Raw genomic sequence first — 57,671 nt, 5'->3', positions numbered from 1 at the left:
CTTAAATTCAGCAAACTCAATTAATATCAGCCGTTTACTTGCACAGGTATGTTACTACTTTGAAGCTGTGGCGAAATTACCTAAAACAGAGCGCGCAAAAGCACATATCTCGGTGCCAAGCGGTAACTTTGGTAATGTGTGTGCTGCGATGATTGCCGCAAGTTTAGGTTTACCAGTAGCTAAGCTTTCTGCAACGACAAACCAAAATGATACTGTGCCGCGCTATTTGGCATCAAAAGAATGGACGCCAAATGCAACGCTAGAATCGTTATCAAATGCGATGGACGTTAGTAAGCCAAATAACTGGCCGCGCGTGCAGTTTATGCTAGATAACAACTGGTTTAGTTACGATAATTTTTATTCGCACAGTGTTGATGAAGCAGAAACGAAAGCGGTAATGCATGATGTTTATGCTAAAGGTTACTTAGCTGAGCCGCATACGGCAATTGCTTACCAAGGCTTAAAACAAGATTTAGCTGCCGATGGTGTTGGTATCTTTTTATCAACCGCTCACCCAGCTAAATTTAAAGAGTCAGTTGAAGACATTCTTTCGATTGAATTAGATATGCCAAAACCACTTGCCGATGCATTAGCAAAAGACTGTTTAGCAGAAGACCTAGTTAATGACTATCAAGTGCTTCGTGAAAATATTTTGGCAAAACTTGCTTAATCCTTTTTAATCTGTTGATTGAAATACCCAGCCGCTACAAGCTAGCGGCTTTTTTATGGCATAATTGCGCTCAAAATAGCTATTAACAATCACTATGACTACTTGGACAGATTTACTCGCAGTTGAAAAGCAGCAAGACTACTTTAAAGATACGCTCGAATATATTGCCAAAAGGCGCGCAGAGGGGGTTAATGTATTTCCCCCTGCGGATGAAGTGTTTAGTGCGTTTTCAAGCACCGCGTTTGAAGATGTGAAAGTAGTGATTTTGGGGCAAGATCCATATCATGGCCCAAATCAAGCGCATGGCTTGGCATTTTCGGTAAAGCCGGGTATTAAAGCGCCTCCATCTTTGGCCAACATGTATAAAGAATTAGCAACTGATATTGATGGTTTTGCTATACCCAATCATGGCTATTTGCAGTCGTGGGCAGAGCAGGGAGTGCTATTACTCAATACGGTATTAACCGTTGAGCAAGGCCAAGCGCACTCTCATAAAAAGCTCGGTTGGGAAACGTTCACCGACCGTGTTATCGCTGCATTGAATGAGCATGGCGATGGCATTGTATTTTTACTTTGGGGTTCACATGCGCAAAAGAAAGGACGCCATATCGATACTACTAAGCATGTTGTTTTCAATGGGCCGCATCCGTCACCGCTTTCTGCCTATCGTGGCTTTTTTGGTTGTAAGCATTTCTCTAAAGCAAACGATGCCTTAATTGCGATGGGGAAAACTCCAATAAATTGGCTGTTACCAGAAGCGGTTTAACAAGCAATAAAAAAGGCTCGTAAGAGCCTTTTTTGATTTGACCTTTATATTGTTTAGATGACTAAATCATCTAGGTCAATGTCGTCTAAAGAACCGTATTCTTCGAGTTCTTTTTTCAGTCTATGTCTTTCCTTTAACGCTTCTATTTCGCGCCATTTGCGCTTTTTCCCTTTTGAAGAGGTTTTTGTTGTTGGTTCAGGACGTTCTAATATTGCAAAAATATCTTCGATGCTATCCATGGTATCCTCCTGTGGATTTTTTAACCTCGGCATAAGAAATATCATAACTCGTCTAAAAATAAAACTAATATGTTTCGCTTTTGTTAAAAAATAATGAAGGTTTTTCGACTAGATCAAAGAATGGTAAAACAGCTACCCAAGGGGTAGCTGTTAGGATATTAATTTGTAAGTGTTTTTAGCAAATTCGCTGTAGATGGATCTAGCTGTTGGTAATTTTGGGACGCCATCGCATCAAGCACTTGGTTGCCAAGTTGTTTACCAAGTTCAACGCCCCACTGGTCATAACTGTTAATGCCAAAAAGTACACCTTGCACAAACACTTTATGTTCATAAAACGCCAGCAACGCACCAAGTGAACGAGGCGATAAATCATCAATTAATAACGTATTTGAACCTTTATTGCCCGGCATTACTTTATGTGGTGCAAGTTCGTTTATTGCCTCTTGAGTCAAGCCTTGTGCTGTTAGCTCTGCCTTTGCTTGTGCCAAGCTTTTACCTTGCAATAGTGCTTGGCTTTGCCCTAGGCAATTGGCAATCATTGCTTTATGGTGTTGCTGATAATTGGCTTCTCCAACGCGTGGCAAAATAAAGTCAATCATGGCACTTTGCTTACCTTGGTGCAGTAACTGCATAAAAGAGTGCTGGCAATTAGTGCCTTCAGCTCCCCATAAAATCGGACCTGATAATTCAATGTGCTGACCGCTAAGATCGACACTTTTACCGTTACTTTCCATATCAAGTTGCTGCAAATAAGCAGGTAAGGTTTTTAAGGCGTGACCATACGGTAGTACCAATAAGTTATTTTCACCTAAGTACTTTTGCTGCCAATAGCCAATTAACGCCGCAATAATAGGTAAGTTTTGATCTTCTGGTGCTGTTAAAAAATGATTGTCAAGGTTTGCAGCGCCTTCAAGTAAGGCTTCAAAATTAGTTTTACCGATTTTTAATGCAAGCGGAAGAGCAATGGTCGACCAAACCGAATAGCGACCGCCAATAAAATCCCACAATGGGAAAATCATTTCTTCACTAAAGCCAGCTTGCTTTGCAAGTTCTGGTTTTGCCGTTAATGCCACCCAGTGCTCAGCGATTGCTGTAGTTGGCATAGTTTGCTTAAACCAATCCATTACGGCATGCATATTAAGCTGGGTTTCAGCTGTGGTCCACGATTTTGATGCCACCACAATTAGGGTCGTTTCGGCATTTAGTTTTGCCAATGTATGCTTAATTTGCTGACCATCGATATTGGCAAGATAGTGTACATTGATGTCATTGATATGGCTATCTACTAATGCAGCTTCCAGCATTTTAGGGCCAAAAAATGAGCCGCCAATACCAATGCTTATAACGTCTGTTATCGTCTTACCCGTATTGCCAACAATGGCATTTTGTTCAAAGCGAGAAACAAAATCGAATAATCTCGCTTTTGTTGAGTTTATTTCTTGAGCCACCTCTGGCAAATGCGTTGCTAAGGTTTGTGTATTGCGCAATGCAGTATGCAGTACAGCGCGTTTTTCTGTGCTGTTGATCAACTGCCCTGTAAATTGCGCTTCACGTTTTTGCGCTAACAGCTTTAACTTAGAAACGTCAATTAAATCGTTAAGAGTGGATTTATCGATTGCTTGCTTAGCAAAGTCGAAGGTTAAACCTGCCGCGCTCAGTGTAAATTCACTTGCACGGTTAGGCTGCGCATCAAAAAGAGCCAAAATTTGGCTCTTTTTAATATTCTCAGCAGCATGTGTAAGTTGCGTGTGCAACTGCGCTAAGGTGGTCATAAACCGTTTATTCCTTATAGGTTTGCAAAACGAGTTTCAAGTTCAACTTGTGCATCGGCAAACGAGCGAATACCTTCCGCTAGTTTTTCTGTCGCCATTGCATCTTGGTTATGCTGCCAACGGAACTCGTTTTCGCTAAGTGGTACCGGTTTTGGCAATACTTCAGTCGGTTTTTCTAGTGGGTAAACTTCAGCGTCGGTTAGCTCAGCAAGCTCAGTTAATAGCTGAGGGCTAATAGTTAAACGGTCACAACCTGTTAACGCTAAAATTTCGCCGGTATTACGGAAGCTTGCGCCCATAACAACGGTTTCGTAGCCGTGTGTTTTATAAAAGTTGTAAATGCTACGCACTGATTGAACACCTGGATCATCAAGTGCAGATGCTGGCTTAGGCATGCCATTTTTTACGTGCCAATCTAAAATTCGGCCAACAAATGGTGAAATTAAAAATACATTGGCATCGGCACAGGCTTTGGCTTGCGCTTCAGAGAAAAGTAGCGTTAAGTTACACTTAATACCTTCTTTTTCTAGCTGTTCAGCCGCTTTGATACCTTCCCAAGTTGACGCAATTTTAATTAAAATTTTGTCTGTATCAACACCCGCTTCGCGGTATAGCGCAAGTAGCGATTTAGCTTTAGCGATGGTCGCTTCAGTATTAAATGATAAGCGCGCGTCTACTTCTGTCGAAATGTAACCTGGTACTACTTCGCTTATTTCTTTACCAAGCAATACTGAAAAATAATCACATGCAAGTGCGACTTGCTTTGCAGTATCTGATTCGTTTGCTTTTGCATATGCAAGGGCTTCTGCTAGTAATGGCTGGTATGCCTCTATTTCACTGGCTTTTAGAAGTAGTGAAGGGTTGGTTGTCGCGTCTTGCGGTTGGTGTGCTTTAATAGCTGCAATATCACCGGTATCGGCAACAATCGTTGATTGGGCTTTTAAAGCCGCTAAAATTTGTGTCATGGTTTACCTCATTCCTAATATCAAGGTAATAAAAATAGCGTGTTAGCTAAGTTTAGCTTAAAGATGAATCATTAAAGCTAGATGACAAGTATTTGGGAAAGGTCAAATGTCCGTAACACAGGGTTTACGCTACTCCTAGCGAAGAAAAATCCATCGAATGCTAACTAACAGGTGATTTTTATTACAAGAAGTGTTGAAATTACCTTAATACAACGACAAGTCAATAGTAATTATGATCACAGTAATATCACCTGCTAAAAATTTAGACTACGAAACACCTGCACCAAGTAAAAACCATACACAACCTGAGCTATTAGCGCACAGCGAAGAGCTTATTGAGGTATGCCGCGAGCTATCAGCACAAGATCTCTCAAGCTTAATGAAAATTAGCGACAAGCTAGCGGGTTTAAACGTGGCGCGTTTTACCGAGTGGCAAACGCCAGTCAATGATAGTAACGCCAAACAAGCTATTTATGCGTTTAATGGTGATGTTTATGTAGGTCTAGATGCTGCAACGCTAAGCGAAAAAGCACTGGATTACGCACAAGGTCATTTGCGCATTTTGTCGGGACTATACGGTATTTTAAAACCGCTCGATTTAATGATGGCGTATCGCCTTGAAATGGGCACAAAATTGGCAAATCCACGCGGCGCTAATTTATATCAATTTTGGGGCAGTATCATTGCTGAAAAGCTAAACGAAGTATTTGCTGAACAAAATACTAATATCCTCGTTAATTTAGCGTCAAACGAATACTTTAAAGCAGTGGATAAAAAAGCACTTAACGGTGAGATTATTACACCTGTATTTAAAGACTGTAAAAATGGTCAATATAAAGTGATTAGCTTCTATGCGAAAAAAGCGCGTGGCTTAATGGCGCGTTACATTATGGAACAGCAAGTAGCGAATATGGAGCAGTTATTAGCGTTTGACTGTGCAGGTTACTACTACAGCGAAGAGCACACGAAAAAAGCCAATGAACCGGTTTTTTTGCGCGCGGAGCAAGTTTAATTTGTACTAGATACAACTTGGTTGCGGCCTTGTTGCTTGGCTTGATAGAGACGTTTATCAGCGACATCGATTAACGTCTCAAGCTTTTTCACGTTTGCTGAGTATTCAGCAATACCAATCGAAACAGTCATATTAAATACTGCGTTTGATAAATGCAGTTCGGTTTTTTCTAATTGCGTACGCAGTGATTCGGCTTTGCTGTGTGCTGAAGACGTTGCAATATGTGGCAGCAATATAATAAATTCTTCACCGCCCCAGCGTGCGAATAAATCGGATTCGCGACAGTTACTTTGTATTAGATTGCAAAACTCAACGAGTGCTAAGTCACCTATATTGTGACCATGTTGGTCGTTAATCTTTTTAAAATGGTCAATATCTAATATTAAAATGCAAAACCGTGGGTTGGCGCTTTGCATTATTTCATTCGCTTTATCAATAAAATAGCGGCGTGTATAAGCGCCTGTTAGCGGGTCGGTGGTGGCAAGTCTTAATAGCGTATTATTTTGTGCTTCTTGTTTTTCAAGCCATAGTTTGATGCCAAACACAATCAGCAATAAACCTATAATTTGAAAGAGATCTTCAATAACGATAGTGATGACTTTTGGAAAGATCACTAATTCATCAAGTGCATCAACACAAAGCGCAACTAATAAAATTGAAAAACCAGTAAAAAGAATGTTGTTTGAACGTTCGCTTTGTCGAAAATTTTTCAAATTGAAAATACAAACAAGCACCGCAATCGCCATTATAAATTCAGAAGCAAAACTAATTACATCTATATTAGCGACAGGTTGGAATACCCAATATGAGACAAAGGGCAATAAAATAAACAGCGCTAGTATAAAAATCGACATATTAGAACTACATTCTTCTGTTAATACCACAATTATTAACCGCCTACGCCGTATTAACAAGTTACGCGCTATAGTGCGGTTGGGTTTAGTTCAAGCTTAATTGCCAGTTGGTGATAAAGTGTAAGGTGGCTTGGCAGTAGTTTAGTAAATTTAACTTTAGCTATGTGTTGTTTTGCAGCCTGCATGTCGCCAAGTGCGGTGTTTATCTCAGCTAAACGCAGTTGAAAAATCGAATAGTTAGGGCTTTCTTCAGTTTTAAAGCTGCTTATTGCATCGTGATAAGTATCGTTTGCTAGCTGTAATTGGCCAATTAATTGGTAGGTGCGCGCTAAGTTGCCGCTTGCCATGGTAATGGTATCGGTAAACCCAAGTTTACGAGCCCAAAAAAGCGTACTCTTTCTGTGCGGGATTGATTCGAGTAGCTGGCCTTGCGAATAAAGGGCGTTTGCTAAGTTACCGTAGATTTCGTGTTGTAGTTTAGCATCTTTACTTTTTCGGTATTGCTGGGCTAAGCGGTTGAGCATTTGTGTTGCAGTATCTTTATCGCCAAATACCATCTCGAGATTGGCAATTTCGACCATACGCAATGGGTTTGGAAAGCTCTCAGACGTGGCACTAACCAATTTAAGCGCTTGCTTTGCATATTCTTTGGCTTTTACTTTTTCATTATAAATATCAAACGCTTTAGCGGCGTAAAAATAGAGCTGAGTTTGAAATGTAACAGGGTGAGTATGGCCTGAATTTAAATATTGCTCTGTCAGGTTTTTCAGCGGTTTTAGATTTGTAGTTTCATACAGCAAATCTAAGTAATGAGCCGTAATAAAATACCAATCGGTACTGTAGCGCGCATACTCACTTTGTTGCTCAAGCAATATTGCGCTGCAATCGGGTGCTGATAAGTTGGGGCACACATCTTCAAAGTTATGTAGGTTATCGGCAGCCTTTGCACTTGCACAAAGCAGCCATACACCTATCAAAGTAAAATATCGAATTTTCATTATTATTATAATCTAGCCATTTTAGTGCCAATAAATTGGCTTTAGCCGTTATTTTAGAAACTAGTTTAACTCAATTCAAATCTTTGTGATGCGCTAAGTGCCATCGCATTGTGATTGTTTTTTGCATTACTTTGTGGATAATGTATACAAAAATAAAATATTGTTTAGAATGAAAACATTACTCGCTGCTTTTCTTGTTGTTTGTTGTAGTTTACAAGCATCACCACTTTCACAAATAAATCGTGAAGGCGCCCCACAAAGCGCAAAATATTACGATAGCTATGGTAATCAACAAGCGAACCCATTATTTGATCTTGGTAGCTGGCATGGGTTTTTATTACCAACACAAGAAAAGGTGGGTGGATTTGCGGGGCCTGCCATTGTGTTTGAAGAATACACCCTTTATTTTGCTGAATATGTTGAGATGCTATCGATTGCTGTTGATGGTGGTGAATATCAACGTCTTTCAGAATTACCAAGTACCATTTCAAGTCGGCTTGGATACTACAAACAAACCTTTACCTCAAACTCATTTAGCATCGATATTTATTTAAGTTTTGTATCAACGCGTAGCAGTGTAATTGATACACATATTACTAATTTAACCGAAAAGCCGCTTAATCTTACATTAAAGTGGCAAGGGCAACTTACAAAGCATTGGAAAAGCGACGATGATGATTATTTTTGGCAAGTAACACCAAAAACTTCAGAGCAAGCAATTGCATGGCAATTTGACCAAACTCGCGATACATGGCACAAACTTAATCAACATAACGCTCGCTTCAAAATTACGCGCTCAATAGCGTCACAATCAGTGTTTAATCCGGTTGAACAAAGCTACAGAAGTACAAGTGCATTAACGGTTTTACCTGCAAATTCAAAGTTACTGACTACAGTGCTTAGCTACACACACAATCAGCAAGAAAGCGACAACGAAGATGTAAAAATAAGCGCTTGGTTGAATAGTAAAAAGCCCGCCTATCTAAATGCGAAAACCAGATGGCAGTCACTTGCAAATAAACTATCAAATCAGCACAGCGAACAAGCAAAAAGGTTAGCAATAAAGTCACTAGAAACTTTAGTTGGCAATTGGCGTAGCCCCGCAGGGGCAATTAAACATAATGGCATAACACCATCGGTGACTGCCCGTTGGTTTAATGGCGTTTGGGCGTGGGACAGCTGGAAGCATGCCTATGCACTTGCAGAGATAATGCCTGAGCTTGCTAAAGATAATGTACGCGCCATGTTTGACTATCAAATAACGGATAAAGATACACTTCGTCAGCAAGATGAGGGTATGGTGATTGATGCAGTGTTTTATAACTACTCAAAAGCGCGCGGTGGCGATGGCGGTAATTGGAATGAGCGAAATACTAAGCCGCCACTGGCATCTTGGGTAGTTTGGCAAATTGTGTCAAAAAGTAATGATGATGCGTTTTTGGCTGAAATGTATCCAAAATTAAAAGCGTATCATGAGTGGTGGTATTTAAACCGCGATCATAATGGCAATGGTTTAATTGAATATGGTGGCACGGTTGATGATACACATACCACAAAAGAAGGAGAGATGCGTTTCTCAGTTCAAGCAACTGCGCAACTTGCTGTTTTGGCATCGTGCAAAAAAGGGAAAGATAATTGGTATTTATGCAGCGGCAATCAGCTGTATTTAAGTTTACTCGATAACCCTCAAATAAGTGCGTTTGATATCCCTGTACAACATGCTGCAGGTTGGGAGTCAGGTATGGATAATGCGGCGCGTTTTGGTTTTATTTCAAATGAGCAGTTTAAAGGATATGCCATTCAAACTTATCAAGGTGATATGGTAAAAGCGAAGGCTGGTTGGCAAGTTAAGATTTTTGAAAACATGCGTGGTGGTCAACTGGTTGGCTACTCAATTAACCAAGAATCGGTTGAACTAAACAGTTATCTAGCAATGGAAAAACGCCTACTTGCGCAAATGGCAAAACAGTTAGGCAACAACCAAGATGCACAAAAATACCAAGCAGACTATCAAACCTTGAAAGCACGTATTGATGCGTGTTTTTACGATAGCAAAACTGGCTTTTATTATGATTTAGCCATTGATAATACTCCGCAGTCATCGAGTGAATGCAAAGGTAAATTGCTGGTGCATCGCGGCAAAGGCCCAGAAGGTTGGGCGCCGTTATTTAGCCAAGTGGCAAGTACAGAAAATGCGAAAAAGGTTATCAATACCATGCTGAGTGAGCACGAGTTTAATACCTATGTGCCATTTCCTACCGCAGCTATCACAAACCCAGCATTTGGTGCAGATGTTTATTGGCGCGGCAGAGTGTGGCTCGATCAAGTGTATTTCGCACTAAGTGCACTAAGGCATTATGGCTATAAAAGTGACGCGCAGCAGCTTTTACAAAAGCTGATTAGTAATAGTAAAGGCCTTAGCCAAAATGACAGTATTCGTGAAAACTATCATCCTTTTACTGGTGAGCAACAAGGCGCAACTAATTTTAGTTGGAGCGCTGCACATTTAATGATGATGTTGGATGAAATTGGTTTGCCTGAAAGTAAGTCACAGTAACACTAAAAATATACTTGTTCAGTTTTCGGTTGAGTGAAATGTTAGCCTTGGTTACGCTTGGCTAAAATCACCAAATGATTGGCTTTATGAAAATTACCCAACCTGAAAAAATTAACGAGTATTACCAAGCATTGGTAGATAAAAACAGTCAATATCTTGGCTGTTTTTATGCCTGTGTTACCAGCACACAGATTTTTTGTATCGCGACTTGCAGTGCACGCAAACCAAAAAAAGAAAATGTCGTGTTTTGCTCAGAGGTAAAAGATGCCCTTGATGCGGGCTTTCGCCCGTGTAAGGTGTGTAAGCCAACACAAAATGCCCACTCAATGCCAGAGCCAGTTGCTACAGCGTTAAAATTGCTAGCGCAAAAAGGCCAAGAAAAGCTTTCAGACTACCATTTAAAAGAGGCTGGAATACAGCCTGAGCTGGTAAGGCGTTGGTTTAAAAAACACTATGGCATGACGTTTCAAGCTTATCAACGCATGGTGCGTATAAATACCGCTTATCAAGAAATCCAAAATGGCAAGCAACTGATAGATTCGGCGCTAGATTCAGGTTTTAACTCATTAAGCGGGTTTGCCTACACCTTTAAAAAAGCCACAGGCCTTAACCCAAGTAAAAGTAAAGAGAAGCAAGCTATCTTAATTGCGCGCCACACCACACCCATTGGCCCAATGTTTATCTGCGCAACGAATAATGGTGTCTGCTTGGTTGAGTTTGTTGATAGGCGTATGCTGGAAACAGAATTTAACGATTTACAAAAGCGCTTGAATGGAGTGATTTTACAAGGTGAAAATGAACATATTAAACAGTGTAAGTCAGAGTTAAATGAATATTTTGCAGGCAAGCGCAAAGAGTTTAGCGTTCCCCTAGATTTACCGGGTACTGAATTTCAACAAGGTGTATGGCAAGGGTTACAAGCTATTCCATTTGGCGAAACACGCAGTTATTCAGAGCAAGCAACTGCGCTTAATAACGTTAAAGCGGTGCGCGCTGTCGCAACTGCAAATGGTATGAACCGGGTTGCTATTATTGTACCGTGTCATCGTGTGATTGGTAAGGATGGCTCGTTGACAGGCTATGGTGGTGGCCTTGAGCGAAAGGCGTGGTTATTGCGCCACGAAGGTGCTGACTTTAAAGAATAAAAAAGCGGTGATAACACCGCTTTTTTATTTCTTTTTCGCTTTTTTCTTGGCTTTCTTTTTCGCCTTTATTTTTTCTGGGTCTTTTTTCTTTTTCGCCGGTAATTTTGCTTCTTTGTGTTTTGGCTCTAACCCTTTAATCGTGCGACGCTTAAGTTTTTGCTCAGTATAGCGCTCAACTTTTGCCAAAATTTCTACATCATGTGCTTCGATAAATGAAATCGCTGTGCCTTTTTTACCAGCGCGGCCTGTACGGCCAATGCGGTGAACGTAAATATCGGCGGTGCGCGGCATATCAAAGTTAATTACGTGGCTAATATCAGCTACATCGATACCACGCGCGGCAACGTCAGTCGCAATCAATACGTTTGTACGGCCTGTATCAAAACTTTTCAGTGCGGCTAAACGTTTATCCTGAGGCATTTCACCACGCAGCCAGGTAGTTTTAATGTCTTTCGCGAATAACTCGCCAACCAGCTGCTCTAACCGTTCACGTGTTTTAACAAATACAATGGCCTTTTCAACTTCTTCCGATTTTAAAATCGCTTCAAGTTGTTCCACTTTATGTTCGCGGTTATCTGATAAATGCACCCATTGGTGGATTTTACCTTTTTCACGGCGTGATGGCGTTGCTTCTAAAAGTGCAGGATCATTTAGAATGCGCTCTGCGAATAGCTCAACGCTGTCACCCTCTAGTGTGGCTGAGAATAAAAAGCACTGTTTACGGTTTTTTGCTTCATCGCAAATGCGTAGCATTTCTTTCCGAAAACCCATATCTAACATGCGGTCGGCTTCATCAAGAATAAGTACTTCAACATCTTCTGCGTGGAAGTTTTCTGAATTTAAGTAATCCATTAAACGACCAGGCGTAGCAATCAGAATGTCGTTATTTTTTTCAAAAATTTCTTTATGGCTACCGTAGTTAATACCACCTGTTACCACACCAATTTTAAGGTGAGTTTGCGCAGCGAGGGCATTTGCTTGTTCATACACTTGATAGGCGAGTTCACGTGTTGGTGTCATTATAAGTACGCGCGCAAAACCAGGATTACGTCTTGGGAAATCAATCAAGTATTGCATTGAACCAAGTAAAAACGCAGCGGTTTTACCAGTACCGGTTGGTGAACTTGCTAAAATATCGCGACCTTTCATCGCTGCAGGAATTGCGAGCGATTGAATGCTAGTCGGTTTATCAAAACCCATTTTTTCAATGGCGTTTAATAATTTGGGATCAAGATCTAGGTCAGCAAAGTGCATAAGGAAATAAACATAAAGGAAAATTAGCTGTATTATACACCGATTCAGGCAATAGGGCAGAGGGCATTTTACCGCAATGTCGGGTTTTACTTTTAAGCAGTTTCATATTAACCACGATAAATGTGCGATGAAAGTTGGCACTGATGGTATTTTGTTGGGCGCTTGGGCACCCCTTGAAGGTGCAAAAACAGCATTAGATATTGGCACAGGTACGGGGCTAATTGCTTTGATGCTTAAGCAGCGTGCGCCCAGTTTAGCGATCACAGCCGTTGAAATTGATTTGGCAGCGTACAATCAAGCCAAAGAAAATATTTCAGCGTCGCCTTGGACGGATTTAAACGTGTGGCAAGGTGATATCAAAAAATTTCAAGCTAATACAACATTTGATTTGATAGTGTCAAACCCGCCATTTTTTAATGACTCACTTAAAAGTGACAATGCACAGCGGATGACGGCGCGCCATACGGATAGTTTATCATTTGATAGCTTATGTGCTAAAGCGGCGAGTTTATTAAGCGAAAAGGGACGATTTTGTGTGGTATTACCAACAACCGAGTTAAGCCGATTTGAAAATGCCGCAGATAACGCTAATTTGAAAATTACAAAAAAGCTGTGGGTATTTACTAGTAAAAAGAAAGCAGCAAAACGCGTATTGTTGTGTTTAGCGCATAATGATGAGTTGCAAACGCTAGTTGAAGAAGAATTGATTATTCATGCTGAGAGTGGGGAGTACAGCACAGCGTATAAACAACTGTGCCGTGATTTCTATTTGAACTTTTGAGGAAAGAAGCTAGAGCGTTTCAGCGTATTCTGTCATCACTTGTTCAACCCAAGTAGCAATGCGCTCATCACTTTTCTCGTATTGGCTGTCTTCATCAAGTGCCAAGCCAACAAATTGTGTGCCATCTTCGGTTAATGCTTTTGATGCTTCAAACTCGTAATCATCTGAATTAGGCCAGTAGCCTAAAAAGGTCACGCCTTGTGGTTTAATTTTGTCGTGCAGCATGCCTAATGCATCTTGAAACCATTGGCCATAGCCTTGCTGATCGCCCATGCCAAAAAGGGCAATGGTTTTACCGCTTAGGTTAACCGACTCAATATCGTCCCAAATTGATTCCCAATCTTCTTGTAACTCGCCAAAGTCCCAAGTAGAAATACCAAATATTAAGAAATCGAATTCTTCAGCGTTTTTCAGTGGCTCGTCTTTAATATTGTGAAGTGAAATGATGTCTTCACCGATAATTTGCTGAATTTTTTCTGCAGCCATTTCGGTGTAACAGGTTGTAGAGCCAAAAAATAAACCAATTTTCATATTAAATTTGTGCGTTGCCGAGAGCTTGATATGATAGGCGCTAGTTTACCTTAACCTATGTGTTATTAATACATTGACAGAAAAACAAACCCCAAGTGTTGAGAATAGCCAACAGATAGAGCAGTTTTTAGATGCCCTTTGGCTTGAGCAAGGTTTAAGTGAAAATACCTTGGCGGCTTATCGTAGTGACTTAAATAAATTTGCGATTTTTATTGCGAAAACACCGCTTTTTGATGTTGATGAAAGCATTATTCTCGATTATTTAGCCTATCGTCGAGATAACGGGTTTTCAGCGCGAAGTACCGCGCGTGCGCAAAGTGCGTTAAAACGCTTTTATTTGTATTTCATTGGTTTAAAAAAACTCTCCAGTTCACCGCTTGCCCATATTGAGCAGCCAAAGCTCGGTCAGTCATTACCTAAAACGCTAACGGAACAAGAAGTTGAAGCTTTACTTGATACGCCTAATCTCGAAGAGCCCATTGAGCTAAGAGATAAAGCTATGCTTGAACTGTTGTATGCAACAGGGCTTCGCGTAAGTGAATTAGTTGGCCTGCGCATGGAGCAAATTAATTTGCGCCAAGCTGTGGTATTTGTAAAAGGTAAAGGTAATAAAGAGCGCTTAGTACCAATGGGGGAAGTGGCGCTTGAGTACATTGAAGCGTTTATTAAGTTGGCACGCCCGCAATTAATTAAACACGCGACTGATTTTGTTTTTCCGTCAAAACGCGGTATTGGTATGACGCGGCAAACCTTTTGGCATCGCATAAAACACTATGCATTAGTTGCAAATATTCAAACGGAATTATCGCCACACACCTTGCGTCATGCATTTGCCACACATTTGATCAATCATGGTGCTGATTTACGTGTTGTACAAATGATGTTAGGCCATAGTGACTTATCGACCACACAGATTTATACTCATGTAGCAAAAGAAAGGTTAAAATCCATTCATCAGACGCATCATCCAAGAGCTTGATGACAAAATACGGAATTTTATGTGGCTTAGTACGGTCTAAATATTTATAAGCCCCAGTATTTAAAAAAGAGATAGCAAATGAAAAAACTAGCAATCGCAGCTGCTTTGTTGAGTGCGGCATTTAATATTTCAGCAAATGGTGTCGCAGCAGCGAGTGTTGATCCAATCGAAGCGAAAATCATTGCGGAATTTGAAAAAATCGGTCTACAAGCAAGTGGTGTAGCAGAAACACCTGTAAAAGGTTTGTATGAAGTATTAACCAATCGTGGCGTGTTATATAGCACGGCAGACGGTAAATACTTACTGCAAGGTACGTTACTTGATTTAGAAAATAAAGAAAATTTAACGGAAGTTGCACTTGGTAATTTGCGTGTAGAAGGCGTTAAGCAGTTTGCTGATTCAATGATTGTTTACCCTGCAAAAGATGAAAAATATAAGGTCACTATTTTCACCGATATTACCTGTGGTTACTGTCGTAAATTACACCGCGAGCTGGATGATTACTTAGATGCAGGCATTACGGTGCAATACCTAGCGTATCCGCGTGCAGGTATTCCAAGTAAAGGTTATGACGATTTACAAGATATTTGGTGTGCAAAAGATGCGGCTAAAGCACTTACTGATGCAAAAGCAGGTGATGACGTAGTAGACGTAGCAGCCTGTGATGCACCGGTAAAAGAGCAGTTTGAAATGGGTCAAAGCTTTGGTATTACGGGTACGCCAGCAATCATTTTAGAAGATGGCACGCTTATTCCAGGTTACCAGCCAGCTGCCCAGTTAAAGCAAATTCTTGATAGCAAAAAAGGTTAAGATAACCTTTAATCGAATTAGGGCCGTTAAGGCCCTTTTTAGTCTGAGATTATTAAAAAACGGTTCATGCAAAAAACTATTCAAACACGTGCACGCGTTGACGACAGTCATTTAGACGCCTCGCTTCATCCTGTCATTAAACAAATTTATGCTTCTCGTGGCATTAAAAACAATACTGAACTTGATAATGGCGCGGCGTCGTTACTTGATTTTCGCTTGTTGAAAGACATTGATGTTGCAGCAAATATCTTAATTAATGGGCTGCAAAACCACGCCAAAATTTTAATTGTCGGTGACTTTGATGCTGATGGTGCAACCAGTACCGCGGTGTTAATGGAAGGCCTGCCAATGTTTGGCTTTCAAAATGTTGATTACCTAGTGCCAAACCGTTTTAACTTAGGCTATGGCTTAAGCCCGCAACTTGCAGAACAAGTAGTGCAAATTAAACCGGATATTCTCATCACAGTTGATAACGGCATTTCGTGCTTGCAGGGAGTTGAAATTTGTAAGCAAGCTGGCATTCAAGTGATTGTTACCGATCATCACTTGCAAGGTGAGCAGCTTCCTAACGCTGATGCAATTGTTAATCCAAACCGCTTTGATTGTCAGTTTCCATCAAAAGCATTGGCGGGATGCGGTGTTGCGTTTTACTTGCTGGTGGCACTTCGTCACACGTTGCGAGAGCAAAACTATTTTGAAAACTCCGGCTTAGCGCAACCTAATTTGGCGAGTCTTTTGGATATTGTTGCACTGGGTACGGTAGCCGATGTAGTGCCGCTTGATGCTAATAATCGGACTTTGGTATACCAAGGTTTGGCACGCATTCGCGCAGGTCGTACTCGCCCCGGAATTTTAGCTTTGATTGAGGTTGCCAACCGAAATAGTTATCGCCTGCAAGCCAGTGACTTTGGCTTTGCTATTGCACCAAGGCTTAATGCGGCAGGGCGCTTAGATGACATGAGTTTAGGTATCGCGTGTTTACTGAGCTGCGATGGCAATCAAGCAAGGCGTATTGCCGCAGAGCTTGATGGGCTTAATCAAGAGCGTCGCGAAATCGAACAAGGCATGCAAGTAGAAGCCAACGCAGTGCTAGAGCGTTTGGTGTCACAAGCGAAAGAAATTCCTGATGCGGTATGTTTATATCAAGATGATTGGCATCAAGGTGTTATTGGTATTTTGGCGGGGCGTTTAAAAGAGCAATATCACCGTCCCACAGTCATTTTTGCCCAGGGTGAAAATGGCGAAATTAAAGGCAGTTGTCGCTCGATTCCGGGGTTGCATATGCGTGATTTATTGGAGTCGATTTCAACAAAACACCCCGATTTAATTTTAAAATTTGGCGGTCACGCAATGGCGGCGGGTTTATCAATTTTAGAAAGCGACTTTGCGCGCTTTAAGCAAATTTACACAGACGCGGTAGCAAACACGCTAGCCGAAGAAGATAAACACGCGGTGCTATTAACTGATGGTAATTTGCCAGCTGATTGTTTTAACTTGAATTTCGCCAACCAACTGAAGCAAGCAGGGCCTTTTGGCCAAAGCTTTCCTGAGCCGCTATTTGACGATGTTTTTTATGTTATTCAACAGCGTATGGTGGGCGAAAAACATTTAAAATTAGTATTACGACATGCGTCGGGCTTAGATGTGGACGCGATTGCCTTTAATGTTGATTTAAGGGCGTGGCCAAATACCGCAGCCGAAAAAGTGCGTTTAGCCTATCAGCTTGATATTAATGAGTTTAGAGGCAAGTTTTCGCTGCAATTACTGGTTAGCGAAATACAATTGGCATAGATAAGAAATATTTATGCGAAAAAATGGTTTTGAATCTAATCAAAACCATTTTTTTTTGCTAAAATTCCCGCCTTTGATTATTGCCAAGAATTCGGGCAAAACACCTGTTGGAGTGATGTGATGTTTGAAGTGAATCCTGTGATTAACCAAATCAAGGAAATTCGCGAACGTACCGACCAACTTAGGGGGTATCTTTGACTACCCTCTTAAGAAAGAGCGGTTAGAAGAAGTTAATGCCGAATTAGAAGATTCAGCAGTATGGAATGAGCCTGAAAAAGCACAGGCATTAGGCCGTGAAAAATCAAGCCTAGAAGCAATTGTTGAAACTATTGAAAATCTTGAGCAAGGCGCTGAAGACGTTGAAGGTTTAGTTGAACTGGCTGTTGAAGCCGAAGACGAAGACACCTTTGCAGAAGCAGAGTCTGAGCTTGAAGACTTAATGACACAACTTGATAAGCTCGAGTTCCGTCGTATGTTCTCTGGTGAGCAAGATGGTAACGATGCCTATATCGACTTACAGTCAGGTTCGGGCGGTACTGAAGCACAAGACTGGTGTAACATGCTGCTGCGTATGTATTTACGTTGGGCTGAAGCAAAAGGCTTTAAAGCGGAAATCGTTGAAGCGACCGATGGTGATGTTGCTGGTATTAAAGGTGCTACGGTACGCGTATCAGGTGAGTACGCTTATGGTTGGCTACGCACTGAAACAGGTGTTCACCGTTTAGTGCGTAAAAGCCCATTTGATTCAACAGGTCGTCGTCATACCTCATTTGCTTCGGCGTTTGTTTATCCAGAAGTGGATGACAATATTGAAATTGATATTAACCCAGCCGATTTACGTATCGACGTGTATCGTGCATCGGGTGCGGGTGGTCAGCACGTTAACCGTACAGAATCTGCGGTACGTATTACTCACTTACCAACCAACACGGTAGTACAGTGTCAGAATGACCGTTCGCAACACAAAAACAAAGCACAGGCGATGAAGCAATTAAAAGCAAAATTGTTTGAGCTTGAAATGCATAAACAGAATGCTGAAAAGCAGTCACAAGAAGATGCAAAATCGGATATTGGCTGGGGTAGCCAAATTCGTTCGTACGTACTCGATGATTCTCGTATCAAAGATTTACGTACTGGGGTTGAAAACCGCAATACTCAAGCCGTATTAGATGGCGATTTAGATAAGTTTATCGAAGCCAGCCTGAAATCTGGCCTTTAATTTAAACCAAGCAACTTAGAGCTATAACATGACAGATCAAATTCAAGACGAAAATAAATTGATTGCAGAGCGTCGTGCCAAGCTAGATGCGATTCGTGAGAATTGCTCAGCTAATGGTCACCCGAATACTTTCCGCCGTGAAAATTACACAGCAGATCTACAAGCTAAGTTTGGTGATAAATCGAAGGAAGAGTTAGTCGAGTTAGACCACCAAGTTTCAGTAGCCGGCCGTATTTTAGCAAAACGTGGTCCTTTCCTTGTATTACAAGATATGAAAGGTCGTATTCAGGCGTATGCGTCTAAAGACGTACAAAAAGATTTAAAAGAAAAATATGGCCAACTTGATATCGGTGACATCATCGGTGTATCGGGTCCGCTTCATAAATCAGGTAAAGGCGACCTTTATGTAGATATGGTTCAGTACGAGCTACTAACTAAGTCACTACGTCCATTACCAGAGAAGTTCCACGGTTTAACAGACCAAGAAGCGAAGTACCGTCAGCGTTATGTTGACCTGATTACTAACATGGATACTCGTGAGACTTTCCGCATTCGCTCAAAAGTGATTGAAGGTATTCGTCGTTTCTTAGCTGAACGTGACTTTATGGAAGTTGAAACGCCAATGCTTCAGGTTATTCCTGGTGGTGCAACGGCGCGTCCATTCGTAACGCACCATAATGCGTTAGACATCGACATGTACTTACGTATCGCACCAGAGCTTTACCTTAAGCGTTTAGTTGTAGGTGGTTTTGACCGCGTATTTGAAATTAACCGTAACTTCCGTAACGAAGGTCTTTCAACGCGTCACAACCCAGAATTCACGATGATCGAATTCTACCAAGCGTACGCTGACTACAACGACCTAATGAACTTAACTGAAGACATGTTACGTACCGTTGCACAAGATGTACTAGGTACAACAACGGTTATCAACACAGTTAAAAACGCTGAAGGTGAAGTTGTTGAAACAATCGAATATGACTTCGGTAGCAAGTTCGAGCGTTTATCAATGGCTGATGCCATCATCAAGTTTGGTCCAGATGCAGCAGAAATTGCGCATATCTTCAAAGATCCAGAAAACCACTTTGATGAGTTAGTTGCTTACGCGAAGAAAGTACACGTTAAAGTACCTGAAAAGTGCGTATGGGGTGCAGGTAAGTTCTTATGTGAGATCTTCGAAGAAACAGCTGAACACAAACTAATTCAGCCAACTTTCATCACAGAGTACCCGTGGGAAGTGTCGCCACTTGCACGTCGTAACGATGAAAATCCATTTATCACTGACCGTTTCGAATTCTTCGTAGGCGACCGTGAATTAGCAAATGGTTTCTCTGAGCTTAACGATGCAGAAGATCAAGCAGCGCGCTTTGCACGTCAGGTTGAAGAAAAAGATGCCGGTGATGATGAAGCAATGCACTTTGACGATGACTATATCCAAGCACTTGAATATGGCTTACCGCCAACAGCAGGTGAAGGTATTGGTATCGACCGTCTAGTAATGCTATTCACTGACTCACCAACCATTAAAGATGTAATCTTATTCCCGCATATGCGCCCGCAAGCGGACTAAGCAACATCTTATAAAAAAACCCAGCCACACGTGCTGGGTTTTTTGTTTTCAAGGGGCTGTAAATCCTGTTGAATTTGTTAGTTATTATTAATGCGATGAAATTAAATACTCTTCTACATCTTCTTTCAGGTCTTGAAAGTCATCTTCATCGAGTTGTAAGGTGTCTAATACTCGCTGTTCTATTGCGTGCCATTGAGGTTCAGGGCGAAAGTGCCTAGCGACATGCACTAGGTTTTCAGCCAAGCGTAAACAAGCAAAGCAACTGCGCTCAAATTTATCGTTTGAGGCATTAAAAAAATCATTACTGTGATGTTGCAGAATTATTTGGCAAATTTGTTTAGGTAAGTTCCAACTCGTGGCTAAGTAGTAGCCAACAACCGCGTGATTGGTTTTGTATTTCTTTTCTTCTTTATGTATTAACGGGTTGCTGTCATTTTCACGGTGCTCTTGCAGTAAATGGGTGTAGCCTTCAAAGCGAATTGCCATCGCGGGTGTACCCGCATCGTGAAACAAACCAATTAAGTGTAAATTTTCGGGTGGTAAGGGCGATTTTAAATGTTGTGCAATAATGCACGACACATTAGCGATGTCGTTGGCGTTATCCCAAAAACGATTTAATGGTAACGAGCATTTACTTTGGTCATAGGCTTGTTTAAGTAAATAGCCAGTCACTAAGCTGGTAATGTTCTCAAGACCTAAAAACATTACAGCTTGGCGGATATCACTTATTGTTCTGGCAAGGCCGTAGTAGGGGCTGTTTATAATTTTGAGTACGGCAGCTGATGTTGCCACGTCAGCAGCAATAATGTCTGCAACGCGATAAAGTTCAGGCTCGTGGTTTAGCTCATCTTGCAATGCTTGCAAAATATCAGGCTTAGCTGGAATGGTGAAACCAGTTGCAACATCGCTCAGTATTTTGTTATCTATTTCAATCATTAGTTCGCTTATTTTTAACAAGCCACTTAATTACTATAGACAAAGATTGTCGAGCTGTTGCAATAGTGTGTGTTATTTAGGCATAAAAAATCCCAGCAAGTGCTGGGATTTTTGGTCAGTCATCAATTTAGATTTCCATATCTAAGCGGCTGTCCTTAAATCGGTGTCTTCTGAATTTTGTTTAATATCAGAATCCTTAAGTAAGAAGCTTAATATGACTGGCACTAAAATCAAAGTGAATATTGTTGAAACCACTAAGCCACCAACCACAACACCACCTAAACCACGATATAGCTCACTACCCGCACCTGGCATTAACACCAGTGGTAGCATGCCGCCAACCGAGGTAAGCGTTGACATCATAATGGGGCGAACACGGCTTTCAACCGACTCTTTAATTGCCAGTTGTGCACTTAATCCTTTGTACTTCAAGTTGTTAAGCGCTTGGTGCACAATTAAGATTGCGTTGTTTACAACCACACCCGCCAAAATTACAAAGCCCAATAAGGTTAACACATCAAGGTTTTGAATTGGCGTATAACGGTCAAACACACTTGCCCAGTGCACAGCAGCAAGGCCCATAAAGCCACCTAGTGTTGCAAGCGGTACACTTACCATAATTACTAATGGGTATTTCCAGTTTTGGAATAAAATAACCATTACCAGATACACTACAAACATTGCCAAAAATAGGCTCGAACTCAAGGTGCCAAACAAACTACCATCGCCTAACAGCGACTTTTTAAGGTCAGCCAGTTTACCAGCACTACCAGCTAGGTTAACTTCAACAGCCGGTGAAATCGCACCCGCACCGCGTAACTCTTCAACCATACTGTTAACAGAGGCGATAGCTTGCTCAAGTGGCATGCCAGCAGGCGGTGTAAACTGTAAGGTTACCGCGCGCTGACGTGAAACGTGCTTAATTTGGTCAACCGTTTGCGTGCGTTCAACAAGCGCAAGAGACTGTAAATCAACCACTTGACTTTGCGGTGTAGCCAATGGCGCTTGCATTAGTGCATCAATTGGAAAATCACCTTGCTGTGCGTTGGTTACAATCTTAAGATCTTTTAATTCACCGCCAACCGCAAAACTGTTCATCATAATAATGCCATCACCGTTTGCTTGCACAGCGAGTCCTAAATCACGACGTGTCATGTTGAGCTCTGCTAAACGCTCATCTAGCGGTTTAATTGAAAGCTCTGGTGTTGGCAATAAAAAGTTAGCGGGTTCTGGAATGGTTGCATAAGGACCATAATTACCAATTAACTTAAACAGTAACGCCGTTGCGCCATTAGTAATTTGCACCAAATCGTCACCAACTAAGTCGATTTGAATTGCGCTACCCGTTGTACCACCCGTATTAAAAAGTGGGAACTGGAAAGCAAAGCCAATTACATCGGGTGCGTTTACGCCCATTAATGTTTGGTTTAGAAAATCTACCGCATCAATGGTTTTATCCGCTTCTTTTGGGATCATGCCATGGAGGATTTGACCGTCCATCGCAACCAAAAAGTAGTGGTCAATTTCAGGCGCTTTAATGGTGCTGCCATCCATTAATTGAATATCAGGTGTACTTTGCGTTAAATCTGGCTCACCACCACGAATAACAGTTTCTGCATGGAATTTATCACCGGTGACCTCCCAAGCTGGGCGTATCACTTTTTCGATGCGATTACCGATTTCTGATACTTGATCAAGGTTATAACCCGGCGGCGGTACCATAAAACCGAAAGCAAAATTACGGTTACCTTTTGGTAAGTAATCAAGCGGTGGAATAAGCAGTGCAATACCCACAAGTGTTACGACTGCAAAGCTAGTTACAACGGTAACTTTACGTTTTGTTGTGCTCGAAATTGCGATAAACAAGGCGCCAATTTTGTTTGGTAACTTCGCTGCTTTTTTCTCTAATTCAGCCAGTTTACCTGTTCTCAATTTTACTTGTTTTGACTCACTGCGCGCACGTAAAAAGTAAGCGCCCGCTACCGGAATAACTAAGACAGATACGACAAAACTAATAAAGACTGCTGCCATGATGGCAAGTGATATATCGCGAAAAAGCTGCCCCGCGCTATCGGCAATGGTTAAAATTGGCACAAATACAACGAGCGTTGTCATGGTTGACGCAAATACTGCACCCGCAACTTCCTGCGTACCCTCAACACTGGCTTTAAGCGGCTTTTTGCCCATCTCTAAATGGCGGAAAATATTTTCGATTACCACAATGGCGTTATCAACCACCATACCGACCGCGAATGCCATGCCCGCAAGGGATACAATGTTAATTGAACGGCCCAGGGCAACCAAAATTACCACAGACGCAATCACTGAAATTGGAATTGCGATAGCGATAACACCAATGGTGCGCAGTGAGCGTAAAAATAGCAGTAGCGTAATTACGGCAAGTAAACCACCGACCATAATATTGCTTTGTACTAAATCAATGGCGTTTTCAACATAGCTTGATGAGTCCCACGTAGTAACAAGCTCAAAAGTACCACTTACACCTAGCTTCTTAGCGTGTTGCTCAAGCATACCGTCCGGTTTATTAAGTTCAGCAATTTCCGCTTTTAGCGAGTTCATGGTTTCAAGTAAGTTAGCACCATGCGCCAGCTGAAAGTTGAAAAATGGCATTTTAACGCCACGGGCACGCACCCAATCACGCATATCTTTGTAATCGAGTTTTACTGTTGCGATGTCTTTAACATAAACCGGGCCACGGTTGTCTTTGCGAATAACGATATTTTCAATGGTTGCCGCATCGGTAAAGCGACCCATTGCGCGCACGCGAATATCATTTTTACCATCGGGCAAACGACCACCAGAGTAATTGGTGTTGGTAATTTGTATCGCGTCTACTAGTTGGCTGTAGGTAATACCAAAATTGGCCAGTTTTACTGGGTCAATTTGAATTTGCAGCTCTTGTTCACGGGCACCTAAAATTCCTACCTTGGAAATACCTTTGATGTTTTCAAGGCGCGGACGTAATCGACGCTCCATAAAATCATACAAAGTCGTGTTATCGAAACTCGGATCAGTTGCTGCAAGGCCCACCCATGCGATGTAATCCACCGACATAGGATCAACGCCTTCAACGGTCGGTTCCGATACACCCATTGGGTAGGCGGGTACTTCGTTAAGCTTTTGTACTACTTCTGCTTGTGCTTGTTTAATATCGGTGCCAGTTTCGAACTCTAAACGCAATTGAGCGGCAGAGGTTTGGCTGATACTGGTTAAAGAAATTAGTCCGTTTACATCGGATAGTACTTTTTCCTGCTCAATCACCACGTCCGATTCAATTTCTTCAGGGCTTGCGTTTTCCCAAAAGGTACGCACGCTGACGACTACTGAATCAACTGATGGGGTCATTTGAACGGGTACTTGGGTAAAGGCAAGTACGCCCGCCAGTACCGATAAAATTACAGCAACGATTACGCTAATAGGTTGTTTAACCGCGCTTTCTACAATCTTCATAACGTGCCTACTTTAAATGTTGTTGATTGCCGTTAGAGGTATCTGCTACCGCAACAACAGGGCCTGGCATTAGACGCTCGTTGCCTTCAGTGATAACTTTGTCGGTTGGTGCAAGTTGTGGTGCATACACTGCCACCTTGTCGCCTTGATGAAACTGCACGTTAACTGAAATTGGTTGTGCAATTTGCTTGTCGCCTTGCAGTACTACTTTATAAACTAAGTAATTACCACCACGATTCACCAATGCATCTTTTGGCACAATAAGCGTGGTGCGAGGTTTACCTTCTGGCAACCAAGCGCTTACCGACATGCCTGGCATTAAACCCTTGCCATTTACTTGACCAATCACGCGAAAAGTACGGGCGCGTTCATCAACGCTATTAAGTACTTTAATATTGCCAGCTTGAACTAGCTCATCGCCAATCTGCAAGGCAATTTCGCTTGGTGCTTGACCCGCTAAAAATGCAAAGCGTTCTGGCACATCTAACCAAGCTTCTAATTTATTGAGAGAGGTTAAAGTAAATGCATGATCGCCACTGCCTAACCATTGACCTAGTTCAGCTAAACGATTAGTTACTTGACCATCAAATGGCGCGCGAATTGACATGTCATCAATACGCACCTGCAATGCGTTTAATTGTGCTGACAGTGCTTTTATCGCTTGTGTTGCAGCGATAACACGTGCTTGATTCGCAATAGTGAGGGTTTTACTTTGATTTAAACGCTGCTTTGATACGGCGCTTTTTTGCGCTGATTGTTTATAAGCAAGGTAGTCTTCTTCTGCTTGCGTAAATTCAGCTTTTGCCAGTGCAAGGTTGGCATCTGCTAGCATTTTCTCAGCTTGTAAACGCTGCTTTTCTGCGTCTAATCGGCGTGTGTCGAGTATTGCCAGCACATCACCTGCTACAACAACATCACCTTCATTAACCAGTACTTTAACTACTTTACCTGATTCTACTGAAGCGACATTAGCTTGATTGAATGCTTTTAACGTGCCGACAACACGTTTACGTGGTTGCAATTGCGCTTCGCTTGCTTCACTAAAGCGAACGACTTGCGCATTTGCGTTGAAAACCAGCAACAACAAGCTCAATGTTGCTGCGATATATTTAAAAGAAAGTGGAGATGTCATTGTAATTTCCAATTGAGTAGACCAGTCGTCTAGTGAATTGTCATTCAATTTGGCAGTTGTTGCAAGATGAATTTAGGCTGAATAGTAATTTTAGATTGGATTATTTGGGTAAACTTATGAAATTGTTATTTATATTTAAAAATTATTTTCTAGACCAAGTGGTCTAGTGGAGTTTTGACAGACAAACAAAAAGTGCCAATTAAGGCACTAAAATCGATTCGAAAATAATTTCAACAAAGTTGTCGTATGGCTCAGTTGAACGCTCTACTTGCATTTGTATTGCTGCGCCATGGCTGGCATTAAACAGAAATGCAGCGATTTTATGTGGGTCGAGGTTTTTGTTTACTTCGCCTTCTTGTTGCGCTTCGCGAATGGTTTGCGCCATCATGCTGTGAACTAAGTCTTGCGCGCATTTTATGCCACCGCGCATATTTTCACTGAGTTGAGATTGTTCCAAAATCAACTTGGGTACTAAACACTCACAGTCAATACCATCTTCTTCATGAAATTGCTGAATGCGTTTAAACCAGTTATGAATGCGCTGCAGTGGTGAGAATTTTCGATCACGCAAGTATTCACGCATAAAGTCATGGCTTTGGTCTTGGGCACGCTCAATGAGGGCAAGGCCAAAATCTTCTTTTGACTTAAAGTAATGATAAAATGAACCTTTTGGCACTCCGGCTTTATCAAGGATTTCTTTTAAGCCACATCCGTTGTAACTTTTTTCGATGATCAGCGCATGACCTGCCGCCAATATCGCTTCTTTGGTATCGGGCTTATTCATAATTCGGGTTAATATTTACGTACACACTTTGTGGGTATTATTAGACCAGTCGTCTCTAAAGTCAACTTTAGTCGACGGTTAGAGTTGATCTTCAATAGGCAATAAGCGGAAAAAACATGCGCCTATCTTACGCCAAATGCTGGCATCTGGTTCACTTTTAAAGGTTTTTTGCGTATCCATATCAAGCCAAATTAGCTTGTCGTCAGCGAGCTGTACACGGTAAGCTGAATTGGCCACAGCATCATTTAATGCGCTAACAATTTTGCTGCTAAGTGCCTCATTTTCAAACAGCACGCCAATTTCAGTGTTGATAAACATTGAGCGAGGGTCGAGGTTTAATGAGCCAACAAAGGTTTGCTGTTTATCAAAGATAATTGATTTAGCGTGTAAACTCGCCTGAGTAGAGCCGCGCCATGCTGACGGTTTAAAATTCGGTTTTACTTTTGTTTCATAAAGCGTAACGCCCGCTTTTAACAGCGCTTCGCGATAAGGAGCGTAACCTGAATGTACTGCAACAACGTCGGTGGCGGCTAATGAGTTCGTAAGAATCGTTACATTTACGCCACGCTCAACCATATCGATTAAGTATTTTGTGCCGCCATCGCCCGGTACAAAATAGGGAGAGATAATAAATAGGTCTTTTTGGGTATTGGCAAAAGCGCTTTCTAGCTCGTCAAGGAGCGGGCTTGTTAGGCCTTTTTCGTTAACTTTACTTGGCGGGTCATAAAGTACATCGGCGTTACCCCATGAAAATTGTAGAGAACCTTGCGAAAAATACTCCAAAAACTGTGATTGTGTCAGCGCTTGTATGTAATCTATTTGAGCTAGTTTGGTATCTGTAAGTTGCTCTTCCCATTGTGTTAAGAAAGATGCTATTTCATCATCTGAGTAGTTTTTAGGATGAAATACACTTAATGGATAACTTTGCTCACTGTTCCAGTAAACGTCAAACTGCGTATTTACATCGTGTGTTGCTTCACCTATTAGTAATAAATCAAAGTCACCAAATTCTACTTCATGACTTGCACTAAAATATTCGTCACCAATATTTCGTCCGCCGATCACCGATGCCAAGCTATCTACGGTGAGCGATTTATTGTGCATGCGACTATTGAGCCTTGCAAAATCGGTCAGAATGCCAAGAGCTTTATTGCGACGATTTGGCGAGGGGTTAAACAGGCGAATTTCAACATTTTCATGTTGGTTTAAAATATGTAACTGAGGATTGTGATCTGAGGCTTTCAAGTCATCAAGTAATAATCTTACTCGCACACCACGCTCTGCGGCATTGTATAGCGAATAGTTGATTTGGTTGCCGGTAATGTCGTTATTGTAGATGTAATATTGTAGGTCAATGCTGCTGGTTGCCGCATTGATTAAACTCACGCGTGATACAAAGGCATCGACTCCTTGCCCCAGCGTATAAACGCCGGTTTGCCCTTGTTTATCATGTGTTAAATCGCTAATAAATTCAGCTAATCGGCCTGTTTTTGCTGCCTCTTTTGCATAGCTAGGTGTACTTGTGTTTGGCGTTATTTTTGTTGCGCATCCAGCCATGGCAAGTACGACTCCTATAATAAAAAAGCGTATTAGTAACATTTGATTACCGACTAGTTAGTTTAATAGTATCAGGTCTATTAAGGTATAGATTACAGGGATAATAAGTGGGGTCAATATGGCGCTTAATACTAAACTAACGGATGCAAATGCGCCCATACGTTCATCAACTTCAATGGCACGTGCTGTACCAACGGCGTGACAAGCTGCTCCAAGCGCTAAGCCTTGACTGGGTATATGTGTTACGCCAAATAGTTTGAGTAGCGGTAAGCCAAAAACAGCGCCAAAAATACCGACACAAATAACAATAACAGCCGAAAGAGCACTTATGCCGTTAAGTTGATTACTAACTTCAATGGCAATGGGGGTTGTTACTGCGTTGGGTGCAAGGCTTGCGATGAGCTGTTCATTAGCGCCAAGTAAATAGGCGACAAGCATGGCAATGATCGACGAAACCAAAACACCAGTGGCGCTGCATAAAATGTAGCGCCAGGTATGTTGTTTTATAGTGCGCGACTCTTTGTACAGTGGAATCGCTAGCGCAACAATTGCTGAATCAAGTAACCAAAAATACGGTGTGTTAATTGTGGCAAACTCAGTGTAGGGAATATCACCCCACACTAAAATCACGCTAATTACCGCAATGCTTAATAAAATAGGGTTACAAAGGCTGTGTTTTAAATAATGGGTCTGCAACCATTTGAAAGCAAAAAAACAAAGCGGAGACAAAACAATCAAAAGCAGGCTCATGACTGTTCCTTATCGTTAGATGCGAAAAGCAGGCTTGCGACTTTTCCTACAATAAATAGAGTGCCCACCGTGGCGGTAAGTATTGAAACTACAATTAAAAACAGGTTGTCTTTAATCAGGTCTAAATGCTGAATGATGCCAACACCAGCGGGAATGAAAAAAAGTGGGAAGTATTTCAGCAGTAATGCACCAATTGCTTCACATTGCTTTAGTGACACAATATTTAATTTGAGCACAAGCAATAATATGCCCATACCGAGCACCGCTGGGGGAAAACTAAATTTCAGTATATAAAGCAGGCCATGACCAAGGGCTAATGCTGTTACTAGAATCGTTAAACTAACAATGTATTTCATAGCAATAGCCTATCACAGCTTGCAGGTCGGTATACTGTTCTTTAGTCGCTACCAATTAGCCGAATTGTCGAAAGGCTTAGTTTCTCCTTTTAAGCGATTGCTAATGGCACGTTTTACATTTTTGCCGCGTAGAATACGTATCTGATTAAATGTTTCAGCTGCTAACAATGGGCGGCGATTTGCGAACATACGCTTTTGATAAGTGCGTTTGTTTGCAGCTAACGCATCGGGCGATTGTGCTAACAATGCCGCTTTTAATTGCTCGCATTCGAGATCTAAATCGTCGCATACTTGTGTCACTAGGTTGACTGTTTTGGCAGTGTCAGCGCTAATTGGTTCGGCCATATGAGTGAGCTTTAGGGCTTGGTCGTAAGGCATTAGGCCTTGCAACATTACACTGCCTGCCATATCTGGTGTTAATCCCCAGCGCGATTCCATAATGGCGAATTGGGCGTCGCGGCTCGCTAAACGAAAGTCAGCGCCAAGTGCGATTTGCATACCGCCACCAAAACAGCGGCCATGAATTTTGCAAATTACCGGCGCTTTAATTTCTTGCCACCCTATGGTGACTTGCTGCGCTAGATTTGCGTTACCGGGAAGCCATTTGAATAGCAGTTTTAACATTTTAGTAGGGGAACGGCTGATGTTTTTTACATCAAGGCCGGTACAGAAATCACTGCCGATGGCATCAATAATCACTAATCTTAACGATTTGTCTTTTTTCAATTGCTTAATAATGCGCGCTAGCTGTAAAAAACTTTCATAGCTCAGTGCGTTGAGTTTATCGGGGCGATTAAATGTGACGGTGGCAACGCCAGCTTCAACATTTAGGGTGACAAGATGGCTCATTATTATTCTCATCCGACCTGTTGGGTTGTTCGAGGTTAACGTGTCTTACTATGTCTGTAAAGCATGTAACTTCACCCTAGGTTCATATTTTTTCAGCAAAATAGCCGCTCTGACAAGTGGCTAAAAACACCACTTACTGATTTGATTAGATTTTGTTAAATATTAAATTACAATTAATGTGCAGTCGTATTATGATTGATAACCAGAAGATATTATTAGAAATTTCGGATTTTTCATCGAGAATAAAAATTTGCTCTATTTGTGATAAGGGAGAGTTGCATGTTTACGTCCAAGTATAAAAATATTAGTTACCCAACCAAAGCTGCGTTTTTTGTCAGCTGTGTGTTGTTAGGGCCACTGGCCTTGACTGGTTGTGGAAAGGAAGAAGTTGTGCAACAAGCGCCAGCACCAGCGGTCTCGGTTTATACCGTTAATAATGATCAAGTTGGTACTTATCGTGAGTTTACTGCGCGCACCGAAGCATCGAAAGAAGCCGATATAACAACCCGTGTGCAAGGTGAATTAATAGAGCGAAAATTTGTTGAAGGCTCTGAAGTTAAAAAAGGCGATTTACTGCTAAAAATTGATCCTAGCGAATACGAGGCGTTTTTAGCGCAATCTGATGCGGACCTAAAATCAAAAATTGCTGGAGCGGCAGGTGCTGCGCGTGATTTAAAACGAGGTAGAGAAGTCGCGGACAAGGGTTTTATTTCACAATCTGATTTAGACAAGCTGATTACTAATGCTGCGCAAACGCAAGCAGCGGTAAAAGCGGGCGAAGCGGCACTTAAAAAAGCTAAATTGGATTTAAGTTACACTGAAATAGTCGCGCCGTTTGATGGGAAAATTGGTCGCGTAAATATTGATGTAGGTAATATTGTAAGCCCGCAAAGTGGCGTGCTGGCAAACATCACCTCAACAGACCCTATCTACGTTAACTTTTCGGTTGAAGAGGCACTTTATACTACCTACTTACAAGAACACCGAAATATTGAAAGTCCTGATCAAGTACCTCTCGATTTAAAAATTCGTTTACCGAACAACAGCGAATATGCCGAGGCAGGTGTGCTAGATTTTGCCGATACAAAAATAGACCGCAACACCGGCACGGTTGAGCTAAGGGCATCTTTCCCAAATCCTGATGGTATTGTGCTACCCGGGTTATTTGTAAAGCTGATTGCTGAGAGTAAAAATAAATTGTCAATGGCGTTAGTGCCACAAGCAGCGGTACAAGAAAATCAGCAAGGTAAGTTCTTATTAGTGGTTGATGACAACAACAAAGTGAGCACGCGACATGTAGATTTAGGCCGTCGCATTAATGCTATGTGGGTCGTTAACTCGGGCATAGAAGCGGGTGAGCGCATTATTATTGAAGGGCTACAAAAAGTGCGCCCAGGTGTTGAAGTAAACCCAGTTGAAAAGAATGTTGATACGGTAACCGGTGTTATCACAAACAGCGCAAAATAGGGGGCGTAAATGATTAGTAAAACGTTTATTAATCGGCCCAAATTTGCGCTGGTTATTTCAATTGTAATTACCTTAGCTGGCTTAATTTCGTTGTATTTGCTGCCAGTGAATATGTATCCTCAAATTACACCACCACAAATTCAGGTGACAGCTGTATACCCAGGAGCGAGTGCTCAGGTTGTTGAGGAGTCGGTGATCCGGCCCATTGAAGAGCAAATCAATGGGGTGGAAGATATGCTGTATATCGAATCTACGGCTGCTAATAACGGTACTGCAAGCATTACCGTGTATTTTAAAGTGGGTACTGACGATGATATGGCGCAAGTGAATGTGCAAAACCGTGTTGCACTTGCCGAAGCTGGCTTACCTGAAGAAGTTAAACGTCAAGGCGTTGTTGTGCGCAAGCAATCCAGTAACATGTTATTGGGCGTAACGCTTTACAGCTCGCAAGAAAATCTTGATGAAATCTTCCTAAGTAACTACGCCACAAACTATTTAACAGAGCCTCTTGGGCGCATTCCGGGTGTTGCAAACGCTGAAGTAATGGGTGAAAAAACCTATTCAATGCGTATTTGGTTAAACCCAAACAAGATGGCGTCGCTCGGTGTCACTGTAGCGGATGTACAAAATGCACTGCGAGAGCAAAACTTAATTGTTGCTGCAGGTAAGCTGGGTGCCAGTCCCGCTCCAAAAAATCAACAGTTTGAATATTCCATTCAGGCGCGCGGTCGCTTAAAAACCCCAGATGAATTTGGCGATACCATTATTAGAGCTACAAACAATGGTGATTTTATTCGCTTGTCGGATATTGGTCGTATTGAATTGGGTTCTAAAGATTACGCGTTTACTGCCAAATTAAATGGTGAAGATACTGCGTTTTTAGTTATTTATCAGCTGCCAGATGCTAACGCGACTGAAGTGGCTGCGAATGTGAAAAAACAAATGGAAATTCTCTCTGAGCGTTTTCCTGATGGCCTTCACTACAGCATGCCATACGATACAACTGAATTTATTAATCGCTCGATAGAAGAGGTAGTGGTAACGCTTTATCAAGCAGTTGCGCTGGTAATTCTCGTGGTATTTTTATTCCTCCAAAATTGGCGTGCAACGTTAATTCCATCAGTGGCAATTCCAGTGTCGTTGGTTGGTACGTTCGCCTTTATGATGTTGATGGGTTATTCAATCAACACCATTACCTTGTTTGGCTTGGTACTGGCTATCGGTATTGTGGTTGATGATGCTATTGTTGTTATTGAAAACGTTGAGCGTATTTTAAAAGAAGAAAAGCTGCCAATTAAAGAAGCGGTGAGCAAAGCGATGGAGCAGGTTTCAGGGCCAATTATCGCGACAACTCTGGTGCTGCTTGCGGTATTTGTGCCTGTTGGCTTTATGCCGGGCATTACCGGTGAGCTTTATAAGCAGTTTTCAGTTACGATTTCATTTGCTGTGCTTATTTCATCGATTAACGCATTAACGTTAAGCCCAGCACTGTGTACTTTGTTACTAAGTGAAAAAGCAATGAAGCCAATTAAATGGCTAGCACCCGTAGAAAAAGGCATTATTTCCTCTACGTCAAAGTATTCATCGACGGTTGGTTGGTTGTTAAAGCGCTCAGCGCGTGTAGGGTTAGTAACAGTGTTGCTATTCGCTGCAACAGGTTGGTTAACCAAAGCAGTTCCTACCGCGTTTGTACCAGCTGAAGATCAAGGCTTTTTGTTTGTTGATGTGCAATTACCAGATGCAGCAGCCAGCGGCCGTACTGCTGAGGTAATGGCGAAAGTAAGCGAAACCATCTTAGCCGACCCTGCGGTAACCGATATTATTACTGTATCGGGTATTTCATTGCTTGGTGGCCCTGGTTCAAATAACGGTCTTGGCGTAATTGTACTAAAAGATTGGGAGGATAGGACTGCGCCAGAGCTTGGCTTGAAGCAAGTGATCCCGCGTTTAATGGGGCAGATGTTTGCTATGCCAGATGCGCAAATTTTTGTCTTTAATCCACCGCCAATTCCAGGTTTAGGTACGAGTTCAGGTTTTGAATTTAGATTGCTAGATAGTGAAGGGCGTGAGCCTGCGGATTTGGCACAGGTGATGAACGGCTTAATTTACGAGGCTAACCAGCGTCCTGAGTTAACTAGCGTATTTAGTACTTTCCGCGCTAATGTGCCGCAGTATTTCTTAGAAATTGACCGTGATAAAGCCAAAGCGCAGGGCGTTGCGTTGAGCGATGTGTTTGTGACCTTACAAGCGCAACTCGGTTCGTTGTACATTAATGATTTTAACCAATTTGGTCGTACCTATCAGGTTGTGATTCAGGCTGAAACTGAGTTTCGTAAAGATCCGTCTGATTTAAATAACTACTATGTACGTGCTAGCAGCGGTGAAATGGTGCCGTTAACGACACTTGCGAGTCTTGAACCAATATTGGGCCCGACCAGCGTAAATCACTTCAACCTATATCGCAGTGCAAGCATCACAGGTCAGCCTGCACCAGGTTACTCAAGTGGTGAAGCAATTAAGGTGATGCAAGAGTTATCTGCGCAATTACCAACAGGCTACATTTATGATTGGGCAGGGCAAACCAAGCAAGAAATTCAAGCTGGTAACTTAGCGCCATTGCTATTTGGTTTAGCGATTATCTTTGTGTACTTGTTTTTGGTTGCACAGTACGAAAGCTGGACGATTCCGTTTGCGGTAATTGCGGCCGTACCGTTAGCGATATTTGGTGCGATGAGTGCGCTTTATACGGTTGGTATGGCAAACAATATTTATGCGCAGGTGGGCTTAATACTCTTGATTGGTTTATCCACTAAGACCGCTATTCTAATCGTTGAATTTGCGATGGAACAGCGTGCCGCGGGTTATAGTATTTTTGAATCGGCGCTAAACGCAGCCCGATTACGTTTTAGAGCAGTGTTGATGACGGCACTGTCGTTTGTACTTGGGGTGTTACCATTAGTATTTGCAACCGGTGCAGGTGCGGGTAGCCGTGTTAGTTTAGGTTTAACCGTACTGGCTGGTATGTTGGCTGCGACTATTTTTGGTACTTTGTTAATTCCAATATTCTATGCGTTGATTCAAAGTATGCGTGAAAAGGTGAAAGCAAAGCTGGCACATGAGTAACTGTTTCGCAGGAAGGACTGCTATTAGCTGAATTTTAGGCTAACAGTTAGTAGTCTGCGTTAAAATCACAAAATATAAGGCAAAGAAGCACTTCTTTGCCTTTTTTGTTTTGATATAATTATCAAAAAATGCGAAGAGTCGAGTTATGAGCAACCAAGATCACCTATGGACAATTGAAGAAGCGACTAATCACGCGTATGAAGTGTTTCTTGAATTGGCGCCAGACAACTTGTCTGAACAAGATATTGTTGAGTTTAATCAATATCGTGAAGATTTAGGCTTTATTGAAGAAAGTGAGCCGGATGAGTCTTGGCAAGAATTTACCGAATTTGAAATTGAACCAGAACTGTATATTCAAGTGTTGGTGGGATTAGAGTTTGAAAACCAAGATGTGTTATTTGCGCGCATTTTAATTAGTCGAGATAAAGCTGCGCCGTTTGTTCACGTATTGTGGAAGTAGCCACTTTTATAAATTTGTCGTTTTAGCTTAGGTGGATTGAGAGTTAGAGTAGTATTAAATGCGTTGGATTGTGTTTTTTTATTGTGTTCTTTTTTGTTCGAAATTACTCGCTGCGGATCCGGATCCGTTTGAAGACTTTGCCGTTTATGGCGAAACCCCAAGTGATGAAAGGTATGAGCAAAATAAAGGGCGACTTTTGTTTGGTGATTTAGAACTGGGTTTTATTGTAACGACAGGCAACACTAATACTGCTAGTGCAAAACTCAAAACTAACATTATGCAAGACCTCAATAATTGGCGCAACCAATTGAAGTTTGATTCCTTGGTAAAAAAAGATAACGATAATGAGGAAGGCGATGAGCTGTCTGCCACGCGTTATTTCACTTCATTGCAAAGTAACTACTTACTTGAAGACAAAAATAACTCACTGTTTTTATACGGTGATTATGAATTTGATAGATTTAGCGGTATCGAAAAGCAAGCGAGCTTTGTTGCTGGTTACGGTTGGCGCTTTTTAGAAAATCGTAAAGACAGCATTGATTTAGATGTCGGTCCTGGGGTTAATTATCAGGTCAGTGAAACCGACGAATCGGATTTAGGTTACTTGCTACGATTAGCTCTGCAGTGGGAGCGAATTGTAAGTAAACGCACGCGCTTTAATCAGGATATTAGTGCGGAGCATTCGTTAAGTGGGTTAAACTCCCGCATCAAATCAGAGACGTCATTGGTGAGCCAAATTAGCGGTGCACTTAGTCTTAAGTTTTCATATTTATATCGTTACAACACCATGCCTGAAGAAGGCAAACGCAATTATGACGCTGAAACCAGTGCTACCTTTGTTTTTAGCTTCAACTAACTTGGAATATTAATGACCTATTCTCATAAACAAATCGCTTGGGCTATTTTACTGCTGCTTTCGTGGATTTTTTCATTTACCTTATTGGCGGTTTATTTAATCGGCCCGATTACAGGTCTGTTGATTTTTTCAGGTTTTGTGGTGCTGGTGGCATTTTTATTTCATGGCATGACAGTCACTGTAAAAGATAACACTATAAAATGGGGGTTTGCTTTTGGCTGGTTTGGTCAAACCTTACCCTTGTCAGAGGTTGTTTCGTATCAGGCTGTGGAGAATTCATGGCGACATGGCATTGGTTTACGTATTAGCCATGATGGGTTTGTGTATTCAGCCCACGGTTTTAAGGCAGTTGAATTAGTGCTGCAGGATGAAACCAAAATTAGGCTTGGTACAAATGATCAAGCTGGCTTAATCGCCGCATTAGATGGGCAAAAAAAATAGCGCCCTAAAGCGCTATTTTTTATTGTTAGTACTGTAAATTAACAACAGCCGCCATTTTCATCATGTTTGTGATCATGGTGCGAGCCACAGCCACCTTCACCATGAACATGGCCATGTGCCAATTCTTCTTCTGTCGCGTCACGTACTTCAAGTACTTCAACATCAAATGTTAAATCAATACCAGAAAGCGGGTGGTTGCCATCAACAATCACATCGTCTTCTTGAATATCGATAATTACAACAGTCTGCTCACCATCATCGGTCGTTGCGCGAAATTGCATGCCTACTTCAATATCCATACCGTCAAACATTGACTTAGGTACTGCTTGCATCAAACCATCGTGACGCTCGCCATAGCCATCTTTTGCTTCAACTTCTACAGTAAAGGTATCGCCAGCTTGCTTATCAATAAGCGCATTTTCAAGACCTGGAATTAAAAAACCCGAACCAATGATGAACTCTAGCGGCTCGTTATCAAATGAGCTGTCGATGGCATTGTTGTCTTTGTCCATTACTGAGTAATGAAGCTTTACTACTTTTTGCTGTGCAATTTTCATATTAAACCTAATCTTCAAGTGTGTAAGGAAGAGCACTCACGCTAAGGCGTGACTCTTCAAGATCTTTTACGCGCAACTGAGCTTGCTCAGACGTGTCGTTTGGCAGTACCGCTTGAATATATGTGCCTTCATCGGTAACCGCAGTGTTTATTACTTTACCGGCTCTACGCCAGTTTTCACCAAGCTGAACTTCAACGTCGCTTGCTGTTTCAATGTGTTGTTCGGCGGCAAATAAGCTGTACATTGCACGCTTATTTTTGCCTAGGTATTTCATGCGCGCGACAGTTTCTTGGCCTGTGTAACAGCCTTTATTGAAACTAATTCCACCAATCGCTTGTAGATTGACCATCTGCGGAACAAACTCATCGAGTGTTTGGGCATTTAGGCGCGGCAATCCGGCTTTAATGTTAGCTGCAAGCCATGCATTTTCATTATTTGTAAGTGTAATTTTGCCTTCAAGTTCAGCCAATTTTTCTTTTTCAATAACAAGTTGCACTAAGCCTTCGGCTAGTTTTAGCGCATAACCTAATTCAAATTGCACTAAATTGTGGCTGGTAAATGAAATCGCCAATGCCGACTCAATTTCACTGGTGGTTTGCGCTGTTACACCAAGGCTAATAAGCTGCTCGCTTAGGGCAAATTCTACTTTTGAAAAAACACCATATTTTTTAAGTTCACTAAAGCTTTGCTCGGCTTCAGTGTCACTTGCTAACATCAAGTAAGCGTCGTTTTCCGCAATTAGCTTATGTACTGACCAAAGTTTACCTTTTGCATTGCAATGCCCTGACCATAAAAAGGTAGTGTCGTTTAATAAATTAAGATCTTGTGTAACTTGTCCGTGCAGGTAAGACTTGCGGTCTTGTCCGCTAATTTGAATGATTTTTTCTGAAATGCGAGAAGCGACTATCATAATACCCTACCACTGAAAATTAATGCCTTGATTTTAACTTAGATTCCTGATGATTGCATGCTTAGCTTTTGCTACTATTAAGGTGCGTGAATTAACGAGGTATAAAATGAGCAATTTAGATAGCAAGGCTAAATTACGTTGGGCGTGTCGACGCGGTATGTTGGAACTTGATGTGTTGCTAAGACCATTTGTTGATGAAGCTTACGACGCATTAACAGATAATGACAAAGCAATTTTTCAACGCTTACTTACGGCCGATGATCCTGATTTATTTGCTTGGTTTATGGGGCATGAAAAGTGTGAAGACGCTGAGCTAGATTACATGGTTAAAACGATTTTAAATCGTGTCCGCGTATAGGTTGTACGTCGCAAAATCTAACATTGTGCCGAGTGTTTATCTCGGCATTAACCTGCCTATATTTTTCTTTGCTTTACTCCCCGCTGAAACTATTCTCTGTGCTCTACTTGTTTTAGTATTTCTCGTGCTGGTTAGTATTATCTGCTTCTTTAAGCTAAAAAGAGCGTTAGTAAGTGACTGTTATTTGTTACTCGAAGATGAGCGTGTATTGTGTCAGCACGACGGCAATAAAATCGGTGAAATAAGTTCGTTTAGTATCGTAACTGCATGGTTTGTATTAATTCGCTTTAAACGGCAAAAAAGTAAGTGTAATAAACTGATTTTACTAAACAAGTTATCTACAAAAGATAAAAAACGGCTACTGAGAGCCGTTTATCGAGATGTTTAAGCTGATGCGTTTTTGTGTAGCACGGTAGGTGTTGGGTTTTCAGTTTGATTTGGGTAATCAAGCGTATAGTGCAGACCGCGGCTTTCTTTTCGTTCAAGCGCACTGCGAATAATTAGCTCGGACACTTGAACTAGGTTACGCAGCTCCAGCAGATTATTACTTACTCTAAAATTAGTGTAGTACTCATCAATCTCTTGTTGCAGTAACTCAATGCGACGAAGCGCTCGTTCTAGGCGCTTGGTGGTGCGAACAATACCAACGTAGTCCCACATAAATAAACGCAGTTCGTGCCAGTTGTGGGTAATAACAATTTCTTCATCAGAGTTTGTCACACGACTTTCATCCCAGTTTGGAATGTTTGGAGCGTTATGTTCCGAATTAAGTTTTGCCATAATGTCTTTAGCGGCAGCTTGTGCAAATACAATGCACTCAAGCAGTGAATTACTTGCCATACGGTTAGCACCGTGCAGACCGGTATAAGCGACTTCGCCAATGGCATAAAGATTATCTAAATCAGTTTTGCCATTAAAATCGGTCATTACGCCGCCACAAGTGTAGTGCGCCGCTGGAACCACAGGAATTGCTTCTTTGGTAATATCGAGGCCAACACTTAAGCATTTTGCGTAAATAGTGGGGAAGTGGTCGATAATAAAGTTTTTATCTTTATGGCTGATATCGAGATATACGCAGTTAGCGCCAAGGCGCTTCATTTCATAATCGATGGCGCGCGCAACTACATCGCGAGGCGCAAGTTCGGCGCGCTCATCAAAATCAGGCATAAAGCGTGAACCATCAGGGCGTTTTAAGTACGCCCCTTCGCCGCGCATTGCTTCGGTAATTAAAAAGTTTTGTAATTCAGGGTGATACAAACTAGTCGGGTGAAATTGGTTAAATTCCATATTGGCGACACGGCAGCCCGCACGCCACGCCATTGCAATGCCGTCACCACTAGAAACATCAGGGTTTGATGTATATAGGTAGACTTTACTGGCGCCGCCTGTGGCAAGTGCGACAAAGCGAGCACTAATAATTTCAACTTGTTCGGTAATGCGGTTCCACACATATAAACCGTGGCAGCGTTTGCCTGTGGTATTCAGTTTTTCATCGGTGATTAGATCAATTGCATTATAGCGTTCAAGCAACAAAATGTTTTCATGCTCTTTTACGCGGTCGATCAGCGTGGTTTGTACTGCTTTACCTGTGGCATCAGCTGCATGCAGAATACGACGGTGGCTGTGACCGCCTTCACGGGTTAAATGGTAGCGTTCTTTGCCAAGGGCGTTTTTATCCATATCAAATGGTACGCCTTGTTCTATCAGCCACTTCATACAGGTTTTTGCGTTGCTTGCAGTGTAATGAACGGCGTCGCGATCACATAGTCCACCGCCTGCTGCGAGGGTGTCTTCAACGTGTGATTCAACACTGTCTTCTTTATCAAATACTGCGGCGATGCCACCTTGGGCATACATGGTTGAGCCTTCAGTTAATGGCCCTTTACTTAATACGGTGACGTGACAGTGATTTGCTAAGGTAAGCGCTAAGGTTAGTCCAGCAGCACCACTTCCTACGATGACAACATCGGTTGTTAACTGTGGTGTATTTGTCATACAGGTATCACTTTACAATGCAGGTAATTTATTTGGCATATAATAACATCAATTATGACAATGATAAAAAGACAAAAGTCGCACAGTCTATTTTACCAGGTAGTATCAGAATGTGAAAAACAGCGAAGAAATAGCGATAACGTGATTTTATGCTAATTTTGCTTAAGGAAAAGTGTTAAAGTGACCCTGTGACAGTCTATTTATCTATGTTTAGGATTAACAAAGATAAATTGATTTAAAGTTTTTATAAAATGTTTCGAACTTTTTCAAACTCCTTGAGTCCTATATTGTGACATTACTCTTGGGAACTAGAGAAAGATTATAAATTAAGAGGAGTACCGGCTCGAATGAGCGAGCAGGATTTGGATTTAGCGCTAGTAAGAAAAGTTCAGCAGGGTGATAAAAACGCATTCAATGTGCTAGTTAAAAAATATCAGAACAAAGTTGCGAACTTAATTGGACGTTACGTCTCTAACCATGGAGATGTTGCTGATATTGCACAAGAAGCGTTTATTAAAGCATATAGAGCGTTACCTGGTTTTCGCGGTGACAGTGCTTTTTACACTTGGCTTTATCGTATAGCTGTTAACTGCGCTAAGAATCATTTAGTTTCACAAGGGCGCCGTCCGCCAGCCAACGATGTTGATGCGGATGATGCAGAATTTTATGATGGCGCTGATGCACTGAGAAGTAATTCAACACCAGAAAACTTGTTGCTAAGCGATGAAATAAAGCAGGTAATTTTTAGGACCATTGACGGCTTACCGGATGATCTTAAAACGGCAATTACATTACGCGAATTAGAGGGATTAAGTTACGAAGACATTGCCATGATAATGGACTGTCCTGTAGGGACTGTGAGATCACGGATATTCCGTGCTCGCGAGGCAATCGATAATCGACTTAATCCAATTTTAAATAATGCATAGGTCACTTTATGACTAATTTGAATGAGAAACGAAAAGAACAAATATCGGCACTGTTTGATGATGAACACAGCCTAGAGAGCCGACATTTGGGGGATGAGTTAGAGCACGCTGCATCGCGTTATTCACTGATTGGTGATGTAATGCGTGGTGAAGGCAAAGAACTTATTCAAATCGATATCGCAGATCAAGTTGCACTGGCATTAGAACAAGAAGAAACTTACAGCCAAGTGCCAGAAGCGCCAAGCGTTGCTGAGCAAGTTGCTGCGGTAAATCAACAAAGCACAGTCGCAATCTCAAATTGGAAAAAACCGTTTGCCCAAATGGCAATTGCAGCAAGTGTTGCTGCTGTTGCGGTAATTGGCGTGCAATCTGTTCCCAAGGATGCAGATATCATCAGCCCTGAGCCACAACTGCAAAATTTAGAAACCATGCCTTTTGGTGGTACTGCAACGCCAGTAAGTTACTCAACTGAACCTGCGCTTGAAACCGCTCAAAAAGGACAGCGCGAGCTTGAAGAAAAACGTCTAGGTGCGCTGTTATTAGAGCATCAAAGACAATCGCGTATTGCTCAAGCTGAAAAAGCGAAAGAAGACGAGTTGGAGAACAATCAGTAGATGCGAATATTCGTTGTCTTAGCTTGGCTTGTAGTTGCGTTGCCAAGCTTTGCTTCTGAACCTAATGAAGCGAAACAGCTTTTATTAGAAATGGCCAATACGGTCAAAAACAGTAACTTTACCGCCTCGTTTGTTGTTGTAAAAGGGCGAAATAATATAGAACCTTACGCGTGGCGACATGCAAATCACAATGGCACTGAACTTGAGCACTTAAGCCTGCTCGACGGTGCGGGTGTTGAAATGTTGCGTGTTGGCAATATAGTTACCTATTTTGAGCCACAAAACCCACCTTATTCTTTAAACAGCTCGTCTTTAGCTGGCCCGATCCCAAGTATTATTTTTAACGATATCAGTGAACTGGAACCAAATTATCATTTTGCAATTGGTGGTAAGTCACGGATATCAGGTCGTGTAGCACAATTGGTGCGTATCGAATCTAAAGACCAAGCAAAATTCAACTACTGGTTGTGGCTTGACGAGCACTCAAAACTACCACTAAAAACTGCCTACGTGTCGGCAGCTGGCGAAATTGTTGAGCAGCTGCAAATGACTAACGTTAGTTTCAGTGAACAACCGAGTGTTGAACTTATCGAAATGAGTCAGCAAAAGCTGCCTTCGCCAGTAACCGCTGTAAAAGAAGAGCAAAGTATTGAAACATGGCAAGTTGATGCGATGCCAACGGGTTTCGCACTGGTAAAATCAGAGCGTCAAACGTTAAACTTAAACGGTGAGCTTGCCGATTACTATCTTTACAGTGACGGGTTAATTGAAGTGTCGGTCTTTATTCAAAGACCGCTTGCTAGTAATAGTCGTAGCAAAGCGCTTTCGGCAGGTGCTACAACAGTGTTTATTCATCAAGCGCCAGGCTATGAAGTCTCTGTGATTGGTCAATTGCCGCCAATGACTGCTAAACTAGTGGCAGAATCAGTTCAACGCGCTAACTAATGATTGAAAAAACGTTTACGGTGGCCAAAGTAGAGAATACTTTGGTCACTTTTGCATTACCTAAACCCCAAGCATGCAGTGGTTGTGATGGTAAATGCGGCTCGCTTACCTTTGCTAAACTATTTGCCAATAAACGTTCAGAACTTACGATTGTAAGTGATGCTGAGCTTGAAGTCGGGCAAAAAGTCGATTTAACCTTAGATGATTCTCATGTCATTAAAATGTCGTTGTGGACGTACATGGTGCCTTTGCTGCTTGCTTTAGTGTTTACCGTAGTTGCGGCGAATGTTTTTGTTGTTAGTGAAGGATGGCAAATTTTATCTGCAATGCTAGGTGGTTATACCGGGTTTTTGCTAGCAAAAGCGAAGCAAACAGGTCTTAAAAATCGCATTAAAATAAAAAAAATTCACCCAATCAGCTTACCAATCACGCAAATTAATGGTGATTAACCCAAATTAAGGGTAAAATCGGCGCTTTGATTTTGAACCCTATTTATTTAGAAGTATTGAATCCAACATATGAAGCACATTCGTAACTTTTCTATTATTGCCCACATTGATCACGGTAAATCGACTTTATCGGATCGTTTAATCCAAGTCTGTGGTGGTTTATCTGATCGCGAAATGCAACAGCAGGTACTGGATTCAATGGACCTTGAGCGTGAGCGTGGTATTACCATTAAAGCGCAAAGTGTTACGCTAAACTATACCGCAAACGACGGCGAAACATACCAACTAAACTTTATCGACACACCTGGACACGTTGACTTTACCTATGAAGTTTCGCGTTCATTAGCAGCGTGTGAAGGTGCACTATTAGTAGTTGATGCTGGTCAAGGTGTAGAAGCACAAACAGTTGCTAACTGTTACACTGCGATTGAAATGGATTTAGAAGTACTCGCAATTCTAAATAAAATCGACCTACCGCAAGCTGATCCTGATCGCGTGTCAGAAGAAATTGAAGATATCGTAGGTATCGATGCAACGGGTGCAACTCAGTGTAGTGCGAAAACAGGTCTAGGTATCGACGCGGTACTTGAAGATATTGTTAAAAATATTCCACCACCAGAAGGTGACCCTGAAAAGCCATTACAAGCGCTGATTATCGATTCATGGTTTGACCCATACCAAGGCGTTGTGTCACTTGTACGTATTAAACACGGCGAACTGAAAAAAGGCGATAAAATCCAGATCATGTCAAATGGTCAAGTTCACATCGCCGACAAAGTAGGTATCTTCACGCCAAAACAAACTGAAACAGGCACGTTAAGAACGGGTGAAGTAGGTTTTGTTATTGCGGGTATTAAAGATATTCACGGCGCCCCAGTAGGTGATACCATTACTTTACAACGTCAGCCAGCTGATGCTCCGTTACCGGGTTTCCAAAAGGTAAAACCGCAAGTGTATGCGGGCATGTACCCAATTTCATCAGACGAATATGAAAGCTTCCGTGATGCGCTATCAAAACTAAGCTTAAACGATGCGTCGTTATTCTATGAGCCAGAAAATTCAACTGCGCTAGGTTTTGGTTTCCGTTGTGGTTTCTTGGGTATGCTACATATGGAAATTATCCAAGAGCGTTTAGAGCGCGAATACGACATGGACCTTATTACTACTGCGCCAACGGTAGTGTATGAGATTGTTGAAAAGGGCGGCAACGTTATTCACATCGATAACCCGTCTGATTTACCGCCAGTTGGTAATATCGAGGAAATTCGCGAGCCAATCGTTGAAGCGAATATTCTTGTGCCACAAGAGTACCTTGGTAACGTAATTACCCTGTGCGTTGAAAAACGCGGTATGCAAACAAAAATGGCTTATCACGGCAACCAAGTAGCGATTACCTACGAAATGCCGATGGGTGAAGTAGTAATGGACTTCTTTGATAAATTGAAGTCAACCAGCCGTGGTTTCGCATCACTTGATTATAATTTTAAGCATTTCCAACCAGCAGACATGGTACGTGTAGATATTCTTATCAATGGTGACCGTGTTGATGCACTGGCAATTATTTGTCACCGTGAAGCATCTCAATCGCGTGGTCGTCAGTTAGCTGAAGCGCTGAAAGAGCTTATTCCGCGCCAGATGTTTGATATTGCGATTCAAGCAACTATTGGTGGTCATGTAATTGCACGTACTACTGTAAAACAACTTCGTAAAAACGTAATCGCGAAGTGTTACGGTGGTGACGTATCACGTAAGAAAAAGCTATTACAAAAACAAAAAGAAGGTAAAAAGCGTATGAAACAACTCGGTAATGTTGAAGTACCTCAAGACGCCTTCCTAGCCATTTTGAAAGTGGGCAAGTAAGGAGTTAATGACATGGCGGGTTATTTTTCAATATTTTTAGTATTGTTGACCTTAGGTTCGGGCCTAATTTGGTTAATCGATCACTTAGTTTATGCGCCTAAGCGTAAAGAGCGTATTGCCGTGGCACAAGGCGCAAGTGGTGTGCCGTTAACTGAAGAAGTGATCGAGCAGATTGCACCGCAGCACTCAATTGCTGAAACAGCGCAGTCGATTTTTCCTATGGTTGCCGCCATTACTATTTTCCGCTCGTTTTTGTATGAACCGTTTCAAATTCCATCGGGCTCAATGATGCCAACCTTATTAAAAGGTGATTTCATTCTGGTGGAAAAGTACTCTTATGGTGTAAAAGACCCAGTTTGGCGCTCGCAACTGATGGATGTTGGCACGCCAGAGCGTGGTGACCCGTTTGTATTTAAATACCCAGAAGACGATAAAATTGATTTTATTAAACGTGTAGTGGGTTTACCGGGCGATACTATTATTTATCGGAATAAAGAAATTTACATTAAACCTAAATGTAATGCTGGGCAAAGTGATAGCCAAGGCTTAACTTGTGGTCAGTTTAATAAAATGGAACGTGAACTTGTCAATCAAGGTGAGTTTATGCTCGCTGGTGTGCCACAAATTCGCGCAACAGAACAGCTTTCAGGTTTAACACACGATATTTTAATTAACCCAGCAATGCCTGAATTATCAGGTCGCTATTATCAGCAAGCGGGTACGGCACAAGACGAATGGCGTGTACCAGAAGGCCATTATTTTGCAATGGGTGATAACCGCGATAACAGCCAAGATAGCCGTGTTTGGGGTTTTGTACCAAAAGAAAATTTAGTAGGTAAAGCAGTATTTATTTGGATGAGCTTTACTTTTTCAGAAGACGAAGACAGTTTATTACCGTCTTGGGTGCCAACTGGTGTGCGCTTTGAACGCCTTGGCAAAATTCAATAATCTTTTAACAAGTTAATAATGACTAAAGACGTAAACTTATTATTTAAGAAGATAGGTTACAGCTTTAACGACGTTCGCTTGCTAGAGCAAGCAATGACCCATAGAAGTTACCGAGGTGCTCACAATGAGCGCCTTGAGTTTTTAGGTGACTCGATTTTGAGCTTCGTTATAGCTGATGCTTTGTATCATCAATTTCCAAAAGCCCGTGAAGGCGATTTAAGCCGTATGCGCTCAACGCTAGTACGCGGTCAAACATTGGCGGAATTTGGTGTGGAATTTGAACTAGGCGACTTTCTTCGCCTAGGTCCGGGTGAGCTGAAAAGCGGTGGTTATCGCCGTGAATCAACGCTTGCTGATGCCGTTGAAGCAATTATAGGTGCTGTATTTTTAGATTCAGACATAGAAACATGTCGTGAGTTAGTACTCAACTGGTATCAAACGCGTTTACAAGCAATTACCCCAGGGCATAATCAAAAAGACCCAAAAACCTTGCTACAAGAGTATCTGCAAGCCCGCAAGATCCCTCTGCCTAGCTATAATGTAATTGATACTAAAGGCCAAGCGCACAACCAAGTGTTTACGGTTGAGTGCTTAATTGAGAATAAACCTCAAGTAGTAGCTAAAGGAAGTTCGCGTCGTAAAGCAGAACAAAAAGCAGCTGAGCTTGCATTGAAGATGATTAAAGATGACGTTTGATAAAGACCTGTTAGATGCGCCAATTGATACTCATTGTGGCATGATTGCCATTGTGGGTCGCCCAAATGTGGGTAAATCAACGCTGTTAAACCGTTTGGTTGAGCAAAAAGTGAGTATTACCTCACGTAAGCCGCAAACTACGCGTCACCGCATTATGGGTATTCATACTGAAGGCAAATACCAAGCCGTGTATGTTGATACTCCAGGTCTTCACAGCGAAGAAAAACGCGCAATTAACCGTTTAATGAACCGCGCTGCATCAAGTTCAATTGGTGACGTGGAACTGATTATCTTTGTGGTTGAAGGTACCCGTTGGACAGATGACGACGAGATGGTACTTACTAAGGTAATGGGCAGTGGTGTGCCGGTGATTCTTGCTATTAACAAAGAAGATAACGTTAGGGAAAAAGAAGAGTTACTACCACATTTGCAGTGGTTAGCAACGAAAGGTAATTTCCTTGATATGATCCCAATTTCAGCAAAGCATGGCAAACGCGTTGAACAAATCAAACAGCACGTTCATAACACTTTGCCTCAATGTGAATTTTACTTCCCAGAAGATTACGTAACCGATCGCTCAATGCGCTTTTTAGCGGCAGAAGTGATTCGCGAAAAATTAATGCGCTTTATGGGGGATGAGCTACCGTATTCGGTGACTGTTGAAATTGAACAGTTTAAATGGATGGATAACGGCGTTTGGCAAATTAACGGCTTAATTTTGGTTGAGCGCCAAACACAAAAACGCATGGTGATTGGTAATAAAGGCGAAAAGCTTAAAGTTATCGGCCGCGAAGCACGTAAAGATCTTGAAGATATGCTTGATAATAAAGTGTTCTTAGAACTTTGGGTAAAAGTGAAATCAGGTTGGGCTGATGATGAACGCGCACTTCGCAGCTTAGGCTATGGTGAAGACTAAGGCCTAATCAATGCAACACTTTGTGCCAGCTTATTTACTGCATTCACGTCCATTTAGCGACTCGCAGTTAATGTTGGACCTGTTGGTACAAGGTGTTGGTCATATCCGCTTGTTGGCTCGTGTGAAGGGCCGCAATAGCATCAAACAAAAAGCCAATCTACAACCATTTAGTCGCCTTAGCGTACAATATGTTGGCAAAGGCGATATCAAATACTTAAACCAATACGAGCTTGAGAGCCTTGTCGCACTCAAAAATAAAGCCTTGTACTGTGGTTTTTATCTCAACGAATTGACCGCTCGCTTAACACCTATCAATGAACCACTTGATGAAATATATGGGCTGTATCATCAGCATCTAACACAGTTAGCGAATGATGAAGACTACGAACCCATTTTACGTTCGTTTGAATTTCAATTATTAGAAGCGCTAGGTGTAGGGTTAGATTTTTCTTTTGACGCTCACGGCTCTGAATTGAAAGATGATACGTATTACCAGTATCAAAATGAACTAGGTTGGTTGTCGTTAAAAGGTAGTCGCCGAGGTTTAAGTGGAAAGCAAATACAACAAATTGCATGCTTAGACTTTTCTGATAAGCTAACGCGCACATTAGCAAAACAACTGGCACGCTATTTACTTAATCCGCTTTTAGGGTATAAAAAACTGAAAAGCCGAGAATTATTTGGATCTTAATTTATGAAAGATATTTTATTAGGGGTCAATGTTGACCATATCGCAACGTTAAGACAAGCCCGTGGCACGCAATTTCCAGACCCAGCACATGCAGCAACCGTTGCAGAGCACGCTGGTGCAGATGGTATTACTATTCACTTACGTGAAGACCGCCGCCATATTCAAGACCGTGATGTATATGTAATGGCAAAAACCATTCAAACGCGTATGAATTTAGAAATGGCCGTTACCGATGAAATGATAGGTATAGCGCTTGAGGTAAATCCAGAATACGTATGTTTAGTGCCAGAAAAACGTGAAGAGCTGACCACCGAAGGCGGCCTAGATGTAGTTGGCAACGAAGCAAAAATTGCCGATGCAGTAGCAAAACTCAGTGCAGCCGGTATTAAAGTATCGCTGTTTGTTGATGCAATTGAATCGCAACTTGATGCATGTGCCCGAGTAAAAGCGCCATTTGTTGAAATTCATACCGGCGCGTATGCAGACGCTGAAAACGATAAAGACCGTGATGAAGAACTAGCGCGTATCGCCGCTGGTTGTAAATACGCAGCAGGTTTAGGTTTAACCGTAAACGCAGGTCACGGTTTGCATTATCATAATGTAAAACCAATCGCCGCCATTCCAGAAATTTACGAGCTTAATATTGGCCATGCCATTATTGCGCGTGCAGCGATTGATGGCTTAGCAAAAGCGGTTTCAGATATGAAACGCTTAATGCTAGAAGCAAGAATGTAAATTGTGTTTGTCGCTGCTTTTAGAAGCAGCGACATTCCAGTACTTATTCCATTATTTAGAAGAGATTAAACTAACAAGTCCCCGTCAAAATCTTCACTCTACTTTAACAGTAAACTTTTACTCTACACTCTGAATTGCCCCAGCATCTTGCATTAAACTCGATAAACAATCTTGCAGTTCAAATATTTCTGGTTCGATGTCTTTAAGCGCTTGTGCTTGTTTTAACGCGGTTTCGATAGTTTCTGCGAGATTTTTTATTTTGGGCACGCCAGTGTAACAACAGGCGCCATGAAATTTATGGATAATACTTAATAGTTCTTTGCTGTCACTATCGCCAAAGGCTTCGCTAATTAACTTTTGTGTTTCGGGAATACTAAGCAATAACATGCTCAGCATTTCGTTCGCGAGGTCTTCTTTTCCGCCAGCGCGTTGTAATGCTAACTGCCAATCAATCATATTGCTCGAAAACGGTGGTTCGCTGCTAATTAATTTGGCGGGTTGTACTTTCGGTTGATAATTTTTTGAACCAAACTCTGCGATGGTTTTCATTAAAATTTCTTCATCGATCGGTTTGGTTAAGTAACTGGTAAAGCCATTGCTTAACAGCGATTCTTTTTCACTAGCAAGGGCATGCGCAGTCACGGCAATAATCGGTGTTTGCTCATTAAGAGACGATTCTAAAATGAGTTTACACGCGGTTACGCCGTCCATAATCGGCATTTGAATATCAAGCAGTATCACATCGTACTTGCGGCTTTTTGCAAGGCTAACCGCTTGCGCGCCATTATGTGCGGTATCAAAACTTTCAATTTTGTCGCGCAGTAGTGCACACATTAAGCGCAAGTTAGCATCGTTATCATCTACCACAAGCGCTTTTAATGGCAATGTTTCTTTATCTGTTGCTGGAGTACTAATGGTCGGGTGATCAAGTCTGTATGGGGCGGCAAGTGTATGGCACAGCTTGCGATGGTTCATTGGCTTTGACAAACATGCATCGGCGCCGGCATTAATGACCACCTCGCGATAGCTATGCGATATGGTATTAACTAATACGTATAGGTAATCACATTTTTCCCGTGCACGCTTAATTAGTTCGCGGCATGCGTGTAGGTCGTTGGGGTCAATGTTCACAGCAAGCAGGCCAATATCAAAATTAAAAGCCTGATTTTGCGATTCTTCCAATTCGCCAAATGTTGCACATGCAGTCACATTTAACTGCCAGCTTTCTAACAATTCTTTGCCAGCTTCAAAGCTGTGTTCAAATGGTTCAAAGAATAACACGCGTTTTTGCTCTAACGGACCAAGTGGTAAGTCTATCGCATATTGATGTTTTGGAATTTCAAGTTCAGCATTAAAGGTAAAGCAACTGCCTTTACCTAGCGCTGAATTTAAGGAAATTTTACCGCCCATAGCTTCAACTAAGTGTTTGGTAATAATTAAACCTAGACCGGTACCACCAAACTTACGGGTAATGCTGGAATCGGCCTGACCAAACGCCAAAAACAGCGAATCTTGCTTATTGCTATCGATGCCAATGCCGGTGTCTTTGACAGAAATAAGCAATGCTTGTTTATGGTCGCTTAACATACGGCCGGTTACATCAATAGTAACGCTACCATTGTCTGTAAATTTAATCGCGTTACTAATAAGGTTGATTAAAATTTGTTTAAAGCGGGTAGGGTCGCCAATCACATGATCGGAAATTCCATCAGCAACATATAGCGATAATTCAATGTGCTTTTCGTGGGCGTTCGGCGCTAATAAGGTGAGTGCCTCGTTAATGGTATCGCGCAATTGAAAATGAATATGCTCAAGTTCCATTGCACCCGCTTCAAGCTTTGAGAAATCTAGAATATCACTAATAATAGTGAGCAGGCTTTTAGCCGAAAATTCGATGGTATCGAGGTAATCTTTTTGGTGTTTATTGAGCGGTGTTTTAGATAACTGGCGGGTAAAGCCAATAACACCGTTAAGCGGCGTTCTGAGCTCATGACTCATTTTCGCTAAGAAATCGGATTTAACCTGGTTTGCCCTTTGCGCCTCGCGCTTGGCAAAATTTAGCTTTATGTTTTGTGTTTCGTATTGTTCAAGCGTTTCGCGGTAATCGCTAATGGCTTGGTCGATATGGCGCTGCATTTCATCTTTTTGCGTAACCATATTGGCCGAAATATCATTAAGTCCGCGTCTTAAAATTTCAAACTCGCCTGCCATACGCTCATCGAGTCCGGTTTCTAATTCATCGCTTTTTAGTTGGTCAACCGCAAACACCAGCTTTTTGATTGGGTCACTTAAGCGATTAGAAAAACGAAACGCAATTACTAACGCGATGGCTACGGCTAAACCAATAATCACAATACTAAACAGCAAAGCACTTTGTCGCGCAATCACTGCGCGATCGTTACTAATTTCTACGTTTACATAGGCTTTTACTGGTAAATGCTGGGAAATTAATAAGCTGTCTTGTGAAAGTGCGTTTTTATCGAAAATTGGCAGCGAAAACAGAATGCTTTTTTCAAATTGTTTAATGTAAAGCTGTTTTGGCAATGCGTTACCGTTCTCAAATTTAAACTCTTCTATCTCAGGGTAATAGTTACTGGTGAGAATAAGTTCATGATTGGCGTTGAATAATACAATTGATTTTATGAGCGGAGCGTGTTGATTGTGTGTGTTGCTAATAACCGACTTTAATTCAACAATATTGTTGCTGTTTAGCGCATGTTCTATGGCTTTTGCCAGCGGTGTGGAAATGGTTTGCCCTTGTTCGGCGAGAAAATCGTTAAGTTCTTGATAGCGAGTTAAGGTAAAATAACTGCCTAGGATAATACCTACCGTTAAGGTGGGTACTAAAGTTAATAGTATTATCCAGTCTCTTAAGCCAAATCTACTCATCGGGTGCGATTGTTATAATAAATTATTATGACACTGAGTTAAGGTTAAAGACTAAAGCGATATTAGGCAAACAATTTATAGGGTAATCACAGTGGCAAGGTTTTTTAAACCGCAAAAAAAGCAACTTTCAGAAGAGAAACAAACATTAAGTATCGACTCAATGAACCATGAAGGGCTAGGTGTAACGCGTAGCAATAAAAAAGTGGCATTTGTTGAAGGCGCAATAACAGGCGAAACTGTTTTAGCTAAACAATTGGCGAATAAAAGTAAGTTCGAAAAATACCAAACCGTTAAGGTGATTACGCCAAGTGAGCATCGCGTTGCGCCATTTTGCCAACATTACGGCCAATGTGGCGGTTGCCAATTACAGCATTTAGAGGTTGCTCAGCAAGTTATTGAAAAGCAGGCAGCAGTAACTAAATTGTTTGAAAAATTCGCCGAGGTAAATAATTTACCTTGGTGTGATGCGTTAGCAAGCGACCCGACTCATTATCGTCGTAGTGGCCGTATTGCGGTAATTTACGATAAGCAAAAAGATAACTTTTTGGTTGGCTACAGACAAAAGCAATCAAAGAAAATCATTAATATCGAAAGCTGCGACGTACTGGTTAAACCTTGGCAGGCTGTTTTTACCGAAATACGTAACTTGCTCCCAGAGTTGAAAGCGGGTGATGCGATTTCACATTTGCAATTGTGTTCGGTTGAAAGCGGTAATTATTTAATTGTGCGCCATACTAAGCCACTTAAAGATAACGATATTGCAAAGCTCCAGCGTATTTGCCATGAGAATGATTGGCAGTTGGTGCTAAATAGCGAAAAAGGTACTTTTACAGGCGATGAATTACCTTATTACCAATTGGATGATTATCAATTAACCTTGTTTTTTGGTTTTGATAACTTTATTCAAGTCAATGCCAAGGTTAATCAAGCCATGATTAAACAGGCACTTACGTGGCTGAACTTAACTAAGCAAGACAATGTACTCGACTTATTCTGCGGTGTGGGTAATTTTACCTTACCACTTACAACACAATCGAATACCGTTGTTGGGGTGGAAGGGGTCGCATCGGCAATTGAGTTTGCCAAACGCAATGCAGTACATAACCAACTAAATAATATCGATTTCTATTGCCAAGATTTAACTGAAAATATTAAGTCGCAAGACTGGTTTAATCGTGAGTATTCGGTACTATTGCTAGACCCATCACGTATGGGGGCGTTTGATATTCTAACTCAACTTAAATTAAAGCGTTTTTCTCGTATACTTTATGTTGCATGTGACCCAGTAACCATGGCACGTGACAGCAAGCTTTTAATTAACGCGGGCTTTAAGGTGAGTAAAATTTCATTGATGAATATGTTTCCTAATACGTCCCATATTGAAACGATGGCGTTGTTTGAAAAGGAGAATTAATAGACATGGTATCCATTAGGCAATCGCACTTACTTGCTAATCTAGAAGGCTTTCAAGCTTGGCTAGAGATGTTGGCCTTAAGCGACGATAAGCAACGGCAGCTTGAGTGTGCTTATGATTCTTGCCTAGCATATTGCGAGCAAAAAAAATTAGACGACGAATTTGAAAGCAATTTGCCTGCGAGTAAGGAAATTGTCGAAATTCTCGCAGAGCTTAATATGGATGCTGAAACCCTGTTAACCGCATTTCTAACGCCACTTTATTTAAACGGCAAGCTCGATAAAGAGCATTTAAGCAAACACTTTTCAAAATCAGTTGTTGAGCTGTTAAAAGGTGTTGAACAAATGGCGGCGCTCGGTGCGCTAAGCTTCCAGGGAAAAGGTAGTACGCAAATTGATAATATTCGCCGTATGTTATTGGCTATGGTTGAAGACGTACGCGCGGTTGTTATTAAACTAGCTCAGCAAGTGTGTTTACTACGCGAGCTAAAAAATGCCTCTGAAGAAGAGCGAGTAATTGCCGCCAAAGAAACAGACAACATTTTTGCACCACTGGCGAACCGTTTAGGTATAGGTCAATTAAAGTGGGAGCTTGAAGACCTTTCACTGCGTTACCTTCATCCTGAAAAATACAAAGAAATCGCTAAACTACTCGATGATAAACGCATCGCTCGTGAGAGTTACATGAGCAACATGGTGGCGTTGGTAAAAGCAAAGCTTGCCGAGTCGGGCATTGAAGCCGAAGTTTACGGTCGACCAAAACACATTTACAGCATCTATAAAAAGATGCAAAACAAAAATTACGAATTTGACCAGCTGTTTGATATTCGCGCCATGCGCGTCGTAGTTAACGAATTACAAGATTGCTATGGGGCGTTGGGTATTGTGCATACTAACTGGCGTCATCTCAATAAAGAGTTTGATGATTATATTGCGACGCCAAAAGCTAATGGTTATCAATCTATTCACACTGTGGTATTTGGACCCGAAGGCAAAACCGTTGAAATACAAATTCGCACCCAAGCCATGCACCAAGATGCAGAGCTTGGGGTTGCCGCGCACTGGCTTTATAAAGAAGGGTCATTGCCGGGTAAAAACTCAGGTTACGAACAAAAAATCAGTTGGCTAAGAAAGTTACTACAGTGGCAAGAAGAAGTTGTCGACGACGAAGAGTTTGCAGAAGAGCTTAAAAACCAAGTTGTGGAAGACCGTGTATACGTGTTTACACCACGCGGCGATATTCTCGACTTACCAAAGGGCGCGACACCGCTTGATTTTGCTTATTACATTCACTCGAATGTTGGACACCGCTGTATTGGTGCAAAAGTGTTCGGCAAAATTGTGCCGTTTACCCATGAACTTCACACTGGCGACCAAGTTGAAATTCTTACCCAAAAAGAACCTAACCCAAGTCGAGACTGGCTAAACCCGTCATTAGGTTATGTCAAATCCTCACGCGCGCGCTCTAAAATTCATCACTGGTTTAAACAACAAGACCGCGATAAAAACCTTGCCGCTGGTAAAGAAATTTTGGATGCGGAACTTGCTAAACTGAGTTTGCAAACCAAAGACTTAAAACCTGCATTGACGCGTTTTAACTTGAATTCGATAGAAGATTTACAAGTTGCGGTTGGTGCTGCGGATGTGCGCATAAACCAGCTGATTAACTTTTTACAAAATAAACATCTACCGCAAGATGATGAGCTCCCTAAGTTCCGTAAATCAACAAAACCGCGCAAGGGCGATAAAAACGGTATTGTTGTTGATGGTGTAGGCAGTCTATTAAGCCATGTTGCCAAGTGTTGTGAACCAGTGCCGGGCGATAGCGTACAAGGGTTTATAACTCAAGGGCGCGGCATTGCAGTGCATCGAAGTGACTGTGAGCAGTTAGAACATTTACGAAGCCAATTTCCAGAACGTTTTATTGATGTGAGCTGGGCCGATGAAGTGTGTGAACACTATGCGGTAACGATTCGCATTGAAGCAAACGATCGCCAAGGGTTAATGCGTGATATCTCGTCAGTGCTTGCTAATGAGAAAACCAATGTGCTGAATATGAATCTGCAAACCAATAATGCGCGTCAAACCGCAATTTTTGAAATGAAGATTGAAATCAACAATATTGAGCAGATGAATAAACTGTTAGTTAAGCTATCACAAGTTGATGGCGTTTTTTCGGCGGTAAGAACCTAATGAGTCAAAGTCATAATATAGAAATTCTGCTTAATATAATGAGTAAACTGCGCGACCCTGACGGTGGTTGCCCTTGGGACTTGCAGCAAGATTTCGCCTCAATAGTGCCGCATACACTTGAAGAAGCCTATGAAGTAGCCGATTGTATTGAGCGAGAGGATTTACTTGAACTTAAAGATGAGTTGGGTGATTTACTGTTTCAAATTATCTTTTATGCCCAACTTGGCAAAGAGCAGCAGTTATTTAACTTTGACGATATTGTTGCGGCCATTTGCGATAAATTAGTGCGCCGTCACCCTCATGTATTTGCCAATGAAGAGGTGTTTTCTGAAGCGCAGTTAAAAGCTAATTGGGAAGAACAAAAAGCGGCTGAACGTAAACAAAAAGCAAAAACGAATACCCTCGATGATATCCCACATGGATTACCAGCGCTGACACGCGCGCAAAAAATTCAAAAACGTGTTGCCAGTGTTGGCTTTGATTGGCCATCAGTAAAAGGCGCGCTTGATAAAGTAGAAGAAGAGTTTCAAGAAGTACGCGAAGAGCTAGAATCACACGGGCCAGATGAAAAGTTAGCTGAAGAGTTGGGGGACTTACTGTTTGCTTTAGTAAATGTAATTCGCCATTCAGGGTTTAACGCTGAGCAGGTACTGCGTAACGCTAATAATAAGTTTGTAAGGCGTTTTAATTCGGTTGAATTAACCATTACCAAGTCAAAACCAATGAAAGAAGCAAGCCTTGAAGAAATGGAAGCGGTTTGGCGGCGTGTTAAAAAGCTTGAGAAAGCGTAAATTTCATTTGAGCAAAATGGCAACTTTTAGTATAATGTTTTCCCGTCTTTTTGATTGCCTTTAACGGCAATATTGTCTATTAATTCCTGACATCTTAGGGTTCACATGAATACAAAATTTATCTTCGTTACAGGCGGGGTTGTTTCCTCCTTGGGTAAAGGTATTGCTGCAGCATCATTGGCTGCAATTTTAGAAGCGCGCGGTCTTAACGTAACGATTCTAAAGCTTGATCCTTACATTAATGTTGATCCTGGCACTATGAGCCCTATTCAGCACGGTGAAGTATTTGTTACTGAAGACGGTGCTGAAACTGACCTAGACTTAGGTCACTATGAGCGTTTTATTCGCACCAAAATGACTAAGCGTAACAACTTTACGCAGGGTCGTGTATTTGAAGACGTATTACGTCGTGAGCGTCGTGGTGAATTCCTTGGCGCAACTATTCAAGTTATTCCACATATTACTAACGATATCAAACGCCGTGTACTGGATGGTGCAGAAGGTTATGATGTTGCTATCGTTGAAGTTGGCGGTACGGTAGGTGATATTGAATCACAACCTTTCCTTGAAGCATTACGTCAACTAGGTACTGAGCTTGGCCGTGAAGCTGCACTATATATGCACTTAACACTAGTGCCTTTCCTTGGTGCTGCGGGCGAAGTGAAAACGAAACCAACACAACACTCAGTAAAAGAGTTACGTTCGATTGGTATTCAACCTGATATCCTTATTTGTCGTTCAGATCGCGCTATTCCACCAAATGAGCGTGCAAAGATTGCGTTATTCACTAACGTAGAAGAAAAAGCCGTTATCTCATTAAAAGACGTTGATAGTATTTATAAAATCCCTGCGCTGCTTAAGTCGCAAGGTCTTGATGAGTTAGTATGTCGTCGCTTCCACATTGAAAGACCTGAAGCAGATCTTGCTGAATGGGAACAAGTTTTATATCAAGAGTCAAATCCAAACGGTGAAGTTACGATTGGTATGGTTGGTAAATATATCGAACTACCAGATGCCTACAAATCAGTTAACGAAGCACTTAAGCATGCAGGCCTTAAAAACCGTGTAACGGTTAATATTAAGTATGTAGACTCACAAGACGTTGAAACAAAAGGCGTTGAAATTTTAGCAGGCCTTGATGGTATTCTAGTACCGGGTGGTTTTGGTGGTCGTGGCGTTGAAGGTAAGATCTTAACGGCACAATACGCCCGTGAAAACAAAGTACCTTACCTAGGTATCTGTTTAGGTATGCAGGTTGCGCTTATTGAGTTTGCCCGAAATGTGGCAGGCCTTGAAGGCGCAAACTCGTCAGAATTCGATGCAGACGCTGAGCACAAAGTTATTGGTTTAATTACTGAGTGGTTAGATAAAGAAGGTAACGTTGAGCAGCGCTCTGAACAGTCTGATCTTGGCGGTACAATGCGTTTAGGTTCGCAAAAGTGTCACTTAATTGAAGGTACTAAAGCGCGTGAAGTATACGGCGCAGCGGAAATCTTCGAACGTCACCGTCACAGATACGAAGTGAATAACCACTACGTTGAGCAACTTGAGAAAGCAGGCTTGGTTTTCTCTGGCTTATCAGAAGATAAGAAGCTAGTTGAAATGATTGAGCATCCTAACCACCCGTGGTTTGTAGCGGCTCAGTTCCACCCTGAGTTTACCTCAGGACCTCGCGATGGCCACCGCT

General features: G+C 41.8%; 50 protein-coding genes (2 of these 50 cut by a window edge). 31 read left to right on the top strand and 19 right to left on the bottom strand.

The window, feature by feature from the left end; translation table 11 throughout:
* A protein-coding gene (thrC, locus tag AN214_RS04560) for a threonine synthase (RefSeq protein ID WP_054978608.1) crosses the window boundary here: on the top strand, window positions 1-670 show its 3' portion. Its footprint begins 614 nt before the window's first position; only the last 670 of its 1,284 coding nucleotides appear in the window; its start codon lies off the left edge, out of view; its stop codon occupies window positions 668-670.
* Window positions 671-764: 94 nt separating this feature from the next.
* Window positions 765-1,436 (top strand): uracil-DNA glycosylase, encoded by a 672-nt coding sequence (gene ung / locus AN214_RS04555; RefSeq protein ID WP_054978607.1) that lies wholly within the window; start codon window positions 765-767, stop codon window positions 1,434-1,436.
* Between the two features lie 53 nt (window positions 1,437-1,489).
* Here the strand turns inward: ung and AN214_RS04550 are convergent, their stop codons facing one another.
* The 3 genes from AN214_RS04550 to tal all read right to left on the bottom strand — a co-directional run bounded on the left by AN214_RS04550 (window position 1,490) and on the right by tal (window position 4,412).
* The gene (locus AN214_RS04550) at window positions 1,490-1,675 is read right to left on the bottom strand and encodes a DUF3545 family protein (RefSeq protein WP_010560807.1); all 186 of its coding nucleotides are present in this window, start codon (window positions 1,673-1,675) and stop codon (window positions 1,490-1,492) included.
* A gap of 158 nt (window positions 1,676-1,833) precedes the next feature.
* Window positions 1,834-3,447, bottom strand: coding sequence for a glucose-6-phosphate isomerase (pgi, locus tag AN214_RS04545; protein ID WP_054978606.1), 1,614 nt, complete (start codon window positions 3,445-3,447; stop codon window positions 1,834-1,836).
* 14 nt (window positions 3,448-3,461) lie between these two features.
* On the bottom strand, window positions 3,462-4,412 hold the full coding sequence (gene tal, locus AN214_RS04540; RefSeq protein WP_054978605.1) for a transaldolase: 951 nt from the start codon (window positions 4,410-4,412) through the stop codon (window positions 3,462-3,464).
* Between the two features lie 232 nt (window positions 4,413-4,644).
* Here tal and yaaA point away from each other — a divergent pair, with 232 nt between their 5' ends.
* Complete coding sequence (yaaA, locus tag AN214_RS04535; protein ID WP_054978604.1) at window positions 4,645-5,424, top strand: peroxide stress protein YaaA; 780 nt, start codon at window positions 4,645-4,647, stop codon at window positions 5,422-5,424.
* On the opposite strand, the gene AN214_RS04530 is transcribed toward yaaA, so the two are convergent.
* Window positions 5,421-6,278, bottom strand: coding sequence for a GGDEF domain-containing protein (locus AN214_RS04530; RefSeq protein WP_054978603.1), 858 nt, complete (start codon window positions 6,276-6,278; stop codon window positions 5,421-5,423). The genes yaaA and AN214_RS04530 overlap by 4 nt on opposite strands.
* A gap of 68 nt (window positions 6,279-6,346) precedes the next feature.
* Window positions 6,347-7,276, bottom strand: a complete 930-nt coding sequence (locus tag AN214_RS04525; protein WP_054978602.1) for a lipopolysaccharide assembly protein LapB — start codon at window positions 7,274-7,276, stop codon at window positions 6,347-6,349.
* A 169-nt stretch (window positions 7,277-7,445) separates the two neighbouring features.
* On the opposite strand from AN214_RS04525, the gene ygjK reads away from it, so the two are divergent.
* Together ygjK and AN214_RS04515 are read left to right on the top strand one after the other, a co-directional pair.
* On the top strand, window positions 7,446-9,833 hold the full coding sequence (gene ygjK, locus AN214_RS04520; RefSeq protein ID WP_054978601.1) for an alpha-glucosidase: 2,388 nt from the start codon (window positions 7,446-7,448) through the stop codon (window positions 9,831-9,833).
* 86 nt (window positions 9,834-9,919) lie between these two features.
* Window positions 9,920-10,978, top strand: a complete 1,059-nt coding sequence (locus AN214_RS04515; protein WP_054978662.1) for a bifunctional transcriptional activator/DNA repair enzyme AdaA — start codon at window positions 9,920-9,922, stop codon at window positions 10,976-10,978.
* A 24-nt stretch (window positions 10,979-11,002) separates the two neighbouring features.
* Here the strand turns inward: AN214_RS04515 and srmB are convergent, their stop codons facing one another.
* Entirely contained in the window at window positions 11,003-12,232 is a 1,230-nt protein-coding gene (gene srmB / locus AN214_RS04510; protein ID WP_054978600.1) for an ATP-dependent RNA helicase SrmB, read from the bottom strand.
* A 76-nt stretch (window positions 12,233-12,308) separates the two neighbouring features.
* Between srmB and AN214_RS04505 the strand changes: the two genes are divergently transcribed.
* Window positions 12,309-13,013 (top strand): tRNA1(Val) (adenine(37)-N6)-methyltransferase, encoded by a 705-nt coding sequence (locus AN214_RS04505; protein ID WP_054978599.1) that lies wholly within the window; start codon window positions 12,309-12,311, stop codon window positions 13,011-13,013.
* A 9-nt stretch (window positions 13,014-13,022) separates the two neighbouring features.
* Here the strand turns inward: AN214_RS04505 and fldB are convergent, their stop codons facing one another.
* Window positions 13,023-13,544 (bottom strand): flavodoxin FldB, encoded by a 522-nt coding sequence (fldB, locus tag AN214_RS04500; protein ID WP_054978598.1) that lies wholly within the window; start codon window positions 13,542-13,544, stop codon window positions 13,023-13,025.
* Between the two features lie 73 nt (window positions 13,545-13,617).
* Here fldB and xerD point away from each other — a divergent pair, with 73 nt between their 5' ends.
* The 5 genes from xerD (at window position 13,618) to lysS (ending at window position 19,913) form a co-directional block, all read left to right on the top strand.
* Window positions 13,618-14,523 carry a site-specific tyrosine recombinase XerD gene (xerD, locus tag AN214_RS04495; protein WP_054978597.1) on the top strand — a complete coding sequence of 302 codons (906 nt, stop codon included), beginning with the start codon at window positions 13,618-13,620 and terminating at the stop codon, window positions 14,521-14,523.
* Window positions 14,524-14,601: 78 nt separating this feature from the next.
* Complete coding sequence (gene dsbC, locus AN214_RS04490) at window positions 14,602-15,333, top strand: bifunctional protein-disulfide isomerase/oxidoreductase DsbC (protein WP_054978596.1); 732 nt, start codon at window positions 14,602-14,604, stop codon at window positions 15,331-15,333.
* A gap of 66 nt (window positions 15,334-15,399) precedes the next feature.
* The gene (gene recJ, locus AN214_RS04485; RefSeq protein ID WP_054978595.1) at window positions 15,400-17,124 is read left to right on the top strand and encodes a single-stranded-DNA-specific exonuclease RecJ; all 1,725 of its coding nucleotides are present in this window, start codon (window positions 15,400-15,402) and stop codon (window positions 17,122-17,124) included.
* Between the two features lie 120 nt (window positions 17,125-17,244).
* Window positions 17,245-18,343, top strand: a protein-coding gene (prfB, locus tag AN214_RS04480) for a peptide chain release factor 2 (RefSeq protein ID WP_152960705.1) whose coding sequence is annotated in 2 segments (ribosomal slippage) — window positions 17,245-17,319 and window positions 17,321-18,343 — 1,098 coding nt in all. Because the reading frame shifts where the segments join, the coding sequence is not laid out codon by codon here.
* A gap of 28 nt (window positions 18,344-18,371) precedes the next feature.
* A complete protein-coding gene (lysS, locus tag AN214_RS04475; protein WP_054978593.1) occupies window positions 18,372-19,913 on the top strand; it encodes a lysine--tRNA ligase in 1,542 nt (513 codons plus the stop codon).
* Between the two features lie 87 nt (window positions 19,914-20,000).
* On the opposite strand, the gene AN214_RS04470 is transcribed toward lysS, so the two are convergent.
* The 8 genes from AN214_RS04470 to AN214_RS04435 form a co-directional block, all read right to left on the bottom strand.
* Window positions 20,001-20,849: an HDOD domain-containing protein gene (locus tag AN214_RS04470; RefSeq protein WP_054978592.1), complete on the bottom strand. Its 849-nt coding sequence runs from the start codon at window positions 20,847-20,849 to the stop codon at window positions 20,001-20,003.
* A 141-nt stretch (window positions 20,850-20,990) separates the two neighbouring features.
* A complete protein-coding gene (locus AN214_RS04465; protein WP_054978591.1) occupies window positions 20,991-24,320 on the bottom strand; it encodes an efflux RND transporter permease subunit in 3,330 nt (1,109 codons plus the stop codon).
* A 7-nt stretch (window positions 24,321-24,327) separates the two neighbouring features.
* On the bottom strand, window positions 24,328-25,452 hold the full coding sequence (locus AN214_RS04460; RefSeq protein ID WP_054978590.1) for an efflux RND transporter periplasmic adaptor subunit: 1,125 nt from the start codon (window positions 25,450-25,452) through the stop codon (window positions 24,328-24,330).
* 199 nt (window positions 25,453-25,651) lie between these two features.
* On the bottom strand, window positions 25,652-26,236 hold the full coding sequence (locus tag AN214_RS04455; RefSeq protein ID WP_054978589.1) for a TetR/AcrR family transcriptional regulator: 585 nt from the start codon (window positions 26,234-26,236) through the stop codon (window positions 25,652-25,654).
* A gap of 78 nt (window positions 26,237-26,314) precedes the next feature.
* Entirely contained in the window at window positions 26,315-27,835 is a 1,521-nt protein-coding gene (locus AN214_RS04450) for a phospholipase D family protein (protein ID WP_082428487.1), read from the bottom strand.
* Window positions 27,836-27,850: 15 nt separating this feature from the next.
* Window positions 27,851-28,543 carry an LrgB family protein gene (locus AN214_RS04445; RefSeq protein WP_054978587.1) on the bottom strand — a complete coding sequence of 231 codons (693 nt, stop codon included), beginning with the start codon at window positions 28,541-28,543 and terminating at the stop codon, window positions 27,851-27,853.
* Entirely contained in the window at window positions 28,540-28,899 is a 360-nt protein-coding gene (locus AN214_RS04440) for a CidA/LrgA family protein (protein ID WP_054978586.1), read from the bottom strand. Before AN214_RS04440 ends, AN214_RS04445 begins: the two co-directional genes overlap by 4 nt.
* A 48-nt stretch (window positions 28,900-28,947) precedes the next feature.
* Window positions 28,948-29,748 (bottom strand): crotonase/enoyl-CoA hydratase family protein, encoded by an 801-nt coding sequence (locus AN214_RS04435; protein WP_054978585.1) that lies wholly within the window; start codon window positions 29,746-29,748, stop codon window positions 28,948-28,950.
* A gap of 279 nt (window positions 29,749-30,027) precedes the next feature.
* Here AN214_RS04435 and AN214_RS04430 point away from each other — a divergent pair, with 279 nt between their 5' ends.
* From AN214_RS04430 to AN214_RS04410, 5 genes are all read left to right on the top strand, one after another.
* Entirely contained in the window at window positions 30,028-31,215 is a 1,188-nt protein-coding gene (locus tag AN214_RS04430; RefSeq protein WP_054978584.1) for an efflux RND transporter periplasmic adaptor subunit, read from the top strand.
* A 9-nt stretch (window positions 31,216-31,224) separates the two neighbouring features.
* The gene (locus tag AN214_RS04425; protein WP_054978583.1) at window positions 31,225-34,338 is read left to right on the top strand and encodes an efflux RND transporter permease subunit; all 3,114 of its coding nucleotides are present in this window, start codon (window positions 31,225-31,227) and stop codon (window positions 34,336-34,338) included.
* A gap of 145 nt (window positions 34,339-34,483) precedes the next feature.
* On the top strand, window positions 34,484-34,798 hold the full coding sequence (locus AN214_RS04420) for an HI1450 family dsDNA-mimic protein (RefSeq protein WP_054978582.1): 315 nt from the start codon (window positions 34,484-34,486) through the stop codon (window positions 34,796-34,798).
* A gap of 58 nt (window positions 34,799-34,856) precedes the next feature.
* On the top strand, window positions 34,857-35,654 hold the full coding sequence (locus tag AN214_RS04415) for a YdiY family protein (protein WP_054978581.1): 798 nt from the start codon (window positions 34,857-34,859) through the stop codon (window positions 35,652-35,654).
* Window positions 35,655-35,666: 12 nt separating this feature from the next.
* Window positions 35,667-36,095, top strand: a complete 429-nt coding sequence (locus AN214_RS04410) for a hypothetical protein (protein ID WP_054978580.1) — start codon at window positions 35,667-35,669, stop codon at window positions 36,093-36,095.
* A 38-nt stretch (window positions 36,096-36,133) separates the two neighbouring features.
* On the opposite strand, the gene AN214_RS04405 is transcribed toward AN214_RS04410, so the two are convergent.
* Window positions 36,134-36,652 carry a peptidylprolyl isomerase gene (locus tag AN214_RS04405; RefSeq protein ID WP_054978579.1) on the bottom strand — a complete coding sequence of 173 codons (519 nt, stop codon included), beginning with the start codon at window positions 36,650-36,652 and terminating at the stop codon, window positions 36,134-36,136.
* Between the two features lie 7 nt (window positions 36,653-36,659).
* Entirely contained in the window at window positions 36,660-37,562 is a 903-nt protein-coding gene (gene ygfZ, locus AN214_RS04400; RefSeq protein WP_054978578.1) for a tRNA-modifying protein YgfZ, read from the bottom strand.
* Window positions 37,563-37,668: 106 nt separating this feature from the next.
* On the opposite strand from ygfZ, the gene AN214_RS04395 reads away from it, so the two are divergent.
* Entirely contained in the window at window positions 37,669-37,920 is a 252-nt protein-coding gene (locus AN214_RS04395) for a succinate dehydrogenase assembly factor 2 (RefSeq protein WP_054978661.1), read from the top strand.
* A 384-nt stretch (window positions 37,921-38,304) separates the two neighbouring features.
* Here the strand turns inward: AN214_RS04395 and nadB are convergent, their stop codons facing one another.
* A complete protein-coding gene (gene nadB / locus AN214_RS04385) occupies window positions 38,305-39,915 on the bottom strand; it encodes an L-aspartate oxidase (RefSeq protein WP_054978576.1) in 1,611 nt (536 codons plus the stop codon).
* A 347-nt stretch (window positions 39,916-40,262) separates the two neighbouring features.
* On the opposite strand from nadB, the gene rpoE reads away from it, so the two are divergent.
* The 10 genes from rpoE to pdxJ all read left to right on the top strand — a co-directional run bounded on the left by rpoE (window position 40,263) and on the right by pdxJ (window position 48,698).
* Window positions 40,263-40,844 carry an RNA polymerase sigma factor RpoE gene (rpoE, locus tag AN214_RS04380; protein ID WP_010560773.1) on the top strand — a complete coding sequence of 194 codons (582 nt, stop codon included), beginning with the start codon at window positions 40,263-40,265 and terminating at the stop codon, window positions 40,842-40,844.
* Between the two features lie 8 nt (window positions 40,845-40,852).
* A complete protein-coding gene (locus AN214_RS04375; protein WP_054978575.1) occupies window positions 40,853-41,458 on the top strand; it encodes a sigma-E factor negative regulatory protein in 606 nt (201 codons plus the stop codon).
* Entirely contained in the window at window positions 41,459-42,403 is a 945-nt protein-coding gene (locus AN214_RS04370) for a MucB/RseB C-terminal domain-containing protein (RefSeq protein WP_054978574.1), read from the top strand.
* Complete coding sequence (locus AN214_RS04365; protein WP_054978573.1) at window positions 42,403-42,852, top strand: SoxR reducing system RseC family protein; 450 nt, start codon at window positions 42,403-42,405, stop codon at window positions 42,850-42,852. Before AN214_RS04370 ends, AN214_RS04365 begins: the two co-directional genes overlap by 1 nt.
* A gap of 69 nt (window positions 42,853-42,921) precedes the next feature.
* A complete protein-coding gene (gene lepA, locus AN214_RS04360; RefSeq protein WP_054978572.1) occupies window positions 42,922-44,712 on the top strand; it encodes a translation elongation factor 4 in 1,791 nt (596 codons plus the stop codon).
* A 12-nt stretch (window positions 44,713-44,724) separates the two neighbouring features.
* Complete coding sequence (gene lepB, locus AN214_RS04355; protein WP_054978571.1) at window positions 44,725-45,660, top strand: signal peptidase I; 936 nt, start codon at window positions 44,725-44,727, stop codon at window positions 45,658-45,660.
* A gap of 18 nt (window positions 45,661-45,678) precedes the next feature.
* Window positions 45,679-46,356: a ribonuclease III gene (rnc, locus tag AN214_RS04350; protein WP_054978570.1), complete on the top strand. Its 678-nt coding sequence runs from the start codon at window positions 45,679-45,681 to the stop codon at window positions 46,354-46,356.
* Window positions 46,346-47,272, top strand: coding sequence for a GTPase Era (gene era / locus AN214_RS04345; RefSeq protein ID WP_054978569.1), 927 nt, complete (start codon window positions 46,346-46,348; stop codon window positions 47,270-47,272). The genes rnc and era overlap by 11 nt, the downstream gene beginning before the upstream one ends.
* Before the next feature lie 10 nt (window positions 47,273-47,282).
* Entirely contained in the window at window positions 47,283-47,963 is a 681-nt protein-coding gene (gene recO / locus AN214_RS04340; RefSeq protein WP_054978568.1) for a DNA repair protein RecO, read from the top strand.
* A gap of 3 nt (window positions 47,964-47,966) precedes the next feature.
* The gene (gene pdxJ / locus AN214_RS04335) at window positions 47,967-48,698 is read left to right on the top strand and encodes a pyridoxine 5'-phosphate synthase (protein ID WP_054978567.1); all 732 of its coding nucleotides are present in this window, start codon (window positions 47,967-47,969) and stop codon (window positions 48,696-48,698) included.
* A gap of 117 nt (window positions 48,699-48,815) precedes the next feature.
* Here the strand turns inward: pdxJ and barA are convergent, their stop codons facing one another.
* Window positions 48,816-51,587 carry a two-component sensor histidine kinase BarA gene (barA, locus tag AN214_RS04330; RefSeq protein WP_054978566.1) on the bottom strand — a complete coding sequence of 924 codons (2,772 nt, stop codon included), beginning with the start codon at window positions 51,585-51,587 and terminating at the stop codon, window positions 48,816-48,818.
* 91 nt (window positions 51,588-51,678) lie between these two features.
* Here barA and rlmD point away from each other — a divergent pair, with 91 nt between their 5' ends.
* The 4 genes from rlmD to AN214_RS04310 form a co-directional block, all read left to right on the top strand.
* Window positions 51,679-53,001: a 23S rRNA (uracil(1939)-C(5))-methyltransferase RlmD gene (gene rlmD, locus AN214_RS04325; RefSeq protein ID WP_054978565.1), complete on the top strand. Its 1,323-nt coding sequence runs from the start codon at window positions 51,679-51,681 to the stop codon at window positions 52,999-53,001.
* Between the two features lie 5 nt (window positions 53,002-53,006).
* Window positions 53,007-55,193, top strand: a complete 2,187-nt coding sequence (gene relA / locus AN214_RS04320) for a GTP diphosphokinase (RefSeq protein WP_054978564.1) — start codon at window positions 53,007-53,009, stop codon at window positions 55,191-55,193.
* Window positions 55,193-55,984, top strand: a complete 792-nt coding sequence (gene mazG, locus AN214_RS04315) for a nucleoside triphosphate pyrophosphohydrolase (RefSeq protein WP_054978563.1) — start codon at window positions 55,193-55,195, stop codon at window positions 55,982-55,984. The genes relA and mazG overlap by 1 nt, the downstream gene beginning before the upstream one ends.
* 105 nt (window positions 55,985-56,089) lie before the next feature.
* A protein-coding gene (locus tag AN214_RS04310; RefSeq protein ID WP_054978562.1) for a CTP synthase crosses the window boundary here: on the top strand, window positions 56,090-57,671 show its 5' portion. 53 nt of this gene lie beyond the right edge of the window; 1,582 of the gene's 1,635 nt are visible here — the first part of the coding sequence; it begins with the start codon at window positions 56,090-56,092; its stop codon lies off the right edge, out of view.

Source organism: Pseudoalteromonas sp. P1-9 (assembly GCF_001399975.1).
Taxonomy (GTDB): Bacteria; Pseudomonadota; Gammaproteobacteria; order Enterobacterales; family Alteromonadaceae; genus Pseudoalteromonas.
The sequence above is the reverse complement of the archived record's forward strand: the minus strand, read 5'-3'. Positions and strand labels throughout refer to the sequence as shown.

Bases quoted from the DNA above. Each gene is read 5' to 3' on its own strand.
- recO (WP_054978568.1), top strand. From the start codon at position 47,283: ATGCAACACTTTGTGCCAGCTTATTTACTGCATTCACGTCCATTTAGC.
- AN214_RS04460 (WP_054978590.1), bottom strand. From the start codon at position 25,452: ATGACATCTCCACTTTCTTTTAAATATATCGCAGCAACATTGAGCTTG.
- era (WP_054978569.1), top strand. From the start codon at position 46,346: ATGACGTTTGATAAAGACCTGTTAGATGCGCCAATTGATACTCATTGT.
- rnc (WP_054978570.1), top strand. From the start codon at position 45,679: ATGACTAAAGACGTAAACTTATTATTTAAGAAGATAGGTTACAGCTTT.
- rpoE (WP_010560773.1), top strand. From the start codon at position 40,263: ATGAGCGAGCAGGATTTGGATTTAGCGCTAGTAAGAAAAGTTCAGCAG.
- pgi (WP_054978606.1), bottom strand. From the start codon at position 3,447: ATGACCACCTTAGCGCAGTTGCACACGCAACTTACACATGCTGCTGAG.
- AN214_RS04525 (WP_054978602.1), bottom strand. From the start codon at position 7,276: ATGAAAATTCGATATTTTACTTTGATAGGTGTATGGCTGCTTTGTGCA.
- AN214_RS04395 (WP_054978661.1), top strand. From the start codon at position 37,669: ATGAGCAATTTAGATAGCAAGGCTAAATTACGTTGGGCGTGTCGACGC.
- AN214_RS04445 (WP_054978587.1), bottom strand. From the start codon at position 28,543: ATGAGCCTGCTTTTGATTGTTTTGTCTCCGCTTTGTTTTTTTGCTTTC.
- AN214_RS04365 (WP_054978573.1), top strand. From the start codon at position 42,403: ATGATTGAAAAAACGTTTACGGTGGCCAAAGTAGAGAATACTTTGGTC.
- AN214_RS04550 (WP_010560807.1), bottom strand. From the start codon at position 1,675: ATGGATAGCATCGAAGATATTTTTGCAATATTAGAACGTCCTGAACCA.
- AN214_RS04415 (WP_054978581.1), top strand. From the start codon at position 34,857: ATGCGTTGGATTGTGTTTTTTTATTGTGTTCTTTTTTGTTCGAAATTA.
- AN214_RS04435 (WP_054978585.1), bottom strand. From the start codon at position 29,748: ATGAGCCATCTTGTCACCCTAAATGTTGAAGCTGGCGTTGCCACCGTC.
- recJ (WP_054978595.1), top strand. From the start codon at position 15,400: ATGCAAAAAACTATTCAAACACGTGCACGCGTTGACGACAGTCATTTA.
- srmB (WP_054978600.1), bottom strand. From the start codon at position 12,232: ATGCACTTTGCTGACCTAGATCTTGATCCCAAATTATTAAACGCCATT.
- AN214_RS04405 (WP_054978579.1), bottom strand. From the start codon at position 36,652: ATGAAAATTGCACAGCAAAAAGTAGTAAAGCTTCATTACTCAGTAATG.
- AN214_RS04505 (WP_054978599.1), top strand. From the start codon at position 12,309: ATGTCGGGTTTTACTTTTAAGCAGTTTCATATTAACCACGATAAATGT.
- lepA (WP_054978572.1), top strand. From the start codon at position 42,922: ATGAAGCACATTCGTAACTTTTCTATTATTGCCCACATTGATCACGGT.
- AN214_RS04375 (WP_054978575.1), top strand. From the start codon at position 40,853: ATGACTAATTTGAATGAGAAACGAAAAGAACAAATATCGGCACTGTTT.
- AN214_RS04465 (WP_054978591.1), bottom strand. From the start codon at position 24,320: ATGAAGATTGTAGAAAGCGCGGTTAAACAACCTATTAGCGTAATCGTT.
- AN214_RS04420 (WP_054978582.1), top strand. From the start codon at position 34,484: ATGAGCAACCAAGATCACCTATGGACAATTGAAGAAGCGACTAATCAC.
- AN214_RS04455 (WP_054978589.1), bottom strand. From the start codon at position 26,236: ATGAATAAGCCCGATACCAAAGAAGCGATATTGGCGGCAGGTCATGCG.
- AN214_RS04370 (WP_054978574.1), top strand. From the start codon at position 41,459: ATGCGAATATTCGTTGTCTTAGCTTGGCTTGTAGTTGCGTTGCCAAGC.
- mazG (WP_054978563.1), top strand. From the start codon at position 55,193: ATGAGTCAAAGTCATAATATAGAAATTCTGCTTAATATAATGAGTAAA.
- AN214_RS04450 (WP_082428487.1), bottom strand. From the start codon at position 27,835: ATGTTACTAATACGCTTTTTTATTATAGGAGTCGTACTTGCCATGGCT.
- pdxJ (WP_054978567.1), top strand. From the start codon at position 47,967: ATGAAAGATATTTTATTAGGGGTCAATGTTGACCATATCGCAACGTTA.
- AN214_RS04470 (WP_054978592.1), bottom strand. From the start codon at position 20,849: ATGATTGAAATAGATAACAAAATACTGAGCGATGTTGCAACTGGTTTC.
- ygfZ (WP_054978578.1), bottom strand. From the start codon at position 37,562: ATGATAGTCGCTTCTCGCATTTCAGAAAAAATCATTCAAATTAGCGGA.
- AN214_RS04530 (WP_054978603.1), bottom strand. From the start codon at position 6,278: ATGTCGATTTTTATACTAGCGCTGTTTATTTTATTGCCCTTTGTCTCA.
- yaaA (WP_054978604.1), top strand. From the start codon at position 4,645: ATGATCACAGTAATATCACCTGCTAAAAATTTAGACTACGAAACACCT.
- barA (WP_054978566.1), bottom strand. From the start codon at position 51,587: ATGAGTAGATTTGGCTTAAGAGACTGGATAATACTATTAACTTTAGTA.
- fldB (WP_054978598.1), bottom strand. From the start codon at position 13,544: ATGAAAATTGGTTTATTTTTTGGCTCTACAACCTGTTACACCGAAATG.
- lysS (WP_054978593.1), top strand. From the start codon at position 18,372: ATGACAGATCAAATTCAAGACGAAAATAAATTGATTGCAGAGCGTCGT.
- AN214_RS04440 (WP_054978586.1), bottom strand. From the start codon at position 28,899: ATGAAATACATTGTTAGTTTAACGATTCTAGTAACAGCATTAGCCCTT.
- ung (WP_054978607.1), top strand. From the start codon at position 765: ATGACTACTTGGACAGATTTACTCGCAGTTGAAAAGCAGCAAGACTAC.
- AN214_RS04515 (WP_054978662.1), top strand. From the start codon at position 9,920: ATGAAAATTACCCAACCTGAAAAAATTAACGAGTATTACCAAGCATTG.
- AN214_RS04430 (WP_054978584.1), top strand. From the start codon at position 30,028: ATGTTTACGTCCAAGTATAAAAATATTAGTTACCCAACCAAAGCTGCG.
- tal (WP_054978605.1), bottom strand. From the start codon at position 4,412: ATGACACAAATTTTAGCGGCTTTAAAAGCCCAATCAACGATTGTTGCC.
- lepB (WP_054978571.1), top strand. From the start codon at position 44,725: ATGGCGGGTTATTTTTCAATATTTTTAGTATTGTTGACCTTAGGTTCG.
- AN214_RS04410 (WP_054978580.1), top strand. From the start codon at position 35,667: ATGACCTATTCTCATAAACAAATCGCTTGGGCTATTTTACTGCTGCTT.
- relA (WP_054978564.1), top strand. From the start codon at position 53,007: ATGGTATCCATTAGGCAATCGCACTTACTTGCTAATCTAGAAGGCTTT.
- AN214_RS04425 (WP_054978583.1), top strand. From the start codon at position 31,225: ATGATTAGTAAAACGTTTATTAATCGGCCCAAATTTGCGCTGGTTATT.
- ygjK (WP_054978601.1), top strand. From the start codon at position 7,446: ATGAAAACATTACTCGCTGCTTTTCTTGTTGTTTGTTGTAGTTTACAA.
- nadB (WP_054978576.1), bottom strand. From the start codon at position 39,915: ATGACAAATACACCACAGTTAACAACCGATGTTGTCATCGTAGGAAGT.
- dsbC (WP_054978596.1), top strand. From the start codon at position 14,602: ATGAAAAAACTAGCAATCGCAGCTGCTTTGTTGAGTGCGGCATTTAAT.